The following is a 57671-nucleotide window of genomic DNA, read 5'->3' as shown; positions in this document are numbered from 1 at the left end:
ATTTGCCAGGGCAGCGTTTTCCGCCCGTATTTGTCGTACCAGCTCAAAACCTGAGCTGAAAATTGAGAGGCTTGCATGATTACCGTTTCATTATTGCCGGGGGCAAGATTGCAGCACAGCGGCAACGGGGTGTAAACCGGAACTTTCCGCTGCTCACTTTCTTCCTTTACTTGCATCCGGCAACTAACTTTGGATAATGCCCGTTTTCAGAACTCAAACACAGCAGACTAAACTTTTATGAAGAACGACGTCATTTCACCGGAATTTGATGAAAACGGCCGCCCTCTGCGCCGGATTCGTAGTTTTGTTCGTCGCCAGGGGCGACTGACGAAAGGGCAGGAACACGCGCTGGAAAACTACTGGCCGGTGATGGGCGTTGAGTTCAGCGAAGAGCCTGTGGATTTCGCTGCACTGTTTGGTCGCGATGCGCCAGTCACGCTGGAAATCGGTTTCGGTATGGGAGCGTCTTTGGTAGCAATGGCGAAAGCGCGTCCAGAACAAAATTTCCTCGGCATTGAGGTACACTCGCCGGGCGTTGGTGCGTGTCTGGCTTCCGCCCATGAAGAGGGCGTCGAGAACCTGCGCGTCATGTGCCATGATGCCGTTGAAGTCCTGCATAAAATGATTCCTGACAATTCTTTATCTATGGTTCAGCTGTTTTTCCCTGACCCATGGCATAAAGCACGTCATAATAAACGCCGTATCGTTCAGGTACCGTTTGCTGAGCATATCTTAAGTAAGCTGAAGCTGGGCGGTGTGTTCCATATGGCAACCGACTGGGAAGCGTATGCGGAGCACATGCTGGAAGTGATGTCCTCGATTGACGGGTATAAAAACCAGTCAGAGAGTAACGATTATGTACCGCGCCCACAATCGCGCCCGGTAACCAAATTTGAACAACGTGGTCATCGTCTTGGCCACGGCGTATGGGACTTAATGTTCGAGAGGGTGAAATAATGGCAAAGAACCGTAGCCGTCGTCTGCGTAAAAAAATGCACATCGACGAATTCCAGGAAATAGGATTTTCGGTTGCATGGCGTTTCCCGGAAGGTACATCTGGAGAGCAGGTCGATAAAATCGTTGATGACTTTATCAATGAGGTTATCGAACCGAACAAACTGGCCTTTGACGGCAGCGGCTATCTGGCCTGGGAAGGTCTGATCTGTCTGCAGGAAATCGGCAAATGCACCGAAGAACATCAGGCAATCGTCCGTAAGTGGCTGGAAGAGCATAAACTTGAAGAAGTGCGCACCAGCGAACTTTTCGATATTTGGTGGGACTAAGTAGCACAGGGTCGGCAAATGCCGGCCCGATTTGTATTGAGGGAAAGATATGATGCGCAAAACGCTGCTGGCGGCAGTCCTCACGTTCACGGCGATGGCCGCACATGCCGATTACAAGTGCAGCGTCACCCCACGTGACGATGTGATTTTGAGCCCACAAACGGTGCAGGTAAAAGGCGAAAACGGCGATCTGGTCATTACCCAGGCCGGTGATGTCACCTTTAACGGTAAGCAGTACAACCTCAACGCCGCACAGCGTGAGCAGGCTAAAGATTATCAGGCGGCGTTGCGTAGCAGCCTGCCGTGGATTGACGAAGGTGCCAGAGCGCGCGTAGAGAAAGGTCGCGTGGCACTGGACAAAATCATCGCCAAAGAGGTCGGTGAAAGCAGCAACATGCGTGGCCGCTTAACCAAGCTGGATGCGCAATTGAAAGCGCAGATGAACCGCATCATCGAACATCGTACTGATGGGCTGACCTTCCACTATAAGGCGATTGACCAGGTCCGCGCCGACGGGCAGCAATTAGTGAATCAGGCGATGGGCGGCATTTTGCAGGACAGCATCAACGAGATGGGCGCCAAAGCTGTGCTCAAAGGCGGTGGTAACCCGCTGCAGGGCGTGCTCGGGAGCCTCGGTGGTTTGCAAACCTCAATTCAGAACGAATGGAAGAATCAGGAACAAGACTTCCAGCAGTTTGGCAAAGATGTTTGTGCCCGCGTCGTGACGCTGGAAAACGATCGTAAAACGCTGGTTAGCACGCTGAAATAATTTTCACCTCTTTTTAACGGCACAGAAACATTCTGTGCCGTTTTATTTTGTATCTTTCTGTTTTTTTGATATCCATCTCTAAGAATGGCAATTTGATGGAGATATAAATCTGGTTAATTGGAACTCGTCACATTATTCATCTGTAAGATAGACATAATGCTGCAAATTCAAGTAACTGGAGAAATAACATGGAGTTTTTCAAGAAAACGGCACTTGCCGCACTGGTTATGGGTTTCAGCGGCGCGGCGCTTGCACTGCCAAACATCACTATTTTAGCAACCGGTGGGACCATTGCCGGCGGTGGTGATTCCGCGACAAAATCTAACTACACGGCAGGCAAGGTAGGCGTAGAGAATCTGGTTGAAGCCGTACCTCAGTTGAAAGACATCGCGGTTGTTAAAGGCGAGCAGGTGGTGAACATCGGCTCTCAGGATATGAATGACGACGTCTGGTTAACGCTGGCGAAAAAGATTAACACCGAGTGTGATAAAACCGACGGTTTTGTCGTGACACATGGTACGGATACCATGGAAGAAACTGCCTATTTCCTCGACCTGACCGTCAAGTGCAACAAGCCGGTAGTGCTGGTTGGCGCAATGCGTCCGTCTACAGGGATGAGCGCCGATGGCCCGTTCAACCTGTATAACGCAGTGGTGACGGCTGCAGACAAAGCCTCTGCCAACCGTGGCGTGCTGGTGGTGATGAACGACACCGTGATGGATGGTCGCGACGTGACCAAAACCAACACTACCGATGTAGCCACCTTCAAATCCGTTAACTATGGCCCGCTGGGCTACATCCATAACGGCAAGATTGACTACCAGCGTACGCCTGCGCGTAAGCACACCACGTCTACTCCGTTCGATGTGTCTAAGCTGACCGAACTGCCGAAAGTGGGGATTGTTTACAACTACGCTAACGCCTCGGATCTGCCGGCCAAAGCGCTGGTCGACGCGGGTTATGCGGGTATCGTCAGTGCGGGTGTAGGTAACGGCAACTTGTATAAAACGGTATTCGATACGCTGGCCACTGCCGCGCATAAAGGTACCGTCGTGGTGCGTTCCTCCCGTGTACCAACCGGCTCCACCACGCAGGATGCTGAAGTTGATGATGCGAAATACGGCTTTGTGGCTTCAGGTTCTCTGAACCCGCAAAAAGCGCGTGTTCTGCTGCAGCTTGCGCTGACGCAAACCAAGGATCCTAAGCAGATCCAGGAAATGTTTAATCAGTATTAATCGATGCAGGTGGCTGCGCTTATCGCCCTAACCCTGTAGGCATGATAAGCGCAGCGCCATCAGGCAATTTGCCGGATGGCGGCTCAAGGCCTTATCCGGCCTACATCGTTACCGTATTACTCCGCCAGAAACAGCTCCAGCAGCGAATTCAAAAACAGCTTACCGTGTTGGGTAATCTGCCAGTATTCATCGCATTCACTCAGGTAACCCTGGGCGATAGCTGCATTAATCTGTCCACGAATAACGTCTTCGGCAAGCCCGGTGTATTGCGTGAATTCTGCACGCGGCGCGGCCTCCAGTAACCGGAAACGATTCATAAAGAACTCGAACGGCTTGTCGGCTTCGGCAACATCACGCTGGCTTTCCAGGTAACGTCCTTGCATGTATCCGCGTGGATGCCGCGTTTTGGTGGTGCGCAAAATGCGTCCGTCCGGGAAAGTGATTTTGCCGTGCGCGCCACAGCCAATGCCAAGATAGTCGCCAAAACGCCAGTAATTGAGATTGTGCTGACACTGATAGCCCGGCTTCGCATAGGCTGAGGTTTCGTACTGCTGATACCCCGCTGCAGTCAGCAACTGGTGGCCTTGCTCAAAAATATCCCACAGTGCGTCATCGTCCGGTAGAACCGGCGGACGCGAACCAAATAGCGTGTTGGGTTCGATGGTCAACTGATACCAGGAAAGATGCGGCGGGTTGAGCGCGATGGCCTGCTGCAAATCATTCAATGCTTCTTCCAGCGACTGATCCGGCAGGCCGTGCATCAGATCGAGATTAAAGCTACGTAGCCCCAGACCGCTCGCCAGGTGTGCTGCACGTTTGGCTTCTTCCGGCCCGTGAATACGTCCCAGACGCTTAAGTTTGGCGGCGCTAAAGCTCTGTACGCCAATGGAGATTCGGTTTACGCCTGCGCGTTGATAATCAACGAAGCGATCGGCTTCCACCGTACCAGGATTCGCCTCCATCGTGATTTCTGCATCCGCGGCCAGCTTCAGACGTGCGCGCACGCCGTCGAGCAGCGTTTGCATTGCCGGGCCAGAAAGCAGGCTCGGCGTACCACCACCGATAAAAATGGTCTTTACTTCACGTCCCTGGGCGTGGGCCACCTCAGTATCCAGATCGCTCAGCAGATGCTGCACATAGTCGTCATGAGGAACGTCGCCCTTCAGCGCATGCGAGTTGAAGTCGCAGTACGGGCATTTTTGCACGCACCACGGGATGTGAATATAAAGACTTAGCGGCGGAAGCTTAACCATTACGCAGGGCATCCAGCAGCAGCTTCAGCGCCTGTCCGCGGTGAGAAATCGCACTTTTCTCTTCACGGGTCAGTTCAGCCGCCGTTTTCCCTTCAGTCGGCACAAAGAATATCGGGTCGTAGCCAAAGCCACCGTTTCCGGCAGGTTCACGGGTAATAATACCCGGCCAGCTTCCGTGGCAAACTACCGGCGTTGGATCGTCTGCGTGGCGCATATACACCAGCACGCAGTGGAACTGTGCCTGGCGCTTGTCATCAGGAACATCCTGCAGGGTATGAAGCAGTTTTTCCAGGTTCTGCCTATCGGTCGCATCTTCGCCGGAATAGCGGGCCGAATAGATGCCTGGCGCGCCGCCAAGGGCGTTCACCGCCAGACCAGAGTCGTCAGCAATGGCCGGCAGTCCGGTAATTTGCGCTGCATGACGCGCCTTCAGAATGGCATTCTCAATAAACGTCAGCCCGGTCTCTTCTGCAGAATCAACACCCAGATCCGTTTGGGCAACGACATCAAGACCGAAATCACTCAGAAGAGAGGCGAGTTCACGCACTTTACCGGCATTGCCGGTCGCGAGGACAACTTTTTGCATGGGATACCTAATCAGTTAGCGCCGCAATTTCGGGCGGGATCTGTTGCGGATGAATGATTTTAACCTGTTTGTGACGGCCAAGCTCGCCCTTCTCAAGGATGACCTGGCTTTTTGCCACACGGAACTGTTTGCCGAGAAACTTCACCAGATGGCTATTCGCTTGCCCATCCACCGGCGGGGCGGTAATGGCGACTTTAACTTCGTCGCCATGTAAACCCACAATACTGTCACGGCTGGCTTTAGGCTGAATGTAGAGCCGTAAAACCAAACCGTCGTCGCAGGGTGTAACGGCACTCATAGCGCCATCCACAGCCCCGGCAGCAGCATATTGCCTGTAGCCTGTAACACTTCCGCGATACCCATGTTAATCACATAGAGCAGCAGAACCAGAATCATCGGCGAGAAATCGATGCCGCCCATGCCCGGGAGTATACGACGGATAGGACGCAGCAGCGGGTCTGCCAGTTGGATCAGTACATATTCCACAGGGCTACGGCCCTGGCTGACCCAGCTCATAATTGCCATCACCAGCAGTACCCAGAAAATCAGCAGCCCGATGGTCTTGAGGACAATCAGTACGGCGGCGATCCAGATAATCGGCTGGAACGTGACCACCTTAAACAGCACGATTGCCTTGATAAAGCTGAGAACGAGTGCAACTAATGCCGAGGCGCTGTCAATCGGCCCCATCGGGGGAATCACACGGCGTAACGGCCCAATAACAGGCTGAGTGATTTTCACTATAAACTGCGAGAACGGGTTGTAAAAATCGCAGCGAGACCATTGCATCCACACGCGTAGCAGCAGCGCCATGGTATACAGCTCAATTACCGTTGAGAGCAGGAAGGTCAACGTATTCATGGTGTTCCTTAGTTTTCCTTATTTTTTAGTGTAATCACGAGCACCAAAAATGGCGGTGCCAATGCGCACCATCGTGCTACCCGCCGCAATTGCGGCATCCATATCATCAGACATCCCCAGTGAGAGGGTGTCGATGCCTGGGTAGCGTGTTTTCAACCCGGTAAATGCTACAGCCATTTGCTGTGCAACTTCAAACTGCCTTACATAATCTGACTCAGGCGCCGGAATTGCCATCAGACCACGCAGGGTAATGCGCGGCAGTGCAGCGACTTCAGCGGCTAGTGCATCAAGCTCTGCCAGCGGAATTCCTGACTTACTGTTCTCATCGCTGATATTAATTTGAATCAGTACATTGAGCGGCGGCAGTTCCGCCGGGCGCTGTTCGCTCAGACGGGCAGCGATACGCAGACGGTCGATCGTATGGCACCAGTCAAAGTGCTCAGCGACCAGACGACTTTTGTTGGACTGCAGCGGGCCGATAAAGTGCCACTGCAGATCGTTGACGCCTTTTTCCTGGAAGTAGCGGATTTTATCCACCCCTTCCTGCACATAGTTTTCACCGAAGGCACGCTGCCCGGCGACAATGGCTTCTTCGATGGCGCTCGCAGGTTTGGTTTTGCTGACTGCAAGCAATGTAACTTCTTCTGAAGACCGCCCGCAACGCGTCGCGGCGGCTGAGATTTTGTCCCGGACATGTGCCAGGTTATGCGCGATATCGTTCATTTTCCGAGGATGTTCATATGAATATGGAAGAAATAGTGGCCCTTAGTGTAAAGCATAACGTGTCGGATCTACACCTGTGCAATGCATGGCCTGCGCGTTGGCGCATACATGGAAATGTCGAAATCGCACCGTTTACCACGCCTGACGTAGAGACGTTGCTGATGTGCTGGCTCAGCGAGCAACAACAGGTACAGTGGCAGAAACAGGGGCAGCTGGATTTTGCCATTACGCTGACGAACTCACGGCGTCTGCGCGCGAGCGCATTTGTTCATCAGCAGGGAATCTCTCTGGCGCTAAGGCTGTTGCCGCTTGATTGCCCATGTTTAGATGATCTCCAGACTCCCGCCGCCTTAGCTGAGCTGCTGCATAGCGAAAATGGATTAATTCTGGTGACAGGCGCCACCGGCAGCGGTAAATCAACGACCCTGGCGGCGATGGTGTCATATCTTAATCAGCACGTCGCGGGACATATTTTGACGCTGGAAGATCCCATTGAATATCGTTACACCAGCCAGCGTTGTCTCATTCAACAACGGGAGGTAGGCGTACACTGCGCTTCTTTCGCCGCCGGTTTGCGCGGCGCGCTGCGCGAAGATCCTGACGTCATTCTGCTGGGCGAGCTGCGCGATGTGGAAACCATTCGTCTGGCGTTAACGGCTGCGGAAACCGGGCATCTGGTGCTGGCAACGTTACACACGCGAGGGGCGGCGCAGGCCATTGCACGGCTGGTGGATACCTTTCCCGCACAGGAGAAAGATCCGGTGCGTAATCAACTGGCAGACAGCCTGCGGGCGGTACTTTCGCAAAAGCTGGAACAAGATAAGCAGGGAGGACGAGTGGCGCTATTCGAACTGCTCGTCAACACGCCCGCCGTCGGTAACCTGATCCGTGAAGGGAAAACGCATCAGCTACCCGGCATAATGCAAACCGGGCAACAGACAGGCATGCAGACGTTTACGCAGAGCCAGCAGCAGCGCCAGGCGCAGGGACGGCTTTAGTAGCCCTGCTCGAAATAGCTTTCGAGAATAATAACGGCAGAAGCGGAGTCCACTTTACCTTTATTCAGTGCCCGGTACCCGCCTTGCTCAAACAGGCCGGAGCGGGCTTCGACGGTACTCAAACGCTCATCATGCAACGTCACGGTAACGCCAAAACGACCATGAATACGGTTAGCGAACTTGCGTGCGCGTGCGGTAAGGGGTTGCTCGGTGCCATCCATATTGAGCGGTAAACCGACAATGATTTCGTCCGGCTGCCATTCTTTCAGCAGACGTTCAATCAGATTCCAGTCCGGCGTACCGTCCTGTGCTTTGATCGCGGGCAAGGGTCTCGCGGTACCGGTAATGCGCTGACCAATTGCGACGCCAATGCTTTTTGTACCAAAGTCGAAAGAGAGTAATGTTCCGCTCATCAGGCATGTCCCGCCACGCCAGGCATGGTAAGGATATCTATCCCGATAAGTTTTGCCGCATCACGCCAGCGGTCGGCAATCGGCGTTTTAAACAAGATGTTGAGATCGGCGGGGGCCGTAAGCCAGGCGTTATCCAGCAGTTCTTGTTCCAGCTGGCCCTTTTCCCATGATGAATAGCCTAACGCAACCAGCACCTCAGAGGGTTGCTCCTGCGTACCTAAGGTTTCTAATACATCGCGGGAGGTGGTGATGATGGTGTTATCTGAAATGCGGATACTGGATGCAAAACGTGACGGCGGGGTATGCAGAATAAATCCACGGTCTTCCGCCAGCGGTCCGCCGAGCATCACCGGTTTATCCAGACGAATAGCCGGATCGCGCGCTTCAGGGGTAATTTTCAGCTTTTCCAGAATTCCTTCAATTTGTAAGTTTTCCAGAGGCTTATTGATGATAATCCCCATTGCTCCGTTCTCATTGTGTTCACAGATATACACCACGGAACGGCGGAAAATCGGATCCTGGAGAGCAGGCATGGCAATAAGAAAGTGATGCTGTAAATTCATTGTCAGAGGTTCTGTTTCCTGGTTCAAAAAAGCAACAGCGCCCAGTATGCGTACAAATACGAGCGCTGTCACTATGAGTATTGGTAGGATCCCTTCTACCGGCGAGTTCTTTTATTTTTGCAAACGAGCCTCAATGGCATCCATCAACATACCGGTAATCGAAACCGGGAATTCTGCTTCAATCTCACGAATACAGGTTGGACTGGTGACGTTAATTTCCGTCAGGCGATCGCCAATGATATCCAGACCGACAAAAATTAATCCCTTCGCTTTCAGCGTTGGCCCAATGCGGCGGGCAATTTCCCAGTCGCTGTCGGTTAATGGACGCGGCTCGCCACGGCCACCGGCGGCCAGGTTGCCACGGGTTTCACCGCCCTGCGGAATACGCGCCAGGCAGTACGGAACGGGTTCGCCATCCACAACCAGTACGCGTTTGTCGCCGTCTTTAATCGCTGGCAAATAGTTCTGCGCCATGCAATAGCGGGCACCATGTTCGGTCAACGTTTCGGCAATGACACCGAGGTTCGGGTCACCTTCTTTCACGCGGAAAATAGACGCGCCGCCCATGCCGTCCAGCGGCTTGAGAATGATGTCGCTGTGTTTTTGCCAGAAGGCTTTCAACTGCGCTTTGTTACGGGTGACCAGCGTGTCTGGCGTCAGGTCGGCAAACCATGCGGTGAACAGCTTTTCGTTACAATCGCGCAGGCTCTGCGGTTTGTTGACGATTAACGTCCCTTTTTCTTCTGCACGTTCCAGAATATAGGTCGCGTAAATGAACTCAGTATCAAATGGCGGATCCTTACGCATCAGAATCACATCCAGATCGGCCAGCGGGAGATCCTGCTCACCCTTGAACTCATACCATTTGTCGTAGTTCTGCTCTACGCTCAGAGTCCGCGTACGGGCGCGGGCTTCACCGTTGATCAGATAAAGATCGGCCATCTCCATATAGTGAATTTCGTAACCACGACGTTGTGCTTCCAGCAGCATTGCGAAGCTGGAATCCTTCTTGATGTTGATGCTTGCGATGGGATCCATCACGATGCCGAGCTTGATCATTGTTCTTCTCCGTTAGCCCAGATCGCCAAAACGCACCTGTAGCGCGGTAATGGCGGTGAGCGCAGTTGTCTCAGTACGCAGAACGCGAGGTCCTAACAGAATATCAGTAAACTGATAACGTGCGGTCATGGCAATTTCATCTGCCGACAGTCCACCCTCCGGGCCAATCAGCAAGCGGATGCGCTCTACCGGCAGCGGCAGCGTATTGATGCTGGCGCTGGCGCGAGGATGCAGGTTCAGTTTCAACCCTTCGTCCTGTTCCGCGCACCATGCTTCCAGATCCATTGCCGGGCGAATTTCAGGCACCCGGTTACGACCGCACTGTTCGCAGGCGGCAATGGCGATTTTCTGCCACTGCTGGAGCTTTTTGTTCAGGCGTTCACTATCCAGTTTAACGCCGCAGCGCTCAGAAAAAAGTGGCGTAATGAGGCTTACACCCAGTTCGATCGATTTCTGGATAGTAAATTCCATTTTTTCGCCGCGCGACATCACCTGGCCCAGGTGGATGTGCAACGGCGATTCACGATCGTCGAGTTCGGCGTTAAGCACCTTCACGTCCACGCTTTTCTTGCTTGCGTGAGTGATTTCGGCGTCAAACACCTGGTTGCTACCGTCAAACAGCTGTAGCGCCTGGCCAGGTCCCATACGCAGCACACGGCCGATATGGTTGGCGGCATCTTCACATAGTGAAATTTGGCTGCCGGAAACGAGTGGCTCAGGGTGATAAATGCGAGGAATGCGCATAGTTAAACATCCGCGTCATGGCCCTGGGCTGCGAAAGGCCAGGGCATGGTTAAAAATATTGCCGCTAGTGTAGGTTAGCTCTTTTGCGCCTGGCAAGCGCGTTGCACATAGGGGTTATGGTTCCCCTGTACCTTCGCAATGCGTTCGTCACGCTCACACTCCCAGTCGGTAACCGGATATTGCTTGTTCCAGGCATTAAAAAGCTGGGTTTGTTGGCGGGAGAGCGTCAGGTCGTACTGGTCACGCATGTAAAAATAGGTGCGTGCGATAGCGCCGCGGGCGCGGGCTGGCGGCTCGGCAACTTTCTCTTTGAAATCAACCTTCATGGCGCACTGTCCATACTGTCCTTCGCCACCGTTCCACTGGCTGTACATAAAGTTTGCGCGATCGCCATTCACTTCACCCACTGCAGGCTGCAGGTTATGCATATCGCTTTCCATCTGGCGATAGACCGGATCTTTGGCGCAGTTTTTACGCCCTCCGTCCTGCCAGCACTGGCGCTGATGACCAAACTGCCAGGCGGGAACAACGTGTTCCCATTCGATACGACTGGCGCGGTTTTCGTTTTTTCGCACTTTATAGCCGCAGGATTCAAGGTCAACGACCCCTTTTTTACCTTGCCAGTTAATTTTGCAACCACAGTAGAAATCTCCCGGCGCATCGGCGTTAACTTTGACGCCTGCTGCTTTCGCCTGAGAAAAACTGTTGATACCTTCGGCTAACACCGGGCCAGAAAACGCAGCGGCTAACATGGCCGCGGCAAAAGAAAGATTACGGTACATCACGAACTCCGTGTCAAAACGAGCCCGCAACGTAGCGAAAGTTGTTCTTGTATGCAATCAGCTAGATCAGAAAGGTTCCTGATAATTCTGAATATTATTCTGCAATCAGTGGTTCGCCGCAATGGACGCAGCGGTAGGTGGCTTCACCGCGAACAACACGGTTATGGCGGCGAACGGTCAAGTGATGTTCCTGGCACTTACAGCGGTAAGCAAAGGTTTTACGCTGCACGGATTGCAGTTCAAACTGATGCGTGCGTCGGGCCGGGACGCCCAGCACACTCTCCATCATCCATTTCCACTCTTTTCCGTGCGGCGGGACGCGGCCAAAGTGCTTCCACACCAGCAAATGTGCTAGTTCATGGGGGACCACTTCGTTAACGAACGCATCGACGTTTTCCATCAGCAACACCGGGTTGAGGCGGATTTCGTAAGTTTGTAGCCACGCCGTGCCCGCGGCGGTTCCGCGCTGTTGGTAAACAAGCTTTGGCTCCGGGTAATGACGTTCCAGCTTGAGATTGGCCTGGGCGAGTTTTTCCCGCAGGCTGCGCATAACGGCTTGCTGGATGGCGATGGGAAGTCGGGAGGTTTTCATAACGCCAGAGGATAGTGCGACAGGGAAGGGACTGCAAGAGGAAGGCTCCCTCCCGCCCGGGGAGGAAGCCTTGAGTGATTAGTCGTGTGCGCCAATTTCGCGCAGTTTACGACCTTTCATCAGGTTACGTTCAATGTGTTCCAGAGAGACGTTTTTCGTTTCCGGGATTAGCCACAGAGTCAGGAAGATGAACAGTACGTTCAGACCGCCGTAGACCCAGAAGGTGTTAGCGCTGCCCAGCGAGTTCAGCATCGTCAGGAAGGTTGCGCCAACGATCATGTTAGCAATCCAGTTGGTTGCAGTAGAGCAGGTGATGCCGAAATCGCGGCCTTTCAGCGGCTGGATTTCAGAGCACAGTACCCAAATCAGCGGACCGGCGCTCATCGCGAAGCCAACGATAAACATCAGCAGCATCAGCACGGCAAAGTACTGGGCGGCAGCGGAGTGGATACCCACATGCATCATAGTGCCCAGCACGCCCATACCCACCGCCATGACGATAAAGCCAAGAATCAGCGTAGGTTTACGGCCCCAGCGGTCAACCAGACCAATGGCGATAAAGGTTGCCAGTACGTTGGTCAGGCCAACGATAACCGTTCCCCACATCTGCTCGGTGGTGTTGGTATAACCTGCCAGTTCAAAGATTTTTGGCGCGTAATACATAATGACGTTCATCCCGGTGAACTGCTGCATCACCTGTAACAGCACGCCAAGGAACACTGCGCGACGGAAGTTGCTGTTTTCTTTAAACAGCGCCCAGCCACTTTGTTTAACCTGCAGACTCTCACGAATTTCATCCAGCTCGCGTTTGGCCTCGGCGCTGGTATCACGCAGACGCAACAGAACGCGCTCTGCATCGACAAAACGACGTTTAGCTGCAAACCAACGTGGGCTGTCCGGCAGGAAGATAACGCCAACCAGCAGTAACAGAGCAGGGATAATGATTACGCCCAGCATCCAGCGCCATGCGCCGCTATAACTGAATGCGGTATCGGAGAGGTAAGCGCCGAGGATCCCGATGGTGATCATCAACTGATACATCGAGATCATGCTGCCGCGAATTTTTTCCGGTGCTATTTCGGACAGGTACAGCGGCGCAGTATAAGACGCAACACCAACGGCCAGGCCCAGCAGCACGCGGGAAACCAGCAGCACTTCAACGTTTGGCGCGGCGGCGGAGAACAATGAACCGGCAACAAACAGGATTGCGCCAATCATCAGGCTCTTTTTACGCCCCAGTTTGAAGGAGAGCCAACCGCTGCCGACAGCACCTACCGCCGCACCAAACATCATGGAGCTCACCACCCATTCCTGAGTGTGCGGGGTAATTTGAAACTCGTCGGTGATGAACGGTAAAGCACCGGCAATAACACCGATATCCAGGCCAAAAAGTAATCCAGCCAGGGCTGCAAGAAAGCAGACAAAAAATGTCATGGCTTTGTTGGAACGCCCCGTTTTTTTATTGTCAGGCATGATGCCCTCCGGTTGGGTAGCTAGTTTTGTTGATGTTAAGGGTAGGTGAGTACGGGGTAAAAAAATGCGAATTACATCACATTAGTGTAATCGCTTACACTGGCATTCATTGCGTTTGTCATTTATATAATTGAAAAATAACGTTTTTTATAAGGGTGCGATAAAGCTGGTTGCCTGAAATTAAGACAATGCTGAAAGATAATGTAACAATGATGCACAAGAGATGGCCTGGATATGTTAATTCAAAGTGGGTGGAAACACTGCTTGATGTAATCGCTTTCATTTTCGTTCGAAAAGAGGATTGCGAGGCTGTTCTGGTAATGGTAGGTAGAAAGAAAATGTGCATAAAAAAAGACCAGCCGGGGCTGGTCTTAGGAAGTATACGCGTTCAGTCGTGGGTGAATTACTTCAGCCCGGCAGCGTCACGCAGCAGTTGCGCTTTGTCGGTTTTTTCCCAAGGGAAATGCTCGCGACCAAAGTGACCATAGGCTGCGGTTTCTTTGTAGATTGGGTGCAACAGATCCAGCATCTGAATCAGACCATACGGGCGCAGGTCAAAGAACTCACGCACCAGCAGGGTCAGCTGTTCTGAAGGCACTTTTTCGGTACCGAACGTTTCAACCATGATAGAGGTCGGTTCAGCCACGCCGATGGCGTAGGAAACCTGAATCTCACAACGGTCGGCCAGACCAGCGGCAACGATGTTTTTCGCGACGTAGCGCGCCGCATAGGCTGCGGAACGGTCAACTTTAGACGGATCCTTACCAGAGAATGCGCCGCCACCGTGACGAGCCATGCCACCGTAGGTATCAACGATAATCTTACGACCCGTCAGACCGCAATCGCCCATTGGGCCGCCGATAACGAAACGACCGGTTGGGTTGATGAAGAATTTGGTAGAAGCATTCAGCCATTCAGTCGGCAGCACCGGTTTGATGATTTCTTCCATAACGGCTTCTTGCAGCGATTTCTGGTCGATATCTTCAGAGTGCTGAGTTGACAGAACAACCGCATCAATACCGACGATTTTGCCGTCGTCATACTGGAAGGTGACCTGGCTTTTTGCATCCGGACGCAGCCAGGATAAGGTGCCGTTTTTACGCACTTCAGCCTGACGCTGCACCAGACGGTGAGCATAGGTAATTGGCGCTGGCATCAGCACGTCGGTTTCGTTGGTGGCGTAGCCAAACATCAGGCCCTGGTCGCCCGCGCCCTGTTCCAGCGGATCGGCACGATCAACGCCCTGGTTGATGTCCGGAGACTGTTTACCAATTGCGCTCAGTACCGCACAAGAGTTGGCGTCAAAACCCATGTCGGAATGCACATAGCCAATTTCGCGCACCGTGTTACGGGTGATCTCTTCGATATCGACCCATGCGCTGGTGGTGATCTCACCGCCAACTAAAACCATACCGGTTTTGACGTAGGTTTCGCAGGCAACGCGTGCTTTCGGATCCTGTTCCAGGATTGCATCCAGCACGGCATCAGAGATTTGGTCAGCGATTTTGTCAGGATGCCCTTCTGATACGGACTCGGACGTAAAAAGGTGTTTTGCCATATTTAATTTCACCTAAGGAGAATTTGGTTAGCTCAAACTGTCGAGTGGGATAGCCATGTGTAGAAGATTCTACCATGAGTCTGCAGATGACGGACACTGGCAGTCTGAGTGTTAATCGGTATAGATGGATTAACATCTGGACGGCTATTTTAGGACAGTTCTTCGCCTGATTTCCAGCTTTTTTTGAGTAAGGTCTCATTGTACTGAAAATGTAACTGGAAATTTTTCCTGACGGTGCTGGCAATGTGCGTATTTATCTTTTGCTTTTTGACTTTCTTATCGGTATAAAACGCGGCGCGCGGCTCATACAAAAAGCACACGACATTTTCATCGTGTTGCCACTTCCAGCCGGGTTAAAACTTTAGCTTTGGCTTGTGGGTTCGTTCCGTAAGGAGCAACCGTGGAGGTGATACGAGATAATGAACCGTTGTATTCTGCTGAATCTGTCGCACCGTTCTGGTGTACATATGTCCCCCGCAATCTGCATCTCTGCTTTGCATACCTGTCGATGTTATATACACAAAATCATTCATGTTGCGTCGAGGCGGCAAGTGAATGAGTCCCCTGAACGTACGAGTAGTACGTGACTGGGGCGAATGAGCGTAGCCAACAAAGAGGCTGCATGAAGGATGAAGTGTATACCCATCTCGGCGTATCTCAGGACTCAAGAGCCGGTAACGGTCACTAAGAACTGAACAAGGGCGCTCTTGGTAAACAAGAGTTTTCTCGTGGTTTCGCCGAACCGTCAGCAGTACGTTCGGTTACGTGTTTACAATGATATGAAAAAGAAACCGGTCGCACAGTCGGAGCGTCAGCACTATCTGCTGGAAATTCTGCCTGTATTTGGGTTGTTATCGCGTCTTTGGATTGCGATAGTAGTCAACTGTTTTACACTTGTTAATAAAATTTGAGGTTCGCTATGTCTGACGACATTTCTTTGGGTTCGCCTTCGTCAGCAGGCGAACACGGTGTACTACGCTCCATGCAGGAGGTTGCAATGAGTTCCGAGGAAGCCAGCAAGATGCTGCGTACTTACAATATTGCTTGGTGGGGTAATAACTACTATGACGTCAATGAACTGGGTCACATCAGCGTGTGCCCGGATCCGGACGTGCCAGAAGCGCGCGTTGACCTTGCTGAGTTGGTGAAAGCCCGTGAAGCGCAGGGCCAGCGTCTGCCTGCATTGTTCTGCTTCCCGCAGATCCTGCAACACCGACTGCGTTCGATTAACGCCGCGTTCAAACGCGCCCGCGAATCCTACGGCTACAACGGTGATTATTTCCTCGTTTACCCGATCAAGGTTAACCAACACCGTCGCGTGATTGAATCACTGATTCACTCCGGCGAACCGCTGGGACTGGAAGCGGGTTCCAAGGCTGAACTGATGGCCGTTCTGGCCCATGCCGGAATGACCCGGAGCGTCATCGTCTGTAACGGCTATAAAGACCGTGAATACATCCGTCTGGCGCTGATTGGCGAGAAGATGGGCCATAAGGTCTATCTGGTTATCGAGAAGATGTCTGAAATCGCCATCGTGCTGGATGAAGCTGAACGCCTGAATGTCGTTCCGCGTCTGGGCGTGCGTGCGCGTCTGGCGTCGCAGGGTTCCGGCAAGTGGCAGTCCTCCGGTGGTGAAAAATCCAAATTCGGCCTGGCGGCAAACCAGGTACTGCAACTGGTAGAAATCCTGCGCGAGCGCGGCCGTCTGGACAGCATTCAACTGCTGCACTTCCACCTCGGCTCGCAGATGGCGAACATTCGCGATATCGCCACCGGTGTGCGTGAGTCGGCCCGTTTCTACGTCGAGCTGCACAAGCTGGGCGTGAATATTCAGTGCTTCGATGTGGGCGGCGGCCTGGGCGTGGACTATGAAGGTACCCGTTCGCAATCCGACTGCTCCGTAAATTACGGCCTGAACGAATACGCCAACAACATTATCTGGGCGATTGGCGACGCTTGTGAAGAACATGGTCTGCCGCACCCAACGGTGATCACTGAATCGGGTCGTGCCGTTACCGCGCACCATACCGTGCTGGTTTCCAATATCATTGGCGTTGAGCGTAGCGAAATTACCGAAGCGACGCCTCCGGCAGACAACGCGCCGCGCTCCCTGCAAAGCATGTGGGAAACCTGGCAAGAGATGCACGAGCCGGGCACGCGCCGTTCGCTGCGTGAATGGCTGCACGACAGCCAGATGGACCTGCACGATATTCACGTTGGATACTCCTCTGGCACCTTTAGTCTGCAGGAACGCGCGTGGGCGGAGCAGCTCTATCTGAACATGTGCCATAATGTGCAAAAACAACTCGATCCGAGCAACCGCGCGCACCGCCCGATTATCGACGAGCTGCAGGAGCGGATGGCGGATAAGATTTACGTCAACTTCTCACTGTTCCAGTCAATGCCTGATGCGTGGGGGATCGATCAACTGTTCCCGGTGCTGCCGCTGGAAGGGCTGAACCAGGCGCCTGAGCGCCGCGCGGTGCTGCTGGATATTACCTGTGACTCTGATGGCGCTATCGACCATTACGTTGACGGGGATGGTATTGCTACCACTATGCCGATGCCGGAATACGACCCGGAGAACCCGCCGATGCTGGGCTTCTTTATGGTTGGCGCGTATCAGGAGATCCTCGGCAACATGCACAACCTGTTCGGCGATACCGAAGCGGTTGACGTGTTTGTCTTCCCTGATGGCAGCGTGGAAGTGGAATTGTCTGACGAAGGTGATACCGTGGCGGATATGCTGCAGTACGTGCAGTTGGATCCGAAAACGCTGCTGACGCAGTTCCGTGATCAGGTGAAAAACACCGATCTGGACGCCGAGTTGCAACAACAGTTCCTCGAAGAATTTGAAGCGGGTCTGTACGGATACACCTATCTGGAAGACGAGTAAAGCTGTGCGGGTTCGCTTGAATCCGTACAAATTAACGGCGATAATTCGCCAAAACAAGTAGTCACGTAAATCAATCCCTTCCTCGTCGGGCTTAACGACGCGGAGGGGATTTTTTTTCATCGATTTTTAAAGAGGTCAGTACATGAGCACCTTAGGTCATCAATACGACAACTCCCTGGTTTCTAACGCCTTTGGTTTTTTGCGTCTGCCGATGAATTTCATGCCATACGACAGCGACGCCGATTGGGTGATTACTGGCGTGCCGTTTGATATGGCAACGTCCGGTCGTGCTGGCGGCCGTCATGGTCCGGCGGCGATCCGTCAGGTATCCACCAACCTGGCGTGGGAGCATAACCGCTTCCCGTGGAACTTCGATATGCGCGAGCGCCTGAACGTCGTGGACTGCGGCGATCTGGTTTATGCTTTCGGTGATGCCCGTGAAATGAGTGAGAAACTGCAGGCACACGCAGAAAAACTCCTTTCTGCGGGTAAGCGCATGCTCTCCTTTGGTGGCGACCACTTCGTCACGTTGCCGCTGCTGCGCGCGCACGCTAAGCACTTTGGTAAAATGGCGTTGGTGCATTTCGATGCCCACACTGATACCTACGCTAACGGTTGCGAATTCGACCACGGCACCATGTTCTATACTGCGCCGAACGAAGGGCTGATCGACCCGAACCACTCGGTGCAGATTGGTATCCGTACCGAGTTCGACAAAGACAATGGTTTCACCGTGCTGGACGCCTGCCAGGTGAACGATCGCAGCGTGGACGACATCATCGCCCAGGTTAAGCAGATCGTCGGCGATATGCCGGTGTACCTGACCTTTGATATCGACTGCCTGGATCCTGCGTTTGCGCCAGGGACCGGCACGCCGGTGATCGGCGGCCTGACCTCCGATCGCGCGATCAAGCTGGTACGGGGTCTGAAAGATCTGAACATCGTCGGGATGGACGTGGTGGAAGTGGCGCCGGCTTACGATCAGTCTGAGATCACCGCACTGGCGGCGGCGACGTTAGCGTTAGAAATGCTGTATATCCAGGCGGCGAAGAAAGGCGAATAATAGTCGGACTATTTTACTCGTCATTTTGGGTCCGGGCAGTGCTCGCCATCCTCACGTACTACGTGTACGCTCCGGTGGCTGTGCGCTGGCCGGGCCCAAACTGACTTCGCCAATTACGTCCGATAATGGGATGAAATCTGTAGGCCGGATAAGGCATTCACGCCGCCATCCGGCACTGTTTGAAGATTACTTAATTCCGTCTGCGCTCATGCGATCGCGAATATGCTGCGCACGTTCTGCGGATGCCGGGTGATCGTCAAACATGGAGCTTTGACGTCCGGCTTCCAGTTTTGCCAGTTTCTCAAAGCTGGTTGCCAAACCTGACGGATTGATCCCGCGTTTGCGCAACAAATCATACGAGTAATCATCCGCTTCGGATTCCTGACGCTGGGAGAACTGCGAGTTCACCAGTTTCTCGCCAAGATCGCCCAATTGCGACTGCGACAGGCTGCCGACAATGCCGCCAGCGGAGGCCGCCGCTGCACGCACGGCGTTCGTGCCCAGCGCAACCTGCATGCCTTTTTTCACGTGACCCAACGCGACGTGGCCCATTTCGTGGCCGATCACCGCTTCGACTTCGTTATCCGTCATCATATCCATCAGGCCGCTGTATACGCGGATACAACCGTTCGCCATGGCAAAGGCATTCACGTCTTTCGCCATATAGACTTTGTAGTTCACCGGCTGGCCGTTAATGTTATCGCCAAGCGCGGAGGCGATTTTGCCAAGACGCGTTGCATACTCGCTGCCAGCCGGGGCGATGGTAGCTTTGCTGTCCATATCCTTACAGGCCTGATCGCTCAGCGCTTTCACCTGAGTATCGCTCAGACTGTAGGCCTGAAAAGCCTCTGCGCCAGAGGAAAGCAGTCCGTTTGAGTCCATGTTCTGGCAGCCGGTCAATGCCGTCGCCATGCTCGTAGCAAGCAGTAAAGCGCGAATTTTCATTTTTTCTCTTCCGCACAAAGTCAGGATTATTCTAAAAAATGCGTCGTTTGCAGGTAAACCGACGCTCGGCATAAGTATAAAGAAAAGAACAATAAGCGGGCGAGAAGATTGCGCAACATGCGTGCATGATCCAGAGATTTCTGAAGCGGTAAAAGGATGCTCCATGTACATGACACGCGGCTTAGGTTACATTGTTGGCACTTTTTTCCGGCGTAGCCCAAAACGCGCTGTCGTCAAGTCGTTTAGGGCGTGGCCTTCATTATCCGATCTGGAGTCAAAATGTCCTCACGTAAAGAGCTTGCCAATGCTATTCGTGCGCTGAGCATGGACGCAGTACAGAAAGCCAAATCCGGTCACCCGGGTGCCCCGATGGGTATGGCTGACATTGCCGAAGTCCTGTGGCGTGATTTCCTGAACCACAATCCGCAGAACCCGTCCTGGGCTGACCGTGACCGCTTCGTGCTGTCTAACGGCCACGGCTCCATGCTGATTTATAGCCTGCTGCACCTCACCGGTTATGACCTGCCGATGTCCGAGCTGCAGAACTTCCGTCAGTTGCATTCCAAAACGCCGGGTCACCCGGAAGTGGGTTACACCGCGGGTGTTGAAACCACGACCGGTCCTCTGGGCCAGGGTATTGCGAACGCAGTCGGTATGGCTATCGCTGAAAAAACGCTGGCGGCGCAGTTTAACCGCCCAGGTCACGACATCGTTGACCACTTCACCTACGCTTTCATGGGCGACGGCTGCATGATGGAAGGTATCTCTCACGAGGTATGTTCTCTGGCCGGTACGCTGAAGCTGGGCAAACTGGTTGCGTTCTACGATGACAACGGCATCTCTATCGATGGTCACGTTGAAGGCTGGTTCACCGATGACACCGCTAAGCGTTTCGAAGCTTACGGTTGGCACGTGGTTCGTGGCGTTGATGGTCACGATGCTGACGCGATTAAACGCGCAGTTGAAGAAGCGCGCGCAGTGACCGACAAACCGTCTCTGCTGATGTGCAAAACTATTATCGGTTTCGGTTCTCCGAACAAAGCGGGTACTCACGACTCTCACGGTGCGCCGTTGGGCGATGCTGAAATCGCACTGACCCGTGAACAGCTGGGCTGGAAATACGCGCCGTTCGAAATCCCGTCTGAAATCTATGCTCAGTGGGATGCGAAAGAAGCAGGCCAGGCAAAAGAAGCTGCGTGGAACGAGAAGTTCGCAGCATATGCGAAAGCCTTCCCGCAGGAAGCGGCTGAGTTCACCCGTCGTATGAAAGGTGACATGCCAGCTGATTTCGACGCGAAAGCGAACGAGTTCATTGCTAAGCTGCAGGCGAACCCATCCAAGATCGCCAGCCGTAAAGCGTCTCAGAACGCGATTGAAGCATTCGGTCCTCTGCTGCCGGAATTCCTTGGCGGCTCTGCTGACCTGGCACCTTCTAACCTGACTCTGTGGTCTGGTTCTAAAGCGATCAACGAAGATACCGCTGGTAACTACATCCATTACGGTGTGCGTGAATTCGGTATGACCGCTATCGCTAACGGTATCTCCCTGCACGGTGGTTTCCTGCCGTACACCTCTACCTTCCTGATGTTCGTAGAATATGCCCGTAACGCGGTGCGTATGGCTGCGCTGATGAAACAGCGTCAGGTGATGGTCTACACCCACGACTCCATCGGTCTGGGCGAAGACGGCCCGACTCACCAGCCGGTAGAGCAGGTGGCTTCTTTACGCGTGACGCCGAACATGAGCACATGGCGTCCGTGTGACCAGGTTGAATCCGCCGTGGCGTGGAAATACGGTGTTGAGCGTCAGGATGGCCCGACCGCCCTGATCCTCTCCCGTCAGAACCTGGCACAGCAGGAACGTACCGAAGAGCAGCTGGCGAACATCGCTCGCGGCGGCTACGTGCTGAAAGATTGCGCTGGTCAGCCAGAACTGATCTTCATCGCGACTGGTTCTGAAGTTGAGCTGGCTGTGGCTGCGTGGGACAAACTGACTGCTGAAGGCGTGAAGGCGCGCGTGGTTTCCATGCCGTCCACCGACGCATTCGACAAGCAGGATGCCGCTTACCGTGAGTCCGTACTGCCAAAAGCTGTCTCTGCACGTGTTGCTGTGGAAGCGGGTATCGCTGACTACTGGTTCAAATACGTGGGTCTGAACGGCGCTATCGTTGGTATGACTACCTTCGGTGAATCTGCTCCGGCAGAGCTGCTGTTCGAAGAGTTCGGCTTCACCGTCGACAACGTTGTCGCGAAAGCAAAAGAACTGCTGTAATTACGGTTACAGATGAAAACGGGTCGCTTAGGCGGCCCGTTTTTTTAGCAATAATATGTTTATTTATTTCTTCGCAATGATTAATTGTAGATCTTTATCACAAATATGACATTTAGTGATATTGTGAATATGCAGCGCAGATCACATAATTGCTATTGCTTTTTATTTATCTATAAATAACTTTTTGTTTTTAAAGGGTTTATGAAAATGCAGTTTGCACTGCATGGCTTTTCTCCCTCGATTGATTTCGCTTTGCCGCACGAGTATTTTATTTTTAACGCTAACTCGTACCCTAAAAATAAAATAAGGAAAATGTATGCGGCTAATTGATTACTTTCCAGAGTCATCTATCTCAATAAAAAATTCAGCAAGGAACTGGCAGGAGGCAATAGATTTTTCTATGTCATCCTTGCTGGCTAACCATTATGTTAATTCAGATTATGTTCAGGCCATTAAGGATTCAACAATCAGCAATGGTCCTTATTATATTTTGGCTCCTGGCGTTGCGATGCCGCACGCTCGACCAGAATGTGGGGCGTTAAAAACTGGGATGTCGTTAACGCTTCTCAAACAGGAAGTAAAGTTTGCCGATGATGACGACGGTATAAAATTATTAATCGGGTTATCGGCAGCGAATGCCGATTCACACATTGGCGCTATCCAGGCCTTAAGCGAATTATTATGTGAAGAGGAAGCATTAACCGCTTTATTAACGGCTAAATCAGAAAAACAACTGGCGGATATTATCGCCCACGCATAATCCACAGCCTCCTTTCAGGACATTATTATGGAAAACAAGTCTGCTCGTGCCAAAGTCCAGGCTTTTGGTGGGTTTTTGACTGCGATGGTCATTCCCAACATCGGCGCTTTTATTGCCTGGGGTTTTATAACTGCATTGTTTATTCCTACCGGTTGGATGCCGAACGAGCATTTCGCCAAAATTGTCGGTCCGATGATTACCTATTTACTACCCGTCATGATTGGCTCCACTGGGGGACATTTGGTGGGAGGGAAACGTGGCGCAGTAATGGGTGGGATTGGTTCTATCGGCGTGATTGTGGGCGCGGATATCCCGATGTTCCTTGGCGCTATGGTGATGGGGCCGCTTGGCGGCTGGGTGATTAAGCATATCGATCGTCTGCTGGAAAAACGCATTCCTGCAGGTTTCGAGATGGTTATCAATAACTTCTCCCTTGGTATTGCGGGAATGCTCTTATGCTTGCTGGGGTTTGAAGTCATTGGCCCGGCGGTTCTCGTGGCTAATAATTTTGTGAAGGAGTGTATTGAAGCGTTGGTTCATGCGGGGTATTTGCCGCTGCTATCCGTGATTAACGAGCCTGCGAAAATCCTCTTTCTGAACAATGCCATCGATCAGGGCGTGTATTATCCGCTCGGCATGCAACAAGCTTCAGAAACGGGAAAATCGATATTTTTCATGGTGGCCTCCAACCCAGGGCCGGGATTGGGTTTGCTACTTGGCTTTGCCATCTTTGGTAAAGGGATGAGTAAGAAATCTGCGCCAGGGGCCATGATTATCCACTTCCTGGGGGGTATTCATGAACTGTATTTCCCCTATGTTCTGATGAAACCCCTGACCTTGATTGCCATGATCGCTGGGGGAATGACCGGGACGTGGATATTCCATCTGCTGGACGGTGGGTTGGTTGCGGGACCTAGCCCAGGATCAATATTCGCTTACCTGGCATTAACGCCAAAAGGTTCTTTCCTAGCGACTATTGCAGGCGTCACAGCGGGAACGATTGTCACCTTTGTTATCACTTCTTTAATCCTGAAAATGGAAAAGAACGTCGCAACAGAAAATGAAGATGACTTCGCGGAATCTGCCAGAACCGTCAAGGCAATGAAGCAGGAAGGTAAATTCTCTTATAAAAATATAAAGCGTGTCGCTTTTGTCTGTGATGCTGGAATGGGTTCCAGCGCTATGGGAGCCACCACATTCCGTAAACGTCTGGAAAAAGCGGGATTGAATATTAATGTGGCGCATTATGCCATCGAAAACGTTCCACAAGATGCCGATATTATTGTCACCCATGCCAGTCTTGAAGGTCGTGTTAAACGCGTAAGTGAAAAACCATTAGTGCTGATTAAGAACTATATTGGTGACCCGCTACTGGATGATTTATTTAAACGCATGACTGCGAACTAACCTTCTTTTTTTTGGAGTGAATATGAAAACGAAAGTCGCTGCCATATATGGTAAGCAGGATATTCGTATCCGTGAATTTGAACTTCCTGCAATTACAGATAATGAATTACTAGTAAGTGTAATCTCAGATAGCGTTTGTTTATCAACCTGGAAAGCGGCTGCATTGGGTAGCGATCATAAACGTGTTCCGGATGACCTGGAAAATCATCCGGTTATTACCGGCCATGAGTGCGCAGGTATCATCATTGAGGTTGGGAAAAACCTGAAGGAAAAATATAAAAAAGGCCAGCGTTTTGTTTTACAACCCGCGATGGGCTTGCCAAGCGGATATTCAGCGGGATACAGCTATGAATATTTTGGTGGCAATGCTACCTACATGATTATTCCTGAGGTGGCGATTAATCTGGGCTGCGTTTTACCGTACCACGGTTCTTATTTTGCCGCAGCATCCCTGGCGGAGCCGATGTGTTGCATCATTGGCGCTTATAACGCGAACTATCACACCACGCCTTACGTGTATGAGCATCGTATGGGGATTAAGCCGGGAGGCAGCATTGCGTTGCTGGCCTGCGCCGGGCCGATGGGGATTGGCGCTATAGATTATGCCATTAACGGCAATATTCAGCCGTCACGCGTGGTGGTCGTGGATATCGACGAAGCGCGACTGACGCAGGCTAAAAAACTGTTGCCGGTTGAGTTAGCGGCAGAAAAGGGGATTGAGCTTATCTATGTGAACACTACCGGCATGGATTCCCCCACAGCGATGTTGCGCGCGTTAACTGACGATGCAGGTTTTGATGATGTCTTTGTGTATGCGGCTGTGCCAGCGGTGATTGAAATGGCAGATGATCTCCTCGCGGAAGATGGTTGTCTGAACTTCTTTGCCGGCCCGACTGACAGCAACTTCAAAGTGCCGTTTAATTTTTATAACGTTCACTATAACAGCACTCACGTTGTCGGAACGTCCGGTGGTTCAACGGATGATATGAAAGAGGCTATTGCGCTCAGTGCAACCGGTCAACTACAGCCCTCGTTTATGGTAACGCATATTGGGGGGCTGGATGCCGTACCGGACACGGTATTGAATTTGCCTGCGATCCCTGGAGGTAAAAAGCTGATTTATAACGGTGTGACGATGCCACTTACAGCCATAACGGATTTTGCTGAGAAAGGGAAAACGGACCCACTTTTCAAAGAGCTGGCAAGGCTGGTGGAAAAAACGCACGGTATCTGGAATGAAGAAGCGGAAAAATACCTGTTGGCGCAATTTGGCGTGGATATTGGGGAGGCGGCAATATGATGTCGTTGGCATGGCCGCTGTTTCGTATTACTGAGCAGGCCGCGCTGGCGGCCTGGCCGCAAACCGGGTGCGGTGATAAAAACAAGATTGATGGTCTGGCCGTGACGGCAATGCGGGAAGCATTGAACAGCGTTGCCATTCGTGGGCGAATCGTTATTGGCGAAGGAGAAATTGATCGCGCCCCGATGCTGTGGATTGGTGAGGAAGTGGGAAGTGGCGCCGGACCAGAGGTGGATATTGCCGTCGATCCCATTGAAGGAACCCGAATGGTGGCGATGGGGCAAAGCAATGCGCTGGCGGTCATGGCGTTTGCCCCCCGCGGTAGTTTGTTACACGCTCCTGATATGTATATGAAAAAACTGGTTGTTAATCGGTTTGCAAAAGGGGCGATTAATCTGGCGCTGCCGTTGGCAGATAATCTGCGTAATGTGGCTGCGGCGTTGGGCAAACCGCTGGAACGACTGCGGATGGTGACGCTGGATAAACCGCGTCTTCAACCGGCGATTGCCGAGGCGACACGACTTGGCGTCAAGGTCTTTGCGCTGCCCGATGGTGATGTGGCCGCCAGCGTACTGGCCTGTATGCAAGAGAATCCCTATGACCTGATGTACACCATCGGCGGGGCACCTGAAGGCGTTATTTCAGCCTGCGCGGTTAAAGCGCTGGGGGGCGATATGCAGGCTGAGCTAATCGATTTCTGCGAAGCGAAAGGGGATAACGCCGATAATCGTCTGATTGCGACACAGGAACGTCAGCGCTGTGCCGAGATGGGCGTTGAGGTCAACCGTATCTATGCGCTCGACGAATTGGTAGGGGGAAATAAGATCCTTTTCAGCGCGACGGGGGTCACAGGCGGCGATCTTGTTAAAGGGATCCAACAGGTTGCGAATGGTGTGCGCACGCAAACTTTACTGATCGGCGGCGCGGATCGAACGTGTAATATAATAGACTCTCTGCATTCATGGTGATTTATCGAGAAACGAATGACGACGCTGACAGAAGACGATGTGCTTGAGCAACTGGATGCTCAAAATAATTTACTCTCGTTTATGACGACGGCACATAACATTTTGCTCCAGGGCATTAAGCGCTTTCTACCGTCGCTGTTCGTCAATAACGATGAAGAGATCGTGGAATATGCAGTGAAGCCGTTACTCGCCCAGAGTGGGCCGCTTGACGATATCGACGTTGCGTTACGTCTGATTTATGCGCTGGGTAAAATGGATAAGTGGCTTTATGCCGACATTACCCATTTTTCTCAGTTTTATCAGTATCTGAACGAGCAGGATAACATTCCCAGTTTTGCCGATGACATTACCTGGGATTTTGTCAGCAACGTGAACAGTATCACCCGCAACGCGACACTCTATGGTGCGCTGGAGTCGATGAAATTTGCCGACTTTGCTGCGTGGTCTGAAGTGCGCTTTAGCGCAATGGTCAAGACGGCAATGACGCTGGCAGTGACGGCGATTTTAAAGGAATTGACGCCGTGAAAATTGAACTAACGGTGAATGGGCTACAGGTTGAAGCACATTACCTTGATGATGAGATAAAGAACGTTCACAAACCCATATTACAGCAACTGGCCAAAATACATTCCACGAATCCGCAGCGACGAACGATTGTTTTTCTCAGCGCGCCGCCGGGAACGGGAAAATCGACGCTGACCACCTTCTGGGAATATCTTTCCCGTCAGGACCCCGGTCTGCCAGAGATCCAGACGCTGCCAATGGATGGCTTCCATCACTACAATAGCTGGCTGGACACCCATAATCTACGGGCATACAAAGGGGCGCCGGAAACCTTTGATGTGGAGAAGCTTGCACGGAATTTGCAGCAAATAAGAGACGGGGAAGGTGCCTGGCCGCAGTATGACCGGCAAAAGCACGACCCGGTCGAAGAAGCCATACAAGTGACTGCACCGATTGTCATTGTGGAAGGAAACTGGTTATTGCGCGATGACCAAAGATGGCGGGCTTTAGCTGAATTTTGTGATTACTCGCTGTTTATTCGCGCCCCCGCCAATGCGCTTCGTACACGACTGGTAGGCCGTAAACTGGCTGGCGGACTATCGCAAGCTGACGCTGAAGCGTTTTATGAGCGTACCGACGGACCGAATGTTCGTCGGGTACTGGAGGGGAGCCGACCAGCCGACTTTATGCTGGAGATGACGGTCGATGGTGAATATCGGATTGCGTGAGATTTTTGTTGTGTAACCTTACCACTCGCGAGAAATGGCGCTGCGTAAACGCAGCGTCATGACTGATCGCCACAACGCTTGCGCCACGCGCACGGCACACCGCCAGCCAGTGCTCGAAAACACCCAGCCAGTGCGCATCAAAATCCCGGCTGGGCTCATCCAGCAGCAGAATCGCAGGTGCCAGGGCTTCCAGACTGGCGACGGCAACCATTCGGCGTTGCGCGGTATGCAGATCCAGTGGGTGTGCGTCGGCAACCTCTTCTAGCTGACATAATTGCAGTGCCGCCGCAGTGCGTTGCGCAACTTCTACTGCAGGAAGCTTTTGTAGCCGTAATCCAAAGGCCACTTCATCTCGTACCTTACTGTGGAAGATCTGATTTTCCGCCTCCTGAAACAGCACGCCGATCGCCCTGGCGCGCTCCCGGTTTTTCAGTTGCGCAATCGCACGGTTTTGCACCGTAACTGAGCCGGAAGAAGGGGAGAGCAGCCCGGCCATAATGCGCAGCAGTGTGGATTTACCGGCGCCATTATCGCCCGTCAGCGCCAGCCATTCACCTTCATGGAGTTCAAGTGAAATATTGCGCAAGCAGTCATCGGCGGCATTTGGCCAGCGCCAGGTTACCTGGTTTAGCGTTAACATAGTGGTGACAGCGCTCCGTCGCGCAGTTGCCACGCCTGCTGGCAGTGGCTGAGAAAAGGTGAATGATTGCGTTCGAAAAGCACCACTAAAGCATGCTGTTCCTGCGCCCATTGTTGCAGTCGCTCCAGCAGCATTGTCGTGGCCTGCGCGGTGAGGCGGCTGAATGCTTCATCCAGAATCAATATTTTCGGCTGCATGGCGAGCGCGCTGGCAATCACCACCCGCTGGGTTTCGCCGCCGGAAAGCGTGCCTGGATGACGATGACGCAGTGGCTGGCATTCCGTTAGCGTGAGCACCGCGTCAATGCGGCGCACAATTTCAGCCTCGGTAAGGCAAAGATTCTCGGGGCCAAACGCCACTTCCTCCTCAACGCTGAAAGTACAGCCGGAAAGCTGCAGGTAAGGTGATTGCTGCACCAACTGAATGGTGCTTGATTGCTCGACGAGCGACAGTTGCCCGATGGGGGTACCCAATAATGTTCCTGTGCCCTCAATTTCACCGGGCAGGAAATCGGGGTACCAGCCTGCCATCAGCTGCGCCAGCGTACTTTTCCCACTACCGTTATCGCCAAAAATGGCTACCATGCCAGGCTTTGCATAGTGGAAATCGAAACAGGCTGGCGGTCGCATAGCATGCGTTGGGTGATAGCGAAACTGTTCTAACGTAACCATATCCAGACTCCAGTCTCAATCACTATCAGAACCACCATGCCGTAGCGCGCCAGACGCTGTAAGGTGCTGTCCGGCGGCGCCCACAGCGTGGTACGAGTGCGATGCAGGCGAAATCCGCGCATATCCAGCGCTGCGCCGCGTACGGCCAAATCGTTGAGCGCATTATGGGTGAGCGGCACAATCAGTGCAGGCATGGCGCGTAAACGTTGATGCCAGGACTCATCCAGCGGTACACCGCGCGCCCGCTGGGCCTCATGAATAATCGCCAACTGGTGTTTGAGCTGCTCGACGACCAGCAGCGGGCCTGCAAACAGATAGGCAATGCCAGGTGGTAAGCGTGAAGCAAACAGCGCGCGTATAAAGCGCGAAACCGGTACGTACTGCATCCACATCTGTGATGTCGACACAATGGCCAGGATCCGCGACCAGAGCGTGACGGCATCGGCCCAACGTTCTGGCGTGCGCGGTTGTCCGCTGAGCCATTCGGTAAGCCAACCGCCGTGCACCAGCCATAGCCCCAGACCTAAGGGAATCATCAGCCAGAGTACGTATTTTGCCCGTGGGCGCGTGGCCTTCATACACAACAGACCGATGAACGTCGCCGCGCTGTAAAGGCTGAGCGGCGCTCCGGCTGGCAGCAGGAGCGTGGAGCAGGCGGCGAGCGCCCACAGGGTTAACGAGGTAAACGGATGCATTTAGCGCACAGCAGACATCGTGGGGAAGTGACGCGTGGTACGCAACGGAAGCTGGCGTAGCAGTACCCAGACGATGATCGCCGTGAGGATTTTATCGACCAGATTCGCGCCAATGACGGTGATGGCAACGGATTCCACCAGGTTCTGACCGACCGAGTACATCCAGGCGACAAAAAGATCGGCACCACTGCCGGTGACGCCGCCAAACAGGGTGGTACGAATCGGTACGGCCACGAGGGTGACGGCCAGTGTAATGATCACGCCGCTGACAACGACTTTGGGTAAGGTGCGAAACCATCCCGCCCGCGCCAGCCAACCGGCCACCAGCCCGATGATCATCGCCACAGGAGCAAAGGCGGCGGCGATGGGATCGGTCAATAATCCCCATAACAGGTTTGTGAGTAATCCGGTCAGCATTCCTACCACCGGACCTAGTAGCACTGCGCTGATTAAGGTGCCAATGGAGTCGAGAAAAATAGGTAATTTCAACATGCTGATAAGCTGTCCACCGACCATGTTGATGGCAATAGCAATGACAATCAGCACCAGAGACTGGCTGGAAAATTGGCGATGCGCCATAGAAGACCTCATTCAAATGAAACGTTAGCGGGATGAAATAACCAGTTCGTCATAACCGGAGATGGCGCAGGGTTGTCGGCTAAATGCCAGCGACGTTAGCTCGCCAATCACCAGTTCCAGCGTGGTGCGCACGGTACAGCCCGGCATCATGTGGCCGCCCAGCATCGCGCCATGCGGGTCGGCAACCGCCAGATGGAGATGCTCACCAGTGAGCTCCAGCGTGCCGTTCAGGGAGATGATCTCCCACGTGCCGGTGAGTAATGTGGTTTCCTCACGACCTGCGTAGCGCAGGGAAACGTTGGTTAGGCTTCCAGTGCAACCCGCTATCCAGGCTGCCTGCAACTGATGCTGTTGGACAAATGCGTGTAGCGCAGAAAAGAGTTCCTGACCGGGTAATAATCGCAGCGCCAAAAAGCGCGCGTCAGATGATTGGGGAGCGAATGTAGCCATAGTTGAGGGACTCCGAGACTCGGACGTAGCGCTGATAATATAGACGCGGGTTAGGGAGCTTTCTGATATAAATCAGGATTTGTGACATAGCAACGAAATAATCTTGCTACGGTTATTCGCAATTCTGGAATATGGAATAAATTTAGCGACGAAGGGCGTTAAAGTGTGATGTAAGTCAGATAACTGCGTTCTGTCGCTGGACAATCATTCCTTTTATTCCGCGTTTCGCTTATTCTAGCTGAAGCGTTTCAGTCGATTAAATGTTCGACAATTAACCAATTAGTCGCAGTTTGCGACAGGTAAGGTTTCCCTGAGCGATTTGCTGCATTACTCTGTCAGCCACATCGTTTCTGAGAAATCCTTGCAGGAGACCTATGACCGTACGCGTAGCGATTAATGGTTTCGGTCGCATCGGACGCAACGTGGTTCGTGCTTTGTATGAATCCGGGCGTCGGGCGGAAATCACCGTGGTGGCAATCAACGAACTGGCGGATGCTGCAGGCATGGCGCATTTGTTGAAATATGACACCAGCCATGGGCGTTTTGCCTGGGATGTTCGTCAGGAACGTGACCAGCTCATCGTTGGTGATGACGCGATCCGCATTTTGCATGAGCGAACGCTCGACGCGCTGCCATGGCGTGAACTGGGTGTTGACGTTGTGCTGGATTGTACGGGCGTCTTCGGTAACCGCGAACACGGCGAGGCGCATATTGCCGCTGGTGCAAAAAAAGTGCTCTTTTCACATCCTGGTAGTCCCGACATCGACGCAACGGTTGTATTTGGCGTTAATCAGGATCAGCTGCGCGCTGAGCACCGAATTGTATCCAACGCCTCCTGCACCACGAATTGTATAATTCCCGTCATTAAATTGCTGGATGATGCTTACGGCATTGAGTCTGGTACCGTCACGACGATCCACTCTGCGATGCACGATCAGCAGGTGATTGATGCCTATCATCCTGACCTGCGTCGTACGCGAGCGGCCAGCCAGTCAATTATTCCGGTTGATACCAAACTGGCGGCGGGCATTACGCGAATTTTTCCGCAATTTAACGATCGTTTTGAAGCGATCGCGGTGCGTGTACCGACCATAAATGTGACGGCGATCGACTTAAGCGTGACGGTGAAAAAACCGGTAAAAGCCAGCGAAGTCAACCAGTTGCTGCAAAAAGCAGCACAAGGTGCATTTCATGGTATAGTTGACTATACGGAATTACCGTTGGTCTCTGTAGATTTTAACCATGACCCGCACAGCGCCATCGTTGATGGTACGCAAACGCGTGTGAGTGGTGCTCACCTGATCAAGACCCTGGTCTGGTGTGATAATGAATGGGGCTTTGCTAACCGTATGCTCGACACAACGTTAGCGATGGCTGCTATTGGTTTCAGGCTCGACGCTTGAGCGTCGACAAAACTTTAAGTATCAACGAGAGGATTCACCATGTCTGTAATTAAGATGACCGATCTGGATCTGGCTGGTAAACGCGTTTTTATCCGTGCCGACCTGAACGTACCAGTTAAAGAAGGGAAAGTAACCAGCGACGCGCGTATCCGTGCTTCCCTGCCGACCATCGAACTGGCCCTGAAGCAGGGTGCTAAAGTGATGGTAACTTCCCACCTGGGTCGTCCTACCGAAGGCGAGTACAACGAAGAATTCTCTCTGCTGCCGGTTGTTAACTACCTGAAAGACAAATTGTCTGCTCCGGTTCGCCTGGTAAAAGATTACCTGGACGGCGTTGAAGTCGCTGCCGGTGAGCTGGTGGTTCTGGAAAACGTTCGCTTCAACAAAGGCGAGAAGAAAGACGACGAAGCTCTGTCCAAAAAATATGCGGCGCTGTGCGACGTATTCGTGATGGACGCTTTCGGTACGGCTCACCGTGCACAGGCTTCTACCCACGGTATCGGTAAATTCGCTGATGTTGCTTGCGCAGGTCCTCTGCTGGCTGCTGAGCTGGACGCGCTGGGCAAAGCGCTGAAAGAACCGGCTCGTCCGATGGTGGCTATCGTTGGTGGCTCTAAAGTTTCTACCAAACTGACCGTTCTGGATTCCCTGTCTAAAATTGCTGACCAGCTGATCGTTGGCGGTGGTATCGCGAACACCTTCGTTGCCGCTCAAGGCCACAACGTCGGTAAATCCCTGTATGAAGCTGACCTGGTTGACGAAGCAAAACGTCTGCTGACCACTTGCGACATCCCGGTTCCGACCGATGTTCGCGTAGCGACTGAGTTCTCTGAAACTGCGCCGGCGACACTGAAATCCGTTAGCGATGTGAAAGAAGACGAGCAGATCCTGGATATCGGCGACGCTTCTGCACAGCAGCTGGCTGAAATCCTGAAGAATGCGAAAACCATTCTGTGGAACGGCCCGGTTGGCGTGTTCGAATTCCCGAACTTCCGTAAAGGTACTGAAATCGTTGCTAACGCTATCGCAGACAGCGAAGCGTTCTCCATCGCGGGCGGCGGCGATACCCTGGCAGCAATCGACCTGTTCGGCATTGCTGACAAAATCTCCTACATCTCCACTGGCGGCGGCGCATTCCTCGAATTCGTGGAAGGCAAAGTTCTGCCAGCAGTAGCGATGCTCGAAGAGCGCGCTAAAAAGTAAGCATTTAATGGGCAGGGAAACCTGCCCAATTATTAGCGCGCTTTAGAGCGCGCGCCCTTTCCAAGGCCGAAGATACAGGACTCGCAACATGTCTAAAATTTTTGATTTCGTAAAACCAGGCGTAATCACTGGTGATGACGTACAGAAAGTTTTCCAGGTAGCTAAAGAAAACAACTTTGCTCTGCCAGCTGTTAACTGCGTTGGTACCGACTCCATCAACGCCGTACTGGAAACCGCTGCAAAAGTTAAAGCGCCGGTAATCGTACAGTTCTCCAACGGTGGTGCTTCTTTCATCGCGGGTAAAGGCGTGAAGTCCGACGTGCCTCAGGGCGCTGCAATCCTGGGTGCTATCTCTGGCGCGCATCACGTTCACCAGATGGCTGAACACTACGGTGTTCCGGTTATCCTGCACACTGACCACTGCGCGAAGAAACTGCTGCCGTGGATCGACGGTCTGCTGGACGCGGGTGAAAAACACTTCGCAGCAACCGGCAAACCGCTGTTCTCTTCTCACATGATCGACCTGTCTGAAGAGTCTCTGGAAGAGAACATCGAAATCTGCTCCAAATACCTGGCGCGCATGTCCAAAATGGGCATGACTCTGGAAATCGAACTGGGTTGCACCGGTGGCGAAGAAGACGGCGTGGACAACAGCCACATGGACGCTTCTGCACTGTACACCCAGCCGGAAGACGTTGATTATGCATACACCGAGCTGAGCAAAATCAGCCCGCGTTTCACCATCGCAGCTTCCTTCGGTAACGTACACGGCGTTTACAAGCCGGGTAACGTGGTTCTGACCCCGACCATCCTGCGCGACTCTCAGGACTATGTTTCTAAGAAACATAACCTGCCGCACAACAGCCTGAACTTCGTCTTCCACGGCGGTTCCGGTTCTACTGCTCAGGAAATCAAAGACTCCGTAAGCTACGGCGTAGTGAAAATGAACATCGATACCGATACCCAATGGGCGACCTGGGAAGGTGTTCTGAACTACTACAAAGCAAACGAAGCTTACCTGCAGGGCCAGTTGGGTAACCCGAAAGGCGAAGATCAGCCGAACAAGAAATACTACGATCCGCGCGTTTGGCTGCGTGCTGGTCAGACAAGCATGATCACCCGTCTGGAACAGGCTTTCAAAGAACTGAACGCGGTTGACGTTCTGTAATTTACGCCGTTCTATGTGACATGAGGCCCGCCAATGCGGGCCTTTTTTATTGCCATTTCAACAGGCTGCTGGCAGAGATTTCTGTGATCTGTTTGGCAAAAATCAGGTTTATTGTTTACTCTTGTCAGATTGCCAGTCCCGGCGGGGCGGCTTTATTTTTCCCATTTGGGTAAGCAAAAAAGGAATAGTAAATGGAAGATTTGAATGTTGTCGACAGCATAAACGGGGCGGGCACCTGGCTGGTCCGCAATCAGGAACTGCTGTTGAGCTATGCCGTCAACATCGTTGCGGCCATCGCCATTGTTATCATCGGTATGATTGTGGCGCGTATCGTATCAAACACCGTTAACCGCCTGATGGTGGCGCGGAAAATTGATGCAACGGTTGCCGATTTTCTCTCCGCACTGGTGCGCTACGGTATTATCGCTTTCACGCTGATTGCCGCGCTGGGCCGCGTTGGGGTGCAAACCGCCTCCGTAATCGCCGTTCTCGGTGCCGCAGGTTTAGCCGTTGGTCTGGCATTGCAAGGTTCGCTGTCCAACCTTGCCGCAGGCGTGCTGTTGGTAATGTTCCGTCCGTTCCGGGCGGGTGAGTATGTAGACCTCGGCGGCGTGGCGGGAACCGTACTTAACGTGCAGATTTTCTCCACCACCATGCGTACCGTAGACGGTAAGATTGTGGTGATCCCAAACGGTAAAATCATTGCCGGGAACATCATTAACTTCTCTCGCGAACCGGTTCGCCGTAACGAATTCATTATCGGCGTGGCCTACGATTCCGATATCGATCAGGTAAAGAAAATCCTCACCGATATCATCCAATCCGACGAGCGCATCCTTAAAGATCGTGAAATGACGGTGCGCCTGAATGAGCTGGGTGCTTCTTCGATTAATTTTGTTGTACGCGTCTGGAGCAACAGCAGCGATCTGCAAAGCGTCTACTGGGACGTACTGGAGCGTATTAAACGCGAGTTTGACGCCAACGGCATCAGCTTCCCGTATCCGCAGATGGATGTGAACTTCAAGCGTGTGAAAGAGAACGTGGCAGAGTAATCTTTTTCTGCACCACGGTGCCGGATGGCGCTTCGCTTATCCGGCCTGGTCAGATTTCTATACTGTAAGCCGGAAAGGCGTTAGCTGACATCCGGCAAAGAACCTCTCATTAATTCCTCTAATACGCGATTAAAATTATCCATTTCCGCTAATGATTCTCCCGCGCTATAGTCTGCTCCTAAGAGAAACAGTACGGGATAAAAACGTGTTATCGTATTACTTTCAAGGGCTTGCGCTTGGTGCGGCCATGATACTTCCGCTTGGTCCGCAAAACGCCTTCGTGATGAATCAGGGCATTCGTCGCCAGTATCACATTATGATTGCATTACTCTGCGCCATCAGCGATCTGGTGCTGATTTGCGCGGGGATCTTCGGCGGTAGCGCCTTGCTGATGCAGTCGCCGTGGCTGATGGCGCTGGTCACCTGGGGCGGGGTCGCATTTTTACTCTGGTACGGTTTCGGCGCGTTAAAAACGGCCATGAGCAGTAATCTGGAACTGGCCAGTGCTGAAGTAATGAAGCAAGGACGCTGGAAAATCATCGCCACGATGCTGGCGGTGACCTGGCTCAACCCACACGTTTATCTGGACACCTTTGTGGTGTTGGGGAGTCTGGGTGGTCAACTGGACGTTGAGCCTAAGCGCTGGTTTGCGCTGGGTACCGTCAGCGCCTCGTTCCTGTGGTTCTTTGGCCTGGCATTGCTGGCGGCCTGGCTGGCGCCGCGTCTGCGTACGGCTAAAGCACAGCGCATCATCAATATCTTAGTAGGATTAGTGATGTGGTTTATCGCTTTTCAGCTGGCAAAAGAAGGTGTTACGCATGTTCATGCGCTGTTCAACTAAGTGTTGTCTGATGGACAACGCAGCGAGATCGGCTAAGCTTGCCTGCATGTGCCCTGAGTTTCGGGGTAATTAATGAAACATGGAGGAACGACCGTGAAGTTCAAAATAATGGCCCTGGCGGCATTAGTCGGATTCAGCGCACTATCGGTACAGGCAAATGAGTTGCCAAACGGACCGCACATCGTGACTTCCGGAACGGCAAGCGTGGATGCGACGCCTGATATCGCCACCCTGGCGATTGAAGTGAACGTTGCTGCAAAGGATGCGGCTTCAGCGAAGAAGCAAGCCGATGAGCGCGTGGCGCAATATCTGTCCTTCCTTGAGCAGAATCAGATAGCGAAGAAAGACATTAGCGCTGCCAACCTGCGCACGCAGCCGGACTACGATTACCAGAACGGCAAAAGCATCCTCAAAGGCTATCGTGCGGTGCGTACCGTTGAAGTGACGCTGCGTCAGCTGGACAAACTCAACGCTCTGCTTGATGGCGCACTTAAGGCCGGTCTGAATGAGATCCGTTCGGTATCGCTTGGCGTCGCCCAACCGGATGCCTACAAAGATAAGGCGCGTAAAGCGGCAATTGATGATGCAATTCATCAGGCTGAACAGCTGGCGGCGGGCTTTAACAGCAAACTGGGACCCGTTTATAGTGTGCGCTACCACGTGTCCAATTATCAGCCGAGCCCGATGGTACGGATGATGAAAGCAGATGCAGCGCCTGCGGCATCCGCTCAGGAAACCTACGAACAGCCGGTTATTCAGTTTGACGATCAGGTTGATGTGGTCTTCCAGATTGAACCGACGGCGGGGCAGCCGGCAGCAACTCCTGCCAAAACCCAGTAATCTTTCAAACCCGGCTTTCCAGTCGGGTTTTTTCTGTGTGTAACTGTAAAAATGAGATCTTACATCCAGTCTTTTTTTTCGGCGTAATGAGGATAGGCCATAGCGATTTTTAAGGGGACGCTATGGATATTTTTATCTCGAAAAAGATGCGTAATTTCATTCTGCTGGCGCAAACCAATAACATCGCCAGAGCGGCAGAAAAAATCCATATGACCGCATCACCTTTCGGTAAAAGCATTGCCGCACTGGAAGATCAAATCGGCTATACGCTGTTTACCCGCAAAGATAACAACATCAGTCTGAATAAAGCCGGGCAGGAGTTGTATCAGAAACTGTTCCCTGTTTATCAGCGTCTCTCCGCTATTGATAACGAAATTCATAACGCCTCTCGCCGCTCGCGAGAAATCGTCATCGGCATCGACAATACCTATCCAACGATTATTTTCGACCAGTTGATTAGCCTTGGCGACAAGTACGATGGCGTAACGGCCCAGGCCGTTGAATTCAGCGAGAATGGGGTGATCGATAACCTGTTCGACCGGAAACTGGATTTTATTATCTCACCGCAGCACGTTTCCCCTCGCGTGCAGGAACTGGAAAATCTGGCGATTAGCGAGCTGTCTCCGCTGCGTCTGGGGTTTCTCGTTTCCCGGCGCTACGAGGAAAAACAGCCGCAGGAGCTGCTGCGCGAGCTGCCCTGGCTACAAATGCGCTTCCAGAATCGCGCCAACTTTGAGGCAATGCTCGATGCTTACATGCGGCCATGCGGAATTCATCCGACGATTATCTACCGTCCGTACAGCTTTATGGCCAAGATTAGCGCGGTGGAGCGCGGACAGTTTTTGACGGTGATCCCTCATTTTGCCTGGCGACTGGTTAACCCCTCGACGTTGAAATATTTCGATGCGCCCGGCAGTCCTATGTATATGCAGGAGTTTCTCTATTCGCTGAAAAACCATCGTTATACCGCCACGATGCTTCAGCATATTGCTGAAGATCGTGAGGGTACGGCAAGTTAACCGAGCATCGATCCGGTTTCGATCAGGTTACGATGCAGATCGAACGCATGGCTGAGATCGTGATGGATATGCCCGCCGGGCGCTTTCTCCAGATAGCGGTGCAGGTAGTCCCGATACAGAGGATGCGCACAGTTATCGATAATCGTGTGCGCCCGCTGCATCGGAGATAACCCACGCAGATCGGCAATTCCCTGTTCGGTGACGATCACTTTGACGCTATGTTCGCTGTGATCGACATGGCTGCACATCGGCACGATGGTGGAGATTTTCCCGCCTTTGGCAATCGACGGCGCCATAAAAATAGACAGGTAGGCGTTGCGCTCGAAATCGCCGCTGCCGCCAATGCCGTTCATCAGGTTTACACCTGCTACGTGTGTGGAATTGGCATGACCGTAGATGTCAAACTCCAGACCGACATTGAGCGCAATGACGCCCAGCCGACGAATGATTTCCGGGTTATTGGAAATCTCCTGCGGGCGCAGCACAACCCGGCTGGCGAAGAAGTCCATGTTGTCGTAAATCTTCTGCAACGACGGGGCTGAAATAGTCAAACTGGAGGCACTGGCGCCGGTTATCTTGCCCGTTTCCAGCAGATGCACCACAGATTCTTGCAATACCTCGGAATACATCATAAAGGGTGGAATATCCGGGTTCTCGCCCAGTCGCGCCATTACCGCGTTGTTGATATTGCCCACGCCGCTTTGTAAGGGCAGGAATTCCGCTGGGATGCGTTTGTGCGCCATTTCCGCCAGCAGAAATGTCACCACGTTATCGGCAATTTGCTGGCTGACCGGGTTGCTTTTATCCGCGGCATTTCCGGCATCGGGAAGTTCGGTATCCACGACCGCGATAATTTTTTTCGGGTCTATCTGCACACACTGGCTGCCCACGCGATCCATGGTGTGAAAAATCGGTACGCTGTTTCGCCGCGGCGGTGCGCCGGGTATCACAATGTCGGCAAACTCCGCCACGCGCGGGTTATGGTAATGATTCAGCTCGATAATCACCTTTTTCGCCCGCAGCAGCCAGGTCGGCGCGTTGCCGATGCCGCTGGAAAGCCAAATCCGACCATCTGGCGCAATGGCGGAGGCTTCAATGACGGCAACATCGATATCGCCAAAAAAGCCATAATTGACCATTTGCGCCACTTCGCTCAAATGGAGATCGACAAACCTCACCTGACCCTGATTAATTTTCTCGCGCAGGCCCGATGATGTTTGATAGGGAGCCCGCCAGGAAACAGCATCCGCCGCGGATAACGCATCATCAGCGGCAGCGCCAATTGATGCCCCGGTCAGCAGGCGGATTTGAAAAGGCTGCCCGACCTGATGCCGCTCGCAAGCGAGTTGAGCAATTGCGTTAGGTAATGCTTTTGGCGAACCCGCAGGGGTAAAGCCGCTGAATGCCACCATATCGTCGTGCTGGATAATTTCTGCCGCTTCTTCGGCACTCATCCGTTTCATGGCCGTCTCCTTCCTCGAGCGTGATTAATGGCCGACAAAATTGGGTTTACGTTTTTCCATAAACGCGTTCATCCCTTCCTGATAATCCTCGCTGTCGTACACCGCGCGGCGCATGCCCTGAATACGCTCAAATTCGTCTGAGTTCATGGTGTGCGCTTCGCCCAGCACGCGCAGTTCTTCTTTAATGACGGCGATGGCCAGCGGCGCTTTCTCCGAGATGTGGTGCGCCATTTGCAGAGTGAAATCCTCCAGTTCGTCGACAGGAACCACATGGTTGAGGATCCCGACGGCCATCGCACGCTGAGCGGTAATCGGCGAGGCGGTAAAGATCAGCTCTTTCACGATGTGGAATCCGGCATCGCGGGTCAGGTTGTGGATGCCGACCAGGTTATACGGTACCCCGAGGTTGACCGGCGTCATCGAGAAGGTAGAGGTTTCAGCGGCGATGATCAGATCGGAACTCATGATCATCTCAAACGCGCCGCCCCAGACGCTGCCTTCGACCATGGAGATCACCGGTTTTGGATATTTTTGGATCATGCGGGTTATCTGGCGCAGCGGATCGTCATAGGAGAGCGGATCGCGACGTCCGGAGGGGAGTTCATGAATATCATGTCCGGCAGAGAACACTTTGGCCCCGCTCGGGGCGCGCAGAATGATACAGCGAATTTCCGGACGATTAAGATCGCTAAGCGCCCGCATCAGATCGTCGATAAACACTTTGCTCAGCGCATTGAGTTTGCGGGTGTAATTGAACTCAATAACCGCGACTTTCTGGATGATGACTACGTTGACGTATTGATAAGACATAATGTTCTCTTTATTCAAAGTAATGATGCTGGATAAATTCACTGATGTGACGCAGACCGGTACGCGGCGAAAGGTCGTTATTTTTGACGGCCTGCAGCGTCTGCTGGAAATAACGGTCGAAATCAGTCCGGGTAAATAGCAGATGCAAAGCTTCTTCTTCAGCCTGCTTGTGTAACCAGTCCACCGCTTGCTGCTGGCGGACTTTTTCCAGTCGACCGCTGACGGTAAGGCACGTTTTAAAGTCGGTTATCGCCTGCCAAATCTCCTCAATGCCACGTTTTTCCAGGGCGCTACAGGCCAGAACCTGCGGCTGCCACTCGTCATATTTGCGGCGCAGAATATGCAGAGCGGATTCGTACATATGGCGGGCGATGGCAACCTGGTTACGGTTATCACCGTCGTCCTTGTTGATGACGACCAGATCCGCCATCTCCATCAGGCCCTTTTTGATGCCCTGCAGATCGTCACCGCCGCCGGCAATTTGCAGTGAGATAAAGCAATCCACCATGCTGGCGACTTCGGTTTCTGACTGCCCGACGCCGACGGTTTCTACAATCACCACGTCAAAGCCCGCCGCCTCGCACAACAGCATTAATTCACGGGCGCGCTGGCTGGCGCCGCCTAAATGACCGCTGGAAGGCACCGGGCGGATAAATGCCGATTCTGCACGGGCCAGTTCCGTCATTCGGGTTTTATCGCCAAGAATGCTGCCGCCGCTAACGGGGCTACTGGGATCGACCGCGATCACTGCCACCCGTAATCCCCGGCGGATCAACAGCATACCGAACGCCTCCAGAAAGGTGCTTTTGCCCGCGCCCGGCGTGCCGGTGATGCCCAGACGCAGCGCGTTACCGGTGAACGGCATAATTGCGTCCAGCAATTGCGTACTCAATGGCTGGTGGCGTGGGTGGCTGCTCTCAACCAGCGTCATCGCCTGGGCAAGCGTGGCCCGTTCACCGCGCCGCAAGCGCCGGACGGCATCGTCAAGCGTGGCGGCGTTAATCATGATGCTGACTGATCCGGGTCAACACATCGCGGACGCTGTCGAGCATCGGTGTGCCGGGGCCATAAATGGCGGCCACGCCATGCTCGTACAGGAAGGCGTAGTCCTGGGGTGGAATCACACCGCCTGCCACCACGCAGATATCTTCGCGTCCCCAGCCTTTCAGCGCCGTGACCAGTTCAGGGATCAACGTTTTATGCCCGGCAGCCAGTGACGATGCGCCTATGACATGCACATCGTTTTCTACCGCCAGACGGGCGATCTCTTCTGGCGTGGAGAACATCGGACTGAGATCGACGTCGAAGCCGAGATCGGAGTAGGCGCTGGCGATCACTTTCGCGCCGCGATCGTGACCATCCTGGCCCATCTTGGCGATCAGAATCCGAGGTCGGCGACCATTTTCCGCGAGGAACTGTTCGGTTTGCGCAACAATGGCGTCGAACTCATTGGCGGATTTGTCGGACTGGTGATAGCTTTGCGCAATCACGCCGGTGACGCACTGGCTGGGCACCAGATAGCGGTCAAAAGCGGCTTCCAGCGCGTCGGAGATCTCACCGAGCGTGGCGCGAACGCGGGCGGCGTTAACGGCGGCGGCCAGCAGATTTTCATTATGCTGCGCGGCGTGGGTCAGCGCCGTCAGCGCGGCGTTGACGGCATCATTGTCGCGAGTGGCGCGGATATGTTGTAGTGAAGCAATCTGTTCGTTGCGCACCTTCACGTTGTCGATTTCCAGTACCGACGTTTCGTCTTCTTTATCCAGCTTGTACTTGTTCACGCCGACGATAACGCGCTTACCCTGGTCGATCAGCGACTGCTCGCGCGCCGAAGCCTCTTCAATCATTCGTTTGGGGAGTCCAGCTTCAATCGCCTTCGCCATGCCGCCCGCTTCATCAATTTGTTTAATGATCGTGCGCGCCTGCTTCACGATTTGATCGGTCAATGATTCGACGTAGTACGATCCGGCCAGCGGATCGACGGTGCGGCAGATCTCTGACTCTTCCTGAATGATGATCTGCGTATTACGCGCGATGCGGGCGGAGAAATCGGTGGGCAGACCGAGCGCTTCATCAAAGGCGTTGGTATGCAGAGACTGGGTGCCGCCAAGCGTGGCGCCGAGCGCTTCAATGGTTGTGCGGATCACGTTGTTGTAGGGATCCTGTTCGGTCAGACTCCAGCCGGAGGTCTGGCAGTGGGTACGGAGAGCGAGAGATTTCGGGTTGGTTGCGCCAAAACCGCTGACGGCTTCACTCCACAAATAGCGAGCCGCGCGCAGCATGGCGACGTTCATAAACAGATCCATGCCGATACCGAAGAAGAATGACAGACGCGGGGCGAAGTCATCAATTTTCAGCCCGGCAGACAGTGCGGCTTTGATGTACTCAATGCCGTCAGCCAGCGTAAACGCCACCTGCTGGACGCAGTTCGCTCCGGCTTCCCCCATGTGATAACCGCTGATACTGATGGTGTTATAGCGCGGCATATTGGCGGAGCACCAGGCGATGATGTCGGCGATGATGCGCATTGAAGGCTTTGGTGGATAAATGTAGGTGTTGCGGCACAGATACTCTTTCAGAATATCGTTCTGAATGGTCCCGGTGAGCTGTTCCGGCGTTACGCCTTGCTCCTCAGCCGCGACGATATAAAACGCCAGTACCGGCAGCACCGCGCCGTTCATCGTCATCGACACCGACATCTTATCCAGCGGGATCTGATCAAACAGCACCTTCATATCTTCGACGGTATCGATCGCCACGCCCGCTTTGCCGACATCGCCCGCCACGCGCGGGTTGTCAGAGTCATAGCCGCGGTGGGTGGCAAGGTCAAAGGCAACGGAAAGCCCTTTTTGTCCGGCGGCGAGGTTGCGGCGGTAAAAGGCGTTGGATTCTTTGGCGGTAGAGAAACCGGCATACTGGCGGATGGTCCACGGCTGCGCGGTATACATGGTGGCGCGTGGACCGCGCACGTAAGGTGGCAGGCCGGGCAGGGTGCCTGTGACTTCCAGATTATCGAGGTCAGCCTCGGTGTACAGCGGCTTGATGACAATCCCTTCCGCCGTCTGTCTTTCCAGCGACTCAACGGTTTTTTCCCGTCGACTGAGTTCTTTATTGGCAAGTGTTTGCCACTCTTGCACGTTAGCCATTTTTTGCTCCGTATTACGCAATAAGTTGAATCTTTACGAGATACGGTGAGCTTTTTCATTTGGCTTGTCGCCAGCAAAAAATAGCCAACTGGGCGTCGTTTTTTGCCGCGTGGTATGTTTTATTTTGTGATGTATTTCAAAGACGTGGCGGGAATAGCATGAAAAGGCGATAGAGTCATAAATGCCGGATCGGCAAAGCCCACCCGGCATTCATATGGGGAATTAATCCTGACGCAGTACGTTGTGACCGTAAGCCAGCAGCGCGTCGGTAACGTTGCGCATCATGCGGCTTTCCGGCGCAAAACGGTGCCAGTACAACATCCGACGCTGGAACAGGCCCGGCGTCAAGTCGATAAGCTCACCGCTTTCCAGCTCTTTTTCTATCTGTAAGTGCGGGATCATGCAGCAGGTCGTGCCCTGACGGGCCAACTGGACGAAGGCTTCTGATGAGTTAACGATATGGCACGGCACGCTGCCTGGCGGCAGATCGAAGTTTTGTTGCAGGAACGCCTGATGCATATCATCAAGATGGTCAAACGCCACCGCCGGAGCTTTCAGTAGTGCAGAGCGGGTGACGCCGTTGGGGAAATAGCGCTCGGCGAACGCTTTTGAACCCACAAACAGGTAATCCAGCGCGCCAAGTTTATCCACCAGACAGCTTGGCAGAGCCTGATGTTGAATACTCACCGCACCGACCACTTCACCACGGCGCAGACGTTCCTGGGTGCGCGTTTCATCCTCAACCTGCAGGTTCAGGCGAATCGGCGAATTAGCCAGTACCGGGGCCAGCGCCGGAAGCAACCAGGTCGCCAGACTGTCGGCGTTCACCGCCAGCGAAAGCAGCAGCGGCGTGGAGCCAGTTTGCTCATCACCCAGCCACTCATCTTCCAGCAGTTCAACCTGGCGTAAAAGCGCCAGGAGTTTCTGCCCTTGTTCAGTAGGGCGAGGCGGTACGGTACGCACCAGCAGCGGCTGTCCGAACATATTCTCAAGCTGTTTTATGCGCTGTGAAACGGCGGATTGCGTGATGCACAGCTTTTGCGCCGCGCGCTCAAATCCTCGTTCACGAATAACCGCATCCAGTGCTTGTAGTGTTCTGTAGTCCGGACGTTTCATTGCTTTGGCGCACTCCTGAAATTTTTGCTTGTTCTGCACTATGACACAAATTTGGGTTGGGTAAAGACGAAATCAGCCACCTGGTAGCGGGTGTGGGGACATTTTTCTGCACAATGTTCTATAATGCGCGTGAATTTTCCCACCATATTCACACCACAGGCGAAACGATCATGACGCAGGATGAACTGAAAAAAGCAGTAGGATGGGCGGCACTTCAGTATGTACAGCCCGGTACCATTGTGGGCGTAGGTACAGGTTCAACAGCCGCACACTTTATTGATGCGCTGGGCACAATGAAAGGTCAGATTGAAGGCGCGGTGTCCAGTTCTGACGCCTCGACCGAAAAACTCAAAAGCCTTGGCATCCACGTGTTCGATCTTAACGAAGTGGACAGCCTCGGCGTCTACGTTGACGGCGCAGATGAAATCAACGGCCATATGCAGATGATTAAAGGCGGTGGCGCAGCGTTGACCCGTGAAAAAATCATTGCTTCCGTGGCGAAGAAATTTATCTGCATCGCTGACGCGTCCAAAGAAGTCGATATTCTCGGTAACTTCCCGTTGCCGGTAGAAGTTATCCCAATGGCGCGTAGCGCAGTGGCTCGCCAGTTGGTGAAGCTGGGCGGTCGTCCTGAATACCGTCAGGGCGTGGTAACTGACAATGGTAACGTGATCCTTGATGTGCACGGTCTGGAAATCCTCGACGCCATCGCGCTGGAAAACGCCATCAATGCGATTCCGGGCGTGGTAACCGTAGGTTTGTTCGCTAACCGTGGTGCGGATGTCGCGCTGATCGGTACCCCAGACGGCGTGAAAACTATCGTAAAATGATCTGATGGGAGCGTCTTCTCCCGTTAAAAAAAATTTGGCAGGGCAAATTTGGTGACTTGTGTCACGTTTACAATATTGCCCTGCCGATCTCTCCAAAGAAAAAGTTATCGCCAGTATTTTCCTCTGACATTTCCCGCTGAATGACATTTCCTCAGCATGACGACGCAAACGTTCATATTGCCGCAATATTATTTTTTGATATGTTGAAGAGGCGGATGAAAATCCCACACACAACACATCAGATTGAACAAAAAAGACAGGGTCGGGGAAATGGCAAAGGTATCACTGGAGAAAGATAAGATTAAATTTCTGCTGGTAGAAGGCGTGCATCAAAAAGCACTCGAAAGCCTTCGTGCAGCAGGTTATACCAACATCGAGTTTCACAAAGGCGCTCTGGACACCGAACAACTGAAAGAGTCCATCCGTGATGCCCACTTCATTGGCCTGCGATCCCGTACCCATCTGACTGAAGATGTAATTGCCGCCGCAGAAAAACTGGTCGCGATTGGTTGCTTCTGCATCGGCACCAACCAGGTTGATCTTAGCGCTGCGGCAAAGCGCGGGATCCCGGTGTTTAACGCGCCATTCTCTAACACTCGCTCCGTTGCTGAACTGGTGATTGGTGAACTGCTGCTACTGTTACGCGGCGTACCAGAAGCGAACGCCAAAGCGCACCGCGGCGTGTGGAATAAACTGGCTACTGGCTCTTTTGAAGCGCGCGGCAAAAAACTGGGGATCATCGGCTACGGGCACATTGGTACTCAGTTAGGCATTCTGGCGGAATCGCTGGGGATGCATGTCTATTTCTATGATATTGAAAATAAACTTCCGCTGGGTAACGCCACGCAGGTTCAGCATCTTTCCGATCTGCTCAATATGAGCGACGTGGTGAGTCTGCACGTGCCGGAAAATGCCTCTACCAAAAACCTGATGGGCGCGCGTGAGATTTCGCTGATGAAACCGGGCGCGCTGCTGATTAACGCCGCGCGCGGTACGGTGGTTGATATTCCAGCCCTGTGCGACGCGTTAGCGACCAAGCACCTGGCAGGGGCGGCAATTGACGTTTTCCCAACCGAACCGGCAACGAACAGCGATCCGTTCACTTCGCCGCTGTGTGATTTCGACAACGTGATCCTGACGCCGCATATTGGTGGTTCCACGCTGGAAGCGCAGGAAAATATCGGTCTGGAAGTGGCGGGGAAACTGATCAAGTATTCCGACAACGGCTCCACGCTGTCTGCGGTTAACTTCCCGGAAGTTTCGCTGCCGCTGCATGGTGGTCGTCGTCTGATGCACATTCACGAAAACCGTCCTGGCGTTCTGACCGCGCTGAACCAGATTTTTGCCGAGCAGGGCGTCAACATTGCTGCGCAGTATCTGCAGACTTCCGCACAGGTAGGTTACGTGGTTATCGATATTGAAGCGGATGAAGATGTGGCGGAAAAAGCGCTGCTGGCGATGAAAGCCCTTCCGGGAACCATTCGCGCCCGTCTGCTGTACTAATTTCCTCTAAATGGGCAGGCGATGACCTGCCCATCCTTCCTCTGATTTCCCGGCCTCAAAATTTCTTTCTGTAACGCATACATTCTGTTTTCGAGCCTTGCCGCAATTGGCAACTAAAGGCAGTGCTGCGTGTTGTACAGCACTAAAAGAAATTTACGATAGGGGCTCAGCATAGTGCTGAAACGGGAAAGCCCCTACCGAAGCAGGGGCTCTAAAAAGGAAAGGGACGATGATGAGATACGTCATCATGCTGCTGATCCTGTTAATCATCGCTACGCCAGCATATTAACAGAGAGTACGCAGGAGGGAGGTTCGCCTCCCTCACCCTTCACCGAGGAATTTAGGTCAAAAAAACGGCGCTGTCAATCGGCAAAAAACGGCTACCACTGCCAAATTTTGGATGGTGTCACCACCGCAGGCAGTGGGATATCCCACTCTTCGACAGGCAGCTTTTCCACTAACTGGCAATCATGTGCGTAGCCCACGGGTTGGATCTTATGCTGTTGCCAGTTTTGCAACGTGCGGTCATAAAATCCGCCGCCCATCCCCAGACGCTGCCCATCCTCGTCAAACGCGACTAACGGCGTAACCAGTACATCCAGCTTTGCCAGTGGCAATACGTCGCGGACATCAAGTCGTGGCTCCTGGATCTTTAAGCGGTTGGTCACCAGCGCACTCTGTGGATGATAGTGCAGGAACAGCAGGTTGCCAGGGCTAAAGGGATGAAGAACCGGAAGGTAGACGCGCTTACCCGCTCGCCACAGCTGTTCGATCAGCGGTTGGGTGTCGAGTTCGCCATCGAAAGAGAGAAACACCGCTACGGTATGGGCAAGAACAACAGGGGGAAAACTGAGCATTCTGGTCGCGGCTTGCTGACCAAAGTGTTGTTGCTGATCGCTGGTAAGCGCACGGCGACGCTGACGAATCAGTGTGCGTATTTCTTGTCGGGATAAAGGGAGTTCAGAAAGTAGTGTCATGGCTGTTGCCAGGTAGAAGGGAATCTCCGAGATGCCGCCGCAGGCTGTAACCCTTGAACCCTTGGTTCAAGGTGAATGCGTCGTCACAGTTTTAAGGCTTCTCGGACGGGCCGAGCATGCTCACCAACCGTGGAGCGCCACATTCTTGTGGTATGAAATATCGGCTCAGGGGACTGGCCCGCTTGCAAACATCTCAGAGAAATTTTGTCTTCACGGTCACTCTACCACAGTAAACCGAAAAGTGTTATTCAAAGTTTTGGCCCGTTTTTTCGGTTATGCGACCCTGATCAAGCAACGCTTGTTCGATGGTCTGTTGCAGCATCCGAATACGTTGTTCCATGCTCGCCGCGTACTCACGCGTCTTCGCTTTTTCCTGAGTTAATTCATAGCTGATGTTCAACGCGGCGATGAAAACCAACTGCTCAGTATTTGTGACTCTAGTGCGAACTTTCAGATCTTGCAATCGCTGATTGAGATCGTCCGCAGCCTGATTCAACGCATCCCTTTGTTCAGGCGGGCAATTCACTCGCAGTGAACGGCCAAATATTTGGATATCGACGGGTTGTGCAGACATGCCACCTTCCTGCTGATTGACTGCGCTGCCTTCGTCTCCAGACCTTGGGTCCGCGAAGGGGCGACACTATAGCTACCCTGGTATCAAGATACAAGCCCTTTTCTGGTCCACCAGGGTCCAAAGTGGTAGCATATCATGAATATTCCTCCCTTTGATGACGAATGCTTATGTCTATACAGAACGAAATGCCTGGCTACAGCGAAGTTAGCCAGTTTTTGAACCAACAAGGGGCTGGATTAACCCCGGCCGAAATGCACGGCTTAATCAGCGGGATGATTTGTGGTGGCAACAACGACAGCTCATGGCAGCCGCTGTTGCACGACCTGACGAACGAAGGTCTGGCCTTTGGTCACGAGCTGGCTCAGGCACTGCTGAAAATGCACTCTGCTACCAGCGATGCCCTTGAGGACGACGGCTTCCTTTTTCAGCTTTTTCTGCCTGAAGGTGATGACGTCAGCGTGTTCGATCGCGCCGATGCGCTGGCTGGCTGGGTAAACCACTTTCTGCTGGGTCTCGGCGTTACGCAGCCTAAGCTCGACAAAGTGACCGGCGAAACCGGTGAAGCGATTGACGACCTGCGCAATATCGCTCAGTTGGGATATGACGAAGACGAAGATCAGGAAGAGCTGGAAATGTCGCTCGAAGAGATCATCGAATACGTGCGCGTAGCCGCCTTGCTGTGCCATGACACGTTTACGCGTCAGCAGCCTACGGCGCCGGAAGTCCGCAAACCGACTCTGCACTAAATACAACAACGCCAAGGAGAGTGTTATGAGTGAGATATCTCAGCAAGAATTCCAGCGTCGTCGTCAGGCTTTGCTGGCACAAATGCAGCCCGGCAGCGCCGCGCTGATTTTTGCCGCGCCGGAAACGACGCGCAGCGCGGACAGTGAATACCCGTACCGCCAGAACAGTGATTTCTGGTATTTCACCGGCTTTAACGAGCCTGAAGCCGTGCTGGTGCTGATTAAAAGTGATGACACTCATAACCACAGCGTTTTGTTCAACCGGGTTCGCGACCTGACGGCTGAGATCTGGTTTGGCCGCCGTCTGGGCCAGGATGCCGCACCGGCAAAACTCGGCGTTGATCGGGCGCTGGCCTTCAGTGAAATCAATCAACAGTTGCATCTGCTGCTCAATGGTCTGGACGCGGTGTATCACGCTCAGGGCGAATATGGCTGGGCCGACGAAATTGTCTGCACGGCGCTGGATAAACTGCGCAAAGGCTCCAGACAAAATCTGCACGCGCCCGCCGCGATCATCGACTGGCGTCCGATGGTGCATGAGATGCGTCTGTTCAAATCACCGGAAGAGATTGCGATCATGCGCCGTGCCGGAGAGATCACCGCCCTGGCGCATACCCGCGCGATGGAAAAATGCCGTCCGGGGATGTTTGAATACCAACTGGAAGGGGAGATTCACCACGAATTTACCCGCCACGGCGCGCGTTATCCGTCCTATAACACCATTGTCGGAAGCGGTGAAAACGGTTGTATCCTGCATTACACCGAAAATGAAAGTGAAATGCGCGACGGCGACCTGGTGCTGATTGACGCTGGTTGTGAATACAAAGGTTATGCGGGCGACATTACGCGTACCTTCCCGGTTAATGGCAAATTTACCCCCGCGCAGCGTGAAATCTACGATATCGTACTGGAATCCCTGGAGACCAGCCTACGTCTGTATCGCCCCGGAACTTCCATTCAGGACGTCACCGGTGAAGTTGTGCGCATCATGATTACCGGTCTGGTGAAGCTTGGCATCCTGCACGGCGACGTCGACCAGTTAATTACCGAGAATGCGCATCGCCCATACTTTATGCATGGTCTTAGCCACTGGCTGGGGCTGGATGTGCACGACGTTGGCGTTTATGGTCAGGATCGTTCGCGTATCCTTGAGCCAGGAATGGTGCTTACCGTCGAGCCAGGGTTATATATCGCACCGGATGCCGATGTACCGGCTGCTTATCGTGGCATTGGCATTCGTATAGAAGATGACATCCTCATCACCGAAGACGGTAACGAAAACCTGACCGCCAGCGTGGTGAAGAAAGCTGATGATATTGAAGCCTTAATGGCTGCGGCGCGACTGCAATGAGCGTAATTATCGTCGGTGGTGGCATGGTCGGTGCGACGCTGGCGCTGGCCATTTCCCAGCTCAGTCATGGGACGCTGCCAGTTCATCTGATAGAAGCGAGCGAACCTGAAACTGACCGTCATCCTGGGTTTGACGCCCGGGCGATTGCGCTGGCGGCAGGCACCTGTCAGCAGCTGGCGCGAATTGGCGTGTGGCAGGCGATTGCCGATTGCGCAACGGCAATCAAAACGGTCCACGTCAGCGATCGCGGCCATGCTGGATTTGTTACGTTGGATGCGCAGGAATATCGTCTCCCGGCGCTGGGTCAGGTGGTGGAACTCCACGATGTTGGGCTGCGTCTGTTTGCGCTACTGCGTAAAGCGCCGGGCGTCACGCTACATTGTCCCGATCGCGTAGCCAGCGTAGCGCGTGCGCAGGAACATGTTGAGGTCACGCTGGAAAATGGCGAGGTTATTACCGGTCGCGTGGTGGTCGCCGCTGACGGTACGCGTTCCGCGCTGGCTACCGCCTGCGGCGTGGACTGGCAGCAGCAGCCTTATGAACAACTGGCGGTAATCGCCAATGTCACGACCTCCGTTCCTCACGATGGGCGAGCGTTTGAACGCTTCACGCAGCATGGCCCGCTGGCAATGCTGCCGATGTCTGATGGTCGCTGCTCGCTGGTATGGTGCCACCCGCTGGAGCAGCGTGATGAGATCATGGCCTGGTCCGACGAACGGTTTTGTCGTGAATTGCAAACCGCGTTTGGCTGGCGGCTGGGGCGTATTACCCAGGCCGGTAAACGCAGCGCTTATCCGTTGTCATTAACTACTGCGCTGAAGGCGATGACCCATCGTACCGTGCTGGTGGGGAATGCAGCCCAGACGCTGCATCCCATAGCCGGACAAGGTTTCAACCTTGGTCTGCGCGACGTAATGAGCCTGGCTGAGACGTTAACTCAGGCGCAAAACTGCGCGGAAGATATTGGTGATTACGCAGTGCTGGCACGCTATCAGCAACGCCGCGAGCGCGATCGCGAAACGACGATTGGTGTGACCAACAATTTAGTGTATTTGTTTGCCAATCGCTGGGCTCCGCTGGTTGTTGGCCGCAATGTCGGGCTGATGGCGATGGAATTATTCACACCCGCGCGCGATGCGCTGGCGGAGCGGACCCTGGGTTGGGTTGCGCGATAAATATGGCCTGTAGGCCGGATGGCGGCGTAAACGCCTTATCCGGACTACGGTTTTGATTGTTCCGGTTTCCAGGAGTAAACAGTGCAAAGTGTTGATGTAGCAATTGTCGGTGGCGGCATGGTGGGACTGGCGGTTGCCTGCGGCTTGCAGGGCAGCGGGTTACGCGTTGCGGTGTTAGAACAATATGTTCCGCAGCCGTTGGCGGCGGATGCAGCTCCTCAGCTTCGCGTGTCGGCAATCAATGCCGCCAGTGAAAAACTGCTTACTCGTTTAGGCGTCTGGTCAGATATCGTTGCCCGTCGCGCGTGCTGCTATCACGGTATGGAAGTCTGGGACAAAGACAGCTTCGGGCGCATTGAATTTGACGACCAGAGCATGGGCTACAGCCATTTGGGCCACATCGTCGAAAACTCAGAGATCCATTACGCGCTGTGGCAAAAGGCGCAGCGTTCGCCGGATATTACGCTGCTGGCACCCGCTGAAATACAGCAGGTAGCCTGGGGTGAGAACGAGGCATTTCTGACCCTGAAAGAGGGCGCAATGCTGACGGCTCGCCTGGTGATCGGCGCGGATGGCGCTAACTCCTGGCTGCGTAATAAAGCAGACATTCCGCTCACCTTCTGGGATTACCGTCATCATGCGCTGGTGGCGACGATCCGTACGCAGGAAGCCCACGGCGCGGTTGCGCGCCAGGCGTTTCACGGCGAGGGTATCCTGGCATTCCTGCCGCTCAGTGACCCGCATCTGTGCTCTATCGTCTGGTCACTTTCTCCGCAGGAAGCCGAACGCATGCAGCAGGCAAGCGTTGACGAGTTTAATCAGGCGCTGAATATCGCTTTTGATAACCGTCTGGGACTGTGCAGCGTTGAAAGCGAACGGCAGACGTTTCCGCTGACGGGACGCTATGCGCGTCAGTTCGCCGCCCATCGTCTGGCGCTGGTGGGGGATGCGGCGCATACTATCCATCCGCTGGCGGGTCAGGGGGTTAACCTCGGCTTTATGGATGCGGCAGAGCTTATCGATGAGCTTAAGCGGCTACAACGTCAGGGCAAAGATATTGGCCAGTATCTCTATTTGCGTCGCTATGAGCGCAGCCGTAAGCACAGCGCAGCAATGATGCTGGCCGGTATGCAGGGCTTCCGTGAACTGTTTGCCGGTGAGAATCCGGCGAAGAAACTGCTGCGTGATATTGGTCTGAAACTGGCCGATACCCTTCCGGGCGTAAAACCGCAGCTCATCCGTCAGGCGATGGGACTGAACGATCTTCCCGAGTGGCTACGTTAGCGTCCGTAAGGACAATCTTAAGAGTTTGAGACCCGTCACATTTTCCTCTCCCGGCCCTCGCGCCGGGATGCTTCTCTCATTTGAAATAATCTAATTCCACACCTTTTTTCGCATTAGTTTTTTTAATATCATGTTTTTTTCATAACGCCATTTTTGACATTTTTTCCACATTTAATGTTGTTTGCTGCTGATTACTCTTTCTCATTTATGCTTATTATTCTGATTTTTGGGTGTGGTTGTGGTTTTTTGTTCTGTCGTCGATCTGGCCATTTTTTGCCATAAGCTAATGTGATGGCTAATTTTGCCTTATGGTTTAGCGTCTGTTTCGGTGGTAAGTTCAGGACAAAGAGAACGTTTGCGTCGTAGCCCCTGGAGCGGCTGCGGTGCTGGGTTTCGTGGCGAAAATTTCACCGCGAAAGAGTTGGTAGCCCCGCTTATTCAACGAGGAAAAGATGGCTCAACAGACTCCTTTGTACGAACAACACACGCTATGTGGCGCGCGCATGGTAGATTTCCATGGCTGGATGATGCCACTGCATTACGGTTCTCAGCTCGATGAACACCATGCTGTTCGCACCGATGCCGGTATGTTTGATGTGTCGCATATGACCATCGTCGACCTGCGCGGCAGCCGCACCCGGGAGTTCTTGCGTTATCTGCTGGCAAACGACGTCGCGAAGCTAACGAAGACGGGTAAAGCCCTCTACTCCGGTATGCTTAACGCATCGGGCGGTGTGATAGATGACCTGATTGTCTATTACTTCACTGAAGATTTCTTCCGCCTCGTTGTAAACTCCGCCACCCGCGAAAAAGACCTCTCCTGGATTACCCAACACGCTGAACCTTACGCCATCGACATCACCGTTCGTGACGACCTGTCGCTGATTGCGGTGCAGGGGCCAAACGCGCAGGAAAAAGCAGCAACGTTGTTTACTGACGAACAGCGCCATGCGGTAGAAGGTATGAAGCCGTTCTTCGGCGTTCAGGCGGGTGATTTGTTTATCGCAACCACCGGTTATACCGGCGAAGCAGGCTATGAAATTGCCATGCCGAATGAAAAAGCGGCTGATTTCTGGCGTGCGCTGGTACAGGCAGGCGTCAAACCTTGCGGTCTGGGTGCGCGTGACACGCTACGTCTGGAAGCGGGTATGAACCTGTACGGTCAGGAGATGGACGAAGGGATTTCTCCACTGGAAGCCAACATGGGCTGGACCATTGCGTGGGAACCTGCCGACCGCGACTTTATTGGTCGTGAAGCGCTGGAAATGCAGCGTGAAAAAGGCCACGAACAGCTGGTCGGACTGGTGATGACCGAGAAGGGCGTGCTGCGTAATGAACTGCCAGTGCGCTTCACTGACGCTTCCGGTAACCAACATGAAGGTATTATCACCAGCGGAACATTCTCCCCAACCCTGGGTTACAGCATCGCGCTGGCGCGTGTACCCGCGGGTATTGGTGAGACCGCGATCGTGCAGATCCGTAACCGCGAAATGCCAGTAAAAGTCACTAAACCTGTTTTTGTGCGTAACGGCAAAGCCGTCGCGTGATTCATCCTTTTTGGAGATTGATTGATGAGCAACGTACCTGCAGAACTGAAATACAGCAAAGAACACGAATGGCTGCGCAAAGAAGCTGACGGCTCTTACACCGTTGGTATCACCGAACATGCTCAGGAGCTGTTGGGTGACATGGTTTTCGTAGACCTGCCAGAAGTTGGTGCCACCGTCAGCGCGGGTGATGACTGCGCCGTTGCGGAATCCGTAAAAGCGGCTTCTGATATTTATGCGCCGGTAAGCGGTGAGATCGTCGCGGTTAACGACGCGCTGAGCGACTCCCCGGAACTGGTCAACAGCGAACCGTATGCCGGTGGCTGGATCTTCAAAATCAAAGCCAGCGATGAAAGCGAAATCGAATCGCTGCTGGATGCTACTGCGTACGAAGCATTGTTAGAAGACGAATAAATACGCTTCATTCTTCACGTTGCAGGTGTGTTGGCTTCCTCGCTCACCCCAGTCACTTACTTATGTAAGCTCCTGGGGATGTGCTGCGTCGCCGCCGTCCTGCAACGCGAATTATTTTGCGTATTCAGGTAAGTAGAGACACCTACGATTCACTGCACGTTTCAGGAACCATCGCCCATGACACAGACGTTAAGCCAGCTTGAAAACAGCGGCGCTTTCATTGAACGCCACATCGGACCGGACGCCGCGCAGCAGCAAGAGATGCTGAATGCGGTTGGCGCCGAGTCGTTAAACGCGCTGATCGGCCAGATTGTGCCGAAAGACATTCAGCTCGCAACCCCGCCACAGGTAGGCGAGGCGGCGACAGAATACGCTGCGCTGGCCGAATTAAAAGCCATCGCCGGGCGTAACAAGCGCTTCACGTCCTACATCGGCATGGGCTACACCGCCGTGCAGTTGCCACCGGTTATCCTGCGTAACATGCTGGAAAATCCGGGTTGGTACACCGCGTATACGCCGTATCAGCCGGAAGTCTCTCAGGGCCGTCTGGAAGCGCTGCTGAACTTCCAACAGGTCACGCTGGACCTGACGGGGCTGGACATGGCCTCCGCCTCTCTGCTGGATGAAGCCACCGCGGCGGCAGAAGCCATGGCGATGGCCAAACGCGTCAGCAAACTGAAAAACGCCAACCGTTTCTTTGTGGCGGCTGATGTTCATCCGCAAACGCTGGACGTCGTGCGCACTCGCGCCGAAACCTTTGGTTTTGACGTCATTGTGGATGACGCAGCGAAAGCACTGGATCACCAGGATGTGTTCGGCGTGCTGTTGCAGCAGGTTGGTACCACTGGTGAAGTGCACGACTACAGCAAACTAATTGCTGAGCTGAAATCCCGTAAAGTTGTGGTCAGCGTTGCTGCCGACTTTATGGCGCTGGTGCTGCTGACGGCTCCTGGCAAACAGGGTGCGGATATCGTTTTCGGCTCTGCGCAACGCTTCGGTGTTCCAATGGGTTACGGTGGCCCGCACGCGGCATTCTTTGCCGCCAAAGACGAATTCAAACGCTCCATGCCAGGCCGTATTATCGGCGTATCAAAAGATGCGGCGGGCAATACCGCACTGCGCATGGCGATGCAGACTCGCGAGCAGCATATCCGCCGTGAGAAAGCGAACTCCAACATTTGTACCTCACAGGTACTGCTGGCTAACATCGCCAGCCTGTATGCCGTTTATCATGGTCCGGTCGGTCTGAAGCGCATCGCTAATCGTATCCACCGCCTGACCGATATTCTGGCGGCAGGTGTGCAACAGAAAGGCTTAAAGCTGCGTCATGCGCATTACTTTGACACGCTGTGTGTTGAAGTGGCTGATAAAGCTGCGGTACTGGCGCGTGCGGAAGCGGCAGAGATCAACCTGCGCAGCGATATTCATAACGCGGTAGGTATTACGCTCGACGAAACCACCACCCGTGAAAACGTGGTGCAGTTGTTCACTGTTCTGCTGGGCGACAGCCACGGCCTGAACATCGACACGCTGGATAAAGACGTGGCGCTCGACAGCCGTTCCATTCAGAGCAGCATGCTGCGTGATGACGCGATCCTCAGCCACCCGGTGTTTAACCGCTACCACAGCGAAACCGAGATGATGCGTTACATGCACTCGCTGGAGCGTAAAGATCTGGCGCTGAACCAGGCGATGATCCCGCTGGGTTCCTGCACCATGAAGCTGAATGCCGCCGCCGAGATGATTCCTATCACCTGGCCGGAATTCGCTGAACTGCATCCGTTCTGCCCGCCAGAGCAGGCGGAAGGGTATCACCAGATGATCGGTCAGCTTTCCGAGTGGCTGGTAAAACTGACCGGCTATGACGCAGTCTGTATGCAGCCGAACTCCGGCGCACAGGGCGAATACGCTGGCCTGCTGGCGATTCGTCATTATCACGAAAGCCGTAACGAAGGCCATCGCGATATCTGCCTGATCCCGGCGTCCGCCCACGGTACTAACCCGGCTTCCGCACAAATGGCGGGGATGCAGGTGGTGGTAGTCGCCTGTGATAAGAACGGCAACATAGATCTGGACGATCTGCGGGCAAAAGCAGAACAACATGCTGCAAACCTTTCTTGCATCATGGTGACCTATCCGTCCACCCACGGCGTGTATGAAGAAACGATCCGCGAAGTGTGTGAAGTTGTGCACCAGTTCGGCGGCCAGGTGTACCTCGACGGCGCGAACATGAACGCCCAGGTTGGAATCACCACGCCGGGCTTTATCGGCGCGGACGTTTCGCACCTCAACCTGCATAAAACCTTCTGCATTCCGCACGGCGGCGGTGGCCCAGGTATGGGACCGATTGGCGTTAAATCGCATCTGGCACCGTTTGTGCCGGGACACAGCGTGGTTCAGATTGAAGGGATGCTGACCCGTCAGGGCGCGGTGTCTGCCGCAC

At 53.5% G+C, this 57671-nt stretch carries 58 protein-coding genes, 1 other RNA gene and 1 pseudogene (2 of these 60 running past the window's edge); 32 read left to right on the top strand and 28 right to left on the bottom strand.

The features are described 5' to 3' along the window. Positions 1-77 carry the beginning of an A/G-specific adenine glycosylase gene (gene mutY / locus FDX11_RS08835; protein ID WP_137397770.1) on the bottom strand. Its footprint begins 976 nt before the window's first position, so only the first 77 of its 1053 coding nucleotides appear in the window; its start codon is at positions 75-77; the stop codon falls past the left edge of the window. 160 nt (positions 78-237) lie between these two features. Between mutY and trmB the strand changes: the two genes are divergently transcribed. From trmB to ansB, 4 genes are all read left to right on the top strand, one after another. After that, positions 238-957 (top strand): tRNA (guanosine(46)-N7)-methyltransferase TrmB, encoded by a 720-nt coding sequence (gene trmB, locus FDX11_RS08830; protein ID WP_038633629.1) that lies wholly within the window; start codon positions 238-240, stop codon positions 955-957. Beyond that, complete coding sequence (locus FDX11_RS08825) at positions 957-1283, top strand: YggL family protein (RefSeq protein ID WP_006686835.1); 327 nt, start codon at positions 957-959, stop codon at positions 1281-1283. The genes trmB and FDX11_RS08825 overlap by 1 nt, the downstream gene beginning before the upstream one ends. Before the next feature lie 49 nt (positions 1284-1332). After that, on the top strand, positions 1333-2052 hold the full coding sequence (locus tag FDX11_RS08820; protein WP_042310951.1) for a DUF2884 domain-containing protein: 720 nt from the start codon (positions 1333-1335) through the stop codon (positions 2050-2052). 188 nt (positions 2053-2240) lie between these two features. After that, entirely contained in the window at positions 2241-3287 is a 1047-nt protein-coding gene (gene ansB, locus FDX11_RS08815; RefSeq protein ID WP_038633619.1) for an L-asparaginase 2, read from the top strand. A 116-nt stretch (positions 3288-3403) separates the two neighbouring features. Here the strand turns inward: ansB and hemW are convergent, their stop codons facing one another. Genes hemW through FDX11_RS08790 form a run of 5 tightly spaced genes read right to left on the bottom strand, consistent with a single transcriptional unit; the run spans position 3404 to position 6710 of the window. Further along, positions 3404-4540 (bottom strand): radical SAM family heme chaperone HemW, encoded by a 1137-nt coding sequence (gene hemW, locus FDX11_RS08810; protein WP_137397763.1) that lies wholly within the window; start codon positions 4538-4540, stop codon positions 3404-3406. Then, positions 4533-5126: an XTP/dITP diphosphatase gene (locus FDX11_RS08805; protein WP_038633614.1), complete on the bottom strand. Its 594-nt coding sequence runs from the start codon at positions 5124-5126 to the stop codon at positions 4533-4535. The genes hemW and FDX11_RS08805 overlap by 8 nt, the downstream gene beginning before the upstream one ends. Before the next feature lie 7 nt (positions 5127-5133). Further along, positions 5134-5424, bottom strand: a complete 291-nt coding sequence (gene yggU, locus FDX11_RS08800) for a DUF167 family protein YggU (protein WP_137349416.1) — start codon at positions 5422-5424, stop codon at positions 5134-5136. Continuing rightward, a complete protein-coding gene (locus tag FDX11_RS08795) occupies positions 5421-5987 on the bottom strand; it encodes a YggT family protein (protein ID WP_038633609.1) in 567 nt (188 codons plus the stop codon). Before FDX11_RS08795 ends, yggU begins: the two co-directional genes overlap by 4 nt. Before the next feature lie 18 nt (positions 5988-6005). Beyond that, positions 6006-6710, bottom strand: a complete 705-nt coding sequence (locus FDX11_RS08790; RefSeq protein WP_137397762.1) for a YggS family pyridoxal phosphate-dependent enzyme — start codon at positions 6708-6710, stop codon at positions 6006-6008. A gap of 17 nt (positions 6711-6727) precedes the next feature. Here FDX11_RS08790 and FDX11_RS08785 point away from each other — a divergent pair, with 17 nt between their 5' ends. Next, complete coding sequence (locus FDX11_RS08785; protein ID WP_137349418.1) at positions 6728-7708, top strand: type IV pilus twitching motility protein PilT; 981 nt, start codon at positions 6728-6730, stop codon at positions 7706-7708. On the opposite strand, the gene ruvX is transcribed toward FDX11_RS08785, so the two are convergent. From ruvX to metK, 8 genes are all read right to left on the bottom strand, one after another. Then, positions 7705-8121, bottom strand: coding sequence for a Holliday junction resolvase RuvX (gene ruvX, locus FDX11_RS08780; RefSeq protein WP_038633601.1), 417 nt, complete (start codon positions 8119-8121; stop codon positions 7705-7707). The genes FDX11_RS08785 and ruvX overlap by 4 nt on opposite strands. Continuing rightward, positions 8121-8684 carry a YqgE/AlgH family protein gene (locus FDX11_RS08775; protein WP_032940453.1) on the bottom strand — a complete coding sequence of 188 codons (564 nt, stop codon included), beginning with the start codon at positions 8682-8684 and terminating at the stop codon, positions 8121-8123. Before FDX11_RS08775 ends, ruvX begins: the two co-directional genes overlap by 1 nt. Before the next feature lie 111 nt (positions 8685-8795). Continuing rightward, entirely contained in the window at positions 8796-9743 is a 948-nt protein-coding gene (gshB, locus tag FDX11_RS08770) for a glutathione synthase (RefSeq protein WP_042310939.1), read from the bottom strand. 12 nt (positions 9744-9755) lie between these two features. Continuing rightward, positions 9756-10487: a 16S rRNA (uracil(1498)-N(3))-methyltransferase gene (rsmE, locus tag FDX11_RS08765; RefSeq protein WP_042310938.1), complete on the bottom strand. Its 732-nt coding sequence runs from the start codon at positions 10485-10487 to the stop codon at positions 9756-9758. A 74-nt stretch (positions 10488-10561) separates the two neighbouring features. After that, positions 10562-11269, bottom strand: coding sequence for a deoxyribonuclease I (gene endA / locus FDX11_RS08760; RefSeq protein ID WP_042310937.1), 708 nt, complete (start codon positions 11267-11269; stop codon positions 10562-10564). 94 nt (positions 11270-11363) lie between these two features. Further along, entirely contained in the window at positions 11364-11861 is a 498-nt protein-coding gene (locus tag FDX11_RS08755; RefSeq protein WP_042310936.1) for a SprT family zinc-dependent metalloprotease, read from the bottom strand. A gap of 78 nt (positions 11862-11939) precedes the next feature. Continuing rightward, positions 11940-13334, bottom strand: a complete 1395-nt coding sequence (gene galP / locus FDX11_RS08750) for a galactose/proton symporter (protein ID WP_003027074.1) — start codon at positions 13332-13334, stop codon at positions 11940-11942. A gap of 403 nt (positions 13335-13737) precedes the next feature. Beyond that, positions 13738-14892 (bottom strand): methionine adenosyltransferase, encoded by a 1155-nt coding sequence (gene metK, locus FDX11_RS08745; protein WP_006686850.1) that lies wholly within the window; start codon positions 14890-14892, stop codon positions 13738-13740. A gap of 419 nt (positions 14893-15311) precedes the next feature. Here metK and FDX11_RS25665 point away from each other — a divergent pair. The 4 genes and pseudogenes from FDX11_RS25665 to speB all read left to right on the top strand — a co-directional run. Beyond that, a pseudogene (locus tag FDX11_RS25665) lies at positions 15312-15413 on the top strand (hypothetical protein); the annotation flags it as partial. A gap of 258 nt (positions 15414-15671) precedes the next feature. Continuing rightward, positions 15672-15803 (top strand): acid stress response protein YqgB, encoded by a 132-nt coding sequence (gene yqgB / locus FDX11_RS08740; RefSeq protein ID WP_064507034.1) that lies wholly within the window; start codon positions 15672-15674, stop codon positions 15801-15803. Between the two features lie 8 nt (positions 15804-15811). Then, on the top strand, positions 15812-17788 hold the full coding sequence (speA, locus tag FDX11_RS08735) for a biosynthetic arginine decarboxylase (protein WP_072014782.1): 1977 nt from the start codon (positions 15812-15814) through the stop codon (positions 17786-17788). 142 nt (positions 17789-17930) lie between these two features. Then, positions 17931-18851: an agmatinase gene (gene speB / locus FDX11_RS08730; protein ID WP_003027056.1), complete on the top strand. Its 921-nt coding sequence runs from the start codon at positions 17931-17933 to the stop codon at positions 18849-18851. Positions 18852-19037: 186 nt separating this feature from the next. Here the strand turns inward: speB and FDX11_RS08725 are convergent, their stop codons facing one another. Continuing rightward, positions 19038-19796: a M48 family metallopeptidase gene (locus tag FDX11_RS08725; protein ID WP_042310933.1), complete on the bottom strand. Its 759-nt coding sequence runs from the start codon at positions 19794-19796 to the stop codon at positions 19038-19040. A gap of 279 nt (positions 19797-20075) precedes the next feature. Here FDX11_RS08725 and tkt point away from each other — a divergent pair, with 279 nt between their 5' ends. From tkt to FDX11_RS08685, 7 genes are all read left to right on the top strand, one after another. Then, complete coding sequence (gene tkt / locus FDX11_RS08715; protein WP_042310931.1) at positions 20076-22067, top strand: transketolase; 1992 nt, start codon at positions 20076-20078, stop codon at positions 22065-22067. Between the two features lie 316 nt (positions 22068-22383). Beyond that, positions 22384-22827, top strand: a complete 444-nt coding sequence (gene cmtB, locus FDX11_RS08710) for a PTS mannitol transporter subunit IIA (RefSeq protein ID WP_042310928.1) — start codon at positions 22384-22386, stop codon at positions 22825-22827. Between the two features lie 27 nt (positions 22828-22854). Then, on the top strand, positions 22855-24234 hold the full coding sequence (locus tag FDX11_RS08705; RefSeq protein ID WP_042310926.1) for a PTS mannitol transporter subunit IICB: 1380 nt from the start codon (positions 22855-22857) through the stop codon (positions 24232-24234). Positions 24235-24256: 22 nt separating this feature from the next. Beyond that, the gene (locus FDX11_RS08700) at positions 24257-25534 is read left to right on the top strand and encodes a zinc-binding dehydrogenase (RefSeq protein WP_137397761.1); all 1278 of its coding nucleotides are present in this window, start codon (positions 24257-24259) and stop codon (positions 25532-25534) included. Continuing rightward, on the top strand, positions 25531-26502 hold the full coding sequence (gene glpX / locus FDX11_RS08695; protein WP_042310921.1) for a class II fructose-bisphosphatase: 972 nt from the start codon (positions 25531-25533) through the stop codon (positions 26500-26502). The genes FDX11_RS08700 and glpX overlap by 4 nt, the downstream gene beginning before the upstream one ends. 15 nt (positions 26503-26517) lie before the next feature. After that, complete coding sequence (locus FDX11_RS08690; RefSeq protein ID WP_038633553.1) at positions 26518-27027, top strand: MltR family transcriptional regulator; 510 nt, start codon at positions 26518-26520, stop codon at positions 27025-27027. Continuing rightward, positions 27024-27734, top strand: a complete 711-nt coding sequence (locus FDX11_RS08685; protein WP_137397760.1) for a nucleoside/nucleotide kinase family protein — start codon at positions 27024-27026, stop codon at positions 27732-27734. The genes FDX11_RS08690 and FDX11_RS08685 overlap by 4 nt, the downstream gene beginning before the upstream one ends. On the opposite strand, the gene FDX11_RS08680 is transcribed toward FDX11_RS08685, so the two are convergent. The 5 genes from FDX11_RS08680 to FDX11_RS08660 are packed head-to-tail and all read right to left on the bottom strand — an operon-like array spanning position 27691 to position 30769. Next, a complete protein-coding gene (locus tag FDX11_RS08680; protein WP_061382431.1) occupies positions 27691-28374 on the bottom strand; it encodes an ABC transporter ATP-binding protein in 684 nt (227 codons plus the stop codon). The genes FDX11_RS08685 and FDX11_RS08680 overlap by 44 nt on opposite strands. Beyond that, the gene (locus FDX11_RS08675; protein WP_137371097.1) at positions 28368-29045 is read right to left on the bottom strand and encodes an ABC transporter ATP-binding protein; all 678 of its coding nucleotides are present in this window, start codon (positions 29043-29045) and stop codon (positions 28368-28370) included. The genes FDX11_RS08680 and FDX11_RS08675 overlap by 7 nt, the downstream gene beginning before the upstream one ends. Then, the gene (locus tag FDX11_RS08670; protein ID WP_079226011.1) at positions 29033-29740 is read right to left on the bottom strand and encodes an energy-coupling factor transporter transmembrane component T; all 708 of its coding nucleotides are present in this window, start codon (positions 29738-29740) and stop codon (positions 29033-29035) included. Before FDX11_RS08670 ends, FDX11_RS08675 begins: the two co-directional genes overlap by 13 nt. Next, a complete protein-coding gene (locus tag FDX11_RS08665) occupies positions 29741-30319 on the bottom strand; it encodes an ECF transporter S component (RefSeq protein WP_137397759.1) in 579 nt (192 codons plus the stop codon). 24 nt (positions 30320-30343) lie between these two features. Continuing rightward, positions 30344-30769 (bottom strand): PPC domain-containing DNA-binding protein, encoded by a 426-nt coding sequence (locus tag FDX11_RS08660; RefSeq protein ID WP_137397758.1) that lies wholly within the window; start codon positions 30767-30769, stop codon positions 30344-30346. A 374-nt stretch (positions 30770-31143) separates the two neighbouring features. On the opposite strand from FDX11_RS08660, the gene epd reads away from it, so the two are divergent. The 7 genes from epd (at position 31144) to FDX11_RS08625 (ending at position 38295) form a co-directional block, all read left to right on the top strand. Beyond that, positions 31144-32172 carry an erythrose-4-phosphate dehydrogenase gene (gene epd / locus FDX11_RS08655; protein WP_038633548.1) on the top strand — a complete coding sequence of 343 codons (1029 nt, stop codon included), beginning with the start codon at positions 31144-31146 and terminating at the stop codon, positions 32170-32172. A 39-nt stretch (positions 32173-32211) separates the two neighbouring features. Beyond that, entirely contained in the window at positions 32212-33375 is a 1164-nt protein-coding gene (pgk, locus tag FDX11_RS08650) for a phosphoglycerate kinase (protein ID WP_006686863.1), read from the top strand. Positions 33376-33463: 88 nt separating this feature from the next. Next, the gene (gene fbaA / locus FDX11_RS08645; RefSeq protein WP_038633542.1) at positions 33464-34543 is read left to right on the top strand and encodes a class II fructose-bisphosphate aldolase; all 1080 of its coding nucleotides are present in this window, start codon (positions 33464-33466) and stop codon (positions 34541-34543) included. Between the two features lie 191 nt (positions 34544-34734). After that, entirely contained in the window at positions 34735-35595 is an 861-nt protein-coding gene (locus FDX11_RS08640) for a small-conductance mechanosensitive channel MscS (protein WP_042310907.1), read from the top strand. Positions 35596-35800: 205 nt separating this feature from the next. Continuing rightward, on the top strand, positions 35801-36436 hold the full coding sequence (argO, locus tag FDX11_RS08635; protein WP_038642859.1) for an arginine exporter ArgO: 636 nt from the start codon (positions 35801-35803) through the stop codon (positions 36434-36436). Positions 36437-36529: 93 nt separating this feature from the next. Continuing rightward, positions 36530-37276 (top strand): oxidative stress defense protein, encoded by a 747-nt coding sequence (locus FDX11_RS08630; RefSeq protein ID WP_003027002.1) that lies wholly within the window; start codon positions 36530-36532, stop codon positions 37274-37276. 122 nt (positions 37277-37398) lie between these two features. Beyond that, positions 37399-38295, top strand: a complete 897-nt coding sequence (locus tag FDX11_RS08625; protein ID WP_042310905.1) for a LysR family transcriptional regulator — start codon at positions 37399-37401, stop codon at positions 38293-38295. Here the strand turns inward: FDX11_RS08625 and FDX11_RS08620 are convergent. The 5 genes from FDX11_RS08620 to argP all read right to left on the bottom strand — a co-directional run bounded on the left by FDX11_RS08620 (position 38292) and on the right by argP (position 44827). Next, positions 38292-39758: an acetyl-CoA hydrolase/transferase family protein gene (locus FDX11_RS08620; RefSeq protein ID WP_137397757.1), complete on the bottom strand. Its 1467-nt coding sequence runs from the start codon at positions 39756-39758 to the stop codon at positions 38292-38294. The two genes, FDX11_RS08625 and FDX11_RS08620, sit on opposite strands and share 4 nt — an antisense overlap. 24 nt (positions 39759-39782) lie before the next feature. Continuing rightward, on the bottom strand, positions 39783-40568 hold the full coding sequence (gene scpB, locus FDX11_RS08615; RefSeq protein WP_061382429.1) for a methylmalonyl-CoA decarboxylase: 786 nt from the start codon (positions 40566-40568) through the stop codon (positions 39783-39785). A 10-nt stretch (positions 40569-40578) separates the two neighbouring features. Next, a complete protein-coding gene (meaB, locus tag FDX11_RS08610) occupies positions 40579-41574 on the bottom strand; it encodes a methylmalonyl Co-A mutase-associated GTPase MeaB (protein ID WP_042310901.1) in 996 nt (331 codons plus the stop codon). Continuing rightward, a complete protein-coding gene (gene scpA / locus FDX11_RS08605) occupies positions 41567-43711 on the bottom strand; it encodes a methylmalonyl-CoA mutase (protein ID WP_061382428.1) in 2145 nt (714 codons plus the stop codon). The genes meaB and scpA overlap by 8 nt, the downstream gene beginning before the upstream one ends. Positions 43712-43933: 222 nt before the next feature. Continuing rightward, complete coding sequence (gene argP / locus FDX11_RS08600; RefSeq protein ID WP_032940465.1) at positions 43934-44827, bottom strand: DNA-binding transcriptional regulator ArgP; 894 nt, start codon at positions 44825-44827, stop codon at positions 43934-43936. Positions 44828-44997: 170 nt separating this feature from the next. Here argP and rpiA point away from each other — a divergent pair, with 170 nt between their 5' ends. Then, entirely contained in the window at positions 44998-45657 is a 660-nt protein-coding gene (gene rpiA / locus FDX11_RS08595) for a ribose-5-phosphate isomerase RpiA (RefSeq protein ID WP_016154364.1), read from the top strand. Between the two features lie 270 nt (positions 45658-45927). Further along, positions 45928-47160 carry a phosphoglycerate dehydrogenase gene (gene serA / locus FDX11_RS08590; protein WP_006686878.1) on the top strand — a complete coding sequence of 411 codons (1233 nt, stop codon included), beginning with the start codon at positions 45928-45930 and terminating at the stop codon, positions 47158-47160. Between the two features lie 380 nt (positions 47161-47540). Here the strand turns inward: serA and FDX11_RS08585 are convergent, their stop codons facing one another. From FDX11_RS08585 to zapA, 3 genes are all read right to left on the bottom strand, one after another. Beyond that, a complete protein-coding gene (locus FDX11_RS08585; protein ID WP_042310896.1) occupies positions 47541-48137 on the bottom strand; it encodes a 5-formyltetrahydrofolate cyclo-ligase in 597 nt (198 codons plus the stop codon). A gap of 19 nt (positions 48138-48156) precedes the next feature. Next, positions 48157-48340: non-coding RNA, 6S RNA (ssrS, locus tag FDX11_RS08580), on the bottom strand. A 41-nt stretch (positions 48341-48381) separates the two neighbouring features. Continuing rightward, the gene (gene zapA, locus FDX11_RS08575) at positions 48382-48711 is read right to left on the bottom strand and encodes a cell division protein ZapA (RefSeq protein ID WP_003026980.1); all 330 of its coding nucleotides are present in this window, start codon (positions 48709-48711) and stop codon (positions 48382-48384) included. A 167-nt stretch (positions 48712-48878) separates the two neighbouring features. Here zapA and FDX11_RS08570 point away from each other — a divergent pair, with 167 nt between their 5' ends. The 7 genes from FDX11_RS08570 to gcvP form a co-directional block, all read left to right on the top strand. Next, on the top strand, positions 48879-49457 hold the full coding sequence (locus tag FDX11_RS08570; RefSeq protein WP_137349424.1) for a YecA family protein: 579 nt from the start codon (positions 48879-48881) through the stop codon (positions 49455-49457). 25 nt (positions 49458-49482) lie between these two features. Continuing rightward, positions 49483-50808: a Xaa-Pro aminopeptidase gene (gene pepP / locus FDX11_RS08565; RefSeq protein ID WP_061382424.1), complete on the top strand. Its 1326-nt coding sequence runs from the start codon at positions 49483-49485 to the stop codon at positions 50806-50808. Then, positions 50805-51983, top strand: a complete 1179-nt coding sequence (gene ubiH, locus FDX11_RS08560; protein ID WP_137365287.1) for a 2-octaprenyl-6-methoxyphenyl hydroxylase — start codon at positions 50805-50807, stop codon at positions 51981-51983. Before pepP ends, ubiH begins: the two co-directional genes overlap by 4 nt. An 81-nt stretch (positions 51984-52064) precedes the next feature. After that, positions 52065-53267: an FAD-dependent 2-octaprenylphenol hydroxylase gene (gene ubiI / locus FDX11_RS08555; RefSeq protein ID WP_042310888.1), complete on the top strand. Its 1203-nt coding sequence runs from the start codon at positions 52065-52067 to the stop codon at positions 53265-53267. Positions 53268-53719: 452 nt separating this feature from the next. Further along, a complete protein-coding gene (gcvT, locus tag FDX11_RS08550) occupies positions 53720-54814 on the top strand; it encodes a glycine cleavage system aminomethyltransferase GcvT (RefSeq protein ID WP_048215585.1) in 1095 nt (364 codons plus the stop codon). 24 nt (positions 54815-54838) lie between these two features. Then, positions 54839-55228, top strand: a complete 390-nt coding sequence (gcvH, locus tag FDX11_RS08545; RefSeq protein WP_006686886.1) for a glycine cleavage system protein GcvH — start codon at positions 54839-54841, stop codon at positions 55226-55228. Positions 55229-55405: 177 nt separating this feature from the next. Then, positions 55406-57671: the 5' portion of an aminomethyl-transferring glycine dehydrogenase gene (gene gcvP / locus FDX11_RS08540; protein ID WP_042310885.1), read on the top strand. The gene runs 608 nt beyond the window's last position; 2266 of the gene's 2874 nt are visible here — the first part of the coding sequence; it begins with the start codon at positions 55406-55408; its stop codon lies off the right edge, out of view.

The organism is Citrobacter sp. wls714, from assembly GCF_005281025.1.
Lineage (GTDB): Bacteria > Pseudomonadota > Gammaproteobacteria > Enterobacterales > Enterobacteriaceae > Citrobacter > Citrobacter werkmanii.
Note: the sequence above shows the minus strand (reverse complement) of the source record. Positions and strands in the feature narration are given on the sequence as shown.

Coding starts and splice junctions, on each gene's coding strand:
- trmB (WP_038633629.1), top strand. CDS start 238: ATGAAGAACGACGTCATTTCACCGGAATTTGATGAAAACGGCCGCCCT.
- FDX11_RS08825 (WP_006686835.1), top strand. CDS start 957: ATGGCAAAGAACCGTAGCCGTCGTCTGCGTAAAAAAATGCACATCGAC.
- FDX11_RS08820 (WP_042310951.1), top strand. CDS start 1,333: ATGATGCGCAAAACGCTGCTGGCGGCAGTCCTCACGTTCACGGCGATG.
- ansB (WP_038633619.1), top strand. CDS start 2,241: ATGGAGTTTTTCAAGAAAACGGCACTTGCCGCACTGGTTATGGGTTTC.
- hemW (WP_137397763.1), bottom strand. CDS start 4,540: ATGGTTAAGCTTCCGCCGCTAAGTCTTTATATTCACATCCCGTGGTGC.
- FDX11_RS08805 (WP_038633614.1), bottom strand. CDS start 5,126: ATGCAAAAAGTTGTCCTCGCGACCGGCAATGCCGGTAAAGTGCGTGAA.
- yggU (WP_137349416.1), bottom strand. CDS start 5,424: ATGAGTGCCGTTACACCCTGCGACGACGGTTTGGTTTTACGGCTCTAC.
- FDX11_RS08795 (WP_038633609.1), bottom strand. CDS start 5,987: ATGAATACGTTGACCTTCCTGCTCTCAACGGTAATTGAGCTGTATACC.
- FDX11_RS08790 (WP_137397762.1), bottom strand. CDS start 6,710: ATGAACGATATCGCGCATAACCTGGCACATGTCCGGGACAAAATCTCA.
- FDX11_RS08785 (WP_137349418.1), top strand. CDS start 6,728: ATGAATATGGAAGAAATAGTGGCCCTTAGTGTAAAGCATAACGTGTCG.
- ruvX (WP_038633601.1), bottom strand. CDS start 8,121: ATGAGCGGAACATTACTCTCTTTCGACTTTGGTACAAAAAGCATTGGC.
- FDX11_RS08775 (WP_032940453.1), bottom strand. CDS start 8,684: ATGAATTTACAGCATCACTTTCTTATTGCCATGCCTGCTCTCCAGGAT.
- gshB (WP_042310939.1), bottom strand. CDS start 9,743: ATGATCAAGCTCGGCATCGTGATGGATCCCATCGCAAGCATCAACATC.
- rsmE (WP_042310938.1), bottom strand. CDS start 10,487: ATGCGCATTCCTCGCATTTATCACCCTGAGCCACTCGTTTCCGGCAGC.
- endA (WP_042310937.1), bottom strand. CDS start 11,269: ATGTACCGTAATCTTTCTTTTGCCGCGGCCATGTTAGCCGCTGCGTTT.
- FDX11_RS08755 (WP_042310936.1), bottom strand. CDS start 11,861: ATGAAAACCTCCCGACTTCCCATCGCCATCCAGCAAGCCGTTATGCGC.
- galP (WP_003027074.1), bottom strand. CDS start 13,334: ATGCCTGACAATAAAAAAACGGGGCGTTCCAACAAAGCCATGACATTT.
- metK (WP_006686850.1), bottom strand. CDS start 14,892: ATGGCAAAACACCTTTTTACGTCCGAGTCCGTATCAGAAGGGCATCCT.
- yqgB (WP_064507034.1), top strand. CDS start 15,672: ATGAAAAAGAAACCGGTCGCACAGTCGGAGCGTCAGCACTATCTGCTG.
- speA (WP_072014782.1), top strand. CDS start 15,812: ATGTCTGACGACATTTCTTTGGGTTCGCCTTCGTCAGCAGGCGAACAC.
- speB (WP_003027056.1), top strand. CDS start 17,931: ATGAGCACCTTAGGTCATCAATACGACAACTCCCTGGTTTCTAACGCC.
- FDX11_RS08725 (WP_042310933.1), bottom strand. CDS start 19,796: ATGAAAATTCGCGCTTTACTGCTTGCTACGAGCATGGCGACGGCATTG.
- tkt (WP_042310931.1), top strand. CDS start 20,076: ATGTCCTCACGTAAAGAGCTTGCCAATGCTATTCGTGCGCTGAGCATG.
- cmtB (WP_042310928.1), top strand. CDS start 22,384: ATGCGGCTAATTGATTACTTTCCAGAGTCATCTATCTCAATAAAAAAT.
- FDX11_RS08705 (WP_042310926.1), top strand. CDS start 22,855: ATGGAAAACAAGTCTGCTCGTGCCAAAGTCCAGGCTTTTGGTGGGTTT.
- FDX11_RS08700 (WP_137397761.1), top strand. CDS start 24,257: ATGAAAACGAAAGTCGCTGCCATATATGGTAAGCAGGATATTCGTATC.
- glpX (WP_042310921.1), top strand. CDS start 25,531: ATGATGTCGTTGGCATGGCCGCTGTTTCGTATTACTGAGCAGGCCGCG.
- FDX11_RS08690 (WP_038633553.1), top strand. CDS start 26,518: ATGACGACGCTGACAGAAGACGATGTGCTTGAGCAACTGGATGCTCAA.
- FDX11_RS08680 (WP_061382431.1), bottom strand. CDS start 28,374: ATGTTAACGCTAAACCAGGTAACCTGGCGCTGGCCAAATGCCGCCGAT.
- FDX11_RS08675 (WP_137371097.1), bottom strand. CDS start 29,045: ATGGTTACGTTAGAACAGTTTCGCTATCACCCAACGCATGCTATGCGA.
- FDX11_RS08670 (WP_079226011.1), bottom strand. CDS start 29,740: ATGCATCCGTTTACCTCGTTAACCCTGTGGGCGCTCGCCGCCTGCTCC.
- FDX11_RS08665 (WP_137397759.1), bottom strand. CDS start 30,319: ATGGCGCATCGCCAATTTTCCAGCCAGTCTCTGGTGCTGATTGTCATT.
- FDX11_RS08660 (WP_137397758.1), bottom strand. CDS start 30,769: ATGGCTACATTCGCTCCCCAATCATCTGACGCGCGCTTTTTGGCGCTG.
- epd (WP_038633548.1), top strand. CDS start 31,144: ATGACCGTACGCGTAGCGATTAATGGTTTCGGTCGCATCGGACGCAAC.
- pgk (WP_006686863.1), top strand. CDS start 32,212: ATGTCTGTAATTAAGATGACCGATCTGGATCTGGCTGGTAAACGCGTT.
- fbaA (WP_038633542.1), top strand. CDS start 33,464: ATGTCTAAAATTTTTGATTTCGTAAAACCAGGCGTAATCACTGGTGAT.
- FDX11_RS08640 (WP_042310907.1), top strand. CDS start 34,735: ATGGAAGATTTGAATGTTGTCGACAGCATAAACGGGGCGGGCACCTGG.
- FDX11_RS08625 (WP_042310905.1), top strand. CDS start 37,399: ATGGATATTTTTATCTCGAAAAAGATGCGTAATTTCATTCTGCTGGCG.
- FDX11_RS08620 (WP_137397757.1), bottom strand. CDS start 39,758: ATGAAACGGATGAGTGCCGAAGAAGCGGCAGAAATTATCCAGCACGAC.
- scpB (WP_061382429.1), bottom strand. CDS start 40,568: ATGTCTTATCAATACGTCAACGTAGTCATCATCCAGAAAGTCGCGGTT.
- meaB (WP_042310901.1), bottom strand. CDS start 41,574: ATGATTAACGCCGCCACGCTTGACGATGCCGTCCGGCGCTTGCGGCGC.
- scpA (WP_061382428.1), bottom strand. CDS start 43,711: ATGGCTAACGTGCAAGAGTGGCAAACACTTGCCAATAAAGAACTCAGT.
- argP (WP_032940465.1), bottom strand. CDS start 44,827: ATGAAACGTCCGGACTACAGAACACTACAAGCACTGGATGCGGTTATT.
- rpiA (WP_016154364.1), top strand. CDS start 44,998: ATGACGCAGGATGAACTGAAAAAAGCAGTAGGATGGGCGGCACTTCAG.
- serA (WP_006686878.1), top strand. CDS start 45,928: ATGGCAAAGGTATCACTGGAGAAAGATAAGATTAAATTTCTGCTGGTA.
- FDX11_RS08585 (WP_042310896.1), bottom strand. CDS start 48,137: ATGACACTACTTTCTGAACTCCCTTTATCCCGACAAGAAATACGCACA.
- zapA (WP_003026980.1), bottom strand. CDS start 48,711: ATGTCTGCACAACCCGTCGATATCCAAATATTTGGCCGTTCACTGCGA.
- FDX11_RS08570 (WP_137349424.1), top strand. CDS start 48,879: ATGTCTATACAGAACGAAATGCCTGGCTACAGCGAAGTTAGCCAGTTT.
- pepP (WP_061382424.1), top strand. CDS start 49,483: ATGAGTGAGATATCTCAGCAAGAATTCCAGCGTCGTCGTCAGGCTTTG.
- ubiH (WP_137365287.1), top strand. CDS start 50,805: ATGAGCGTAATTATCGTCGGTGGTGGCATGGTCGGTGCGACGCTGGCG.
- gcvT (WP_048215585.1), top strand. CDS start 53,720: ATGGCTCAACAGACTCCTTTGTACGAACAACACACGCTATGTGGCGCG.
- gcvH (WP_006686886.1), top strand. CDS start 54,839: ATGAGCAACGTACCTGCAGAACTGAAATACAGCAAAGAACACGAATGG.